Origin of the sequence: Streptomyces sp. CB02923, assembly GCF_001905005.1 — a bacterium.
In the GTDB taxonomy this organism is placed as follows: Bacteria; Actinomycetota; Actinomycetes; order Streptomycetales; family Streptomycetaceae; genus Streptomyces.
On record NZ_LWKZ01000002.1, the window covers coordinates 1 to 54,807 of the forward strand.

General features: G+C 72.4%; 58 protein-coding genes (1 of these 58 only partly in view). 26 read left to right on the plus strand and 32 right to left on the minus strand.

The features are described 5' to 3' along the window. Positions 1–378: 378 nt before the first annotated feature. Entirely contained in the window at positions 379–1,032 is a 654-nt protein-coding gene (locus A6A06_RS06290) for a DNA-3-methyladenine glycosylase (protein WP_073759895.1), read from the minus strand. Positions 1,033–1,215: 183 nt separating this feature from the next. Between A6A06_RS06290 and A6A06_RS06295 the strand changes: the two genes are divergently transcribed. The 3 genes from A6A06_RS06295 to A6A06_RS06305 all read left to right on the plus strand — a co-directional run bounded on the left by A6A06_RS06295 (position 1,216) and on the right by A6A06_RS06305 (position 3,621). Then, a complete protein-coding gene (locus A6A06_RS06295) occupies positions 1,216–1,998 on the plus strand; it encodes a sporulation protein (RefSeq protein ID WP_073759897.1) in 783 nt (260 codons plus the stop codon). A gap of 122 nt (positions 1,999–2,120) precedes the next feature. After that, the gene (locus A6A06_RS06300; RefSeq protein WP_073759899.1) at positions 2,121–2,660 is read left to right on the plus strand and encodes a YbhB/YbcL family Raf kinase inhibitor-like protein; all 540 of its coding nucleotides are present in this window, start codon (positions 2,121–2,123) and stop codon (positions 2,658–2,660) included. A 457-nt stretch (positions 2,661–3,117) separates the two neighbouring features. Continuing rightward, on the plus strand, positions 3,118–3,621 hold the full coding sequence (locus A6A06_RS06305; RefSeq protein ID WP_073759901.1) for an HNH endonuclease: 504 nt from the start codon (positions 3,118–3,120) through the stop codon (positions 3,619–3,621). Between the two features lie 12 nt (positions 3,622–3,633). Here the strand turns inward: A6A06_RS06305 and A6A06_RS06310 are convergent, their stop codons facing one another. From A6A06_RS06310 to A6A06_RS06325, 4 genes are all read right to left on the minus strand, one after another. After that, the gene (locus A6A06_RS06310) at positions 3,634–4,401 is read right to left on the minus strand and encodes a sulfite exporter TauE/SafE family protein (protein WP_073759903.1); all 768 of its coding nucleotides are present in this window, start codon (positions 4,399–4,401) and stop codon (positions 3,634–3,636) included. A 110-nt stretch (positions 4,402–4,511) separates the two neighbouring features. Next, positions 4,512–5,462: an SPFH domain-containing protein gene (locus A6A06_RS06315; protein WP_073759905.1), complete on the minus strand. Its 951-nt coding sequence runs from the start codon at positions 5,460–5,462 to the stop codon at positions 4,512–4,514. Between the two features lie 138 nt (positions 5,463–5,600). Then, positions 5,601–6,011, minus strand: a complete 411-nt coding sequence (locus A6A06_RS06320; protein ID WP_073759907.1) for an NfeD family protein — start codon at positions 6,009–6,011, stop codon at positions 5,601–5,603. Positions 6,012–6,078: 67 nt separating this feature from the next. After that, on the minus strand, positions 6,079–6,870 hold the full coding sequence (locus tag A6A06_RS06325) for an ABC transporter ATP-binding protein (protein ID WP_073760233.1): 792 nt from the start codon (positions 6,868–6,870) through the stop codon (positions 6,079–6,081). 108 nt (positions 6,871–6,978) lie between these two features. On the opposite strand from A6A06_RS06325, the gene A6A06_RS06330 reads away from it, so the two are divergent. Beyond that, entirely contained in the window at positions 6,979–7,800 is an 822-nt protein-coding gene (locus A6A06_RS06330) for a hypothetical protein (RefSeq protein WP_073759909.1), read from the plus strand. A 205-nt stretch (positions 7,801–8,005) separates the two neighbouring features. On the opposite strand, the gene A6A06_RS06335 is transcribed toward A6A06_RS06330, so the two are convergent. The 4 genes from A6A06_RS06335 to A6A06_RS06350 all read right to left on the minus strand — a co-directional run bounded on the left by A6A06_RS06335 (position 8,006) and on the right by A6A06_RS06350 (position 10,715). Then, positions 8,006–8,251, minus strand: a complete 246-nt coding sequence (locus A6A06_RS06335) for a chaplin (RefSeq protein WP_073759911.1) — start codon at positions 8,249–8,251, stop codon at positions 8,006–8,008. 112 nt (positions 8,252–8,363) lie between these two features. Beyond that, a complete protein-coding gene (locus tag A6A06_RS06340) occupies positions 8,364–8,603 on the minus strand; it encodes a chaplin (protein WP_073759914.1) in 240 nt (79 codons plus the stop codon). A 221-nt stretch (positions 8,604–8,824) separates the two neighbouring features. Beyond that, the gene (locus tag A6A06_RS06345; protein WP_073760235.1) at positions 8,825–9,454 is read right to left on the minus strand and encodes a response regulator; all 630 of its coding nucleotides are present in this window, start codon (positions 9,452–9,454) and stop codon (positions 8,825–8,827) included. Positions 9,455–9,539: 85 nt separating this feature from the next. Beyond that, complete coding sequence (locus A6A06_RS06350) at positions 9,540–10,715, minus strand: GAF domain-containing sensor histidine kinase (protein ID WP_073759916.1); 1,176 nt, start codon at positions 10,713–10,715, stop codon at positions 9,540–9,542. A gap of 194 nt (positions 10,716–10,909) precedes the next feature. Between A6A06_RS06350 and A6A06_RS06355 the strand changes: the two genes are divergently transcribed. The 4 genes from A6A06_RS06355 (at position 10,910) to A6A06_RS06370 (ending at position 14,615) form a co-directional block, all read left to right on the plus strand. Next, positions 10,910–11,704: an SDR family NAD(P)-dependent oxidoreductase gene (locus tag A6A06_RS06355; protein ID WP_073759918.1), complete on the plus strand. Its 795-nt coding sequence runs from the start codon at positions 10,910–10,912 to the stop codon at positions 11,702–11,704. After that, positions 11,701–12,819 (plus strand): S-adenosylmethionine:tRNA ribosyltransferase-isomerase, encoded by a 1,119-nt coding sequence (locus A6A06_RS06360; protein WP_073759920.1) that lies wholly within the window; start codon positions 11,701–11,703, stop codon positions 12,817–12,819. Before A6A06_RS06355 ends, A6A06_RS06360 begins: the two co-directional genes overlap by 4 nt. A 16-nt stretch (positions 12,820–12,835) precedes the next feature. Then, positions 12,836–13,537, plus strand: coding sequence for a nitroreductase family protein (locus A6A06_RS06365; protein ID WP_199930730.1), 702 nt, complete (start codon positions 12,836–12,838; stop codon positions 13,535–13,537). A gap of 340 nt (positions 13,538–13,877) precedes the next feature. After that, the gene (locus A6A06_RS06370; protein ID WP_073759924.1) at positions 13,878–14,615 is read left to right on the plus strand and encodes a transglycosylase SLT domain-containing protein; all 738 of its coding nucleotides are present in this window, start codon (positions 13,878–13,880) and stop codon (positions 14,613–14,615) included. 118 nt (positions 14,616–14,733) lie between these two features. Here A6A06_RS06370 and A6A06_RS06375 read toward each other — a convergent pair whose 3' ends face one another. Then, complete coding sequence (locus A6A06_RS06375) at positions 14,734–17,370, minus strand: FHA domain-containing protein (RefSeq protein WP_443333719.1); 2,637 nt, start codon at positions 17,368–17,370, stop codon at positions 14,734–14,736. 243 nt (positions 17,371–17,613) lie between these two features. Here A6A06_RS06375 and A6A06_RS40680 point away from each other — a divergent pair, with 243 nt between their 5' ends. Beyond that, positions 17,614–19,623: a streptophobe family protein gene (locus A6A06_RS40680; RefSeq protein WP_079193842.1), complete on the plus strand. Its 2,010-nt coding sequence runs from the start codon at positions 17,614–17,616 to the stop codon at positions 19,621–19,623. Between the two features lie 68 nt (positions 19,624–19,691). Beyond that, positions 19,692–20,939, plus strand: coding sequence for a phosphoserine phosphatase SerB (gene serB, locus A6A06_RS06385; RefSeq protein WP_073759928.1), 1,248 nt, complete (start codon positions 19,692–19,694; stop codon positions 20,937–20,939). A 4-nt stretch (positions 20,940–20,943) separates the two neighbouring features. Here serB and A6A06_RS41465 read toward each other — a convergent pair whose 3' ends face one another. The 5 genes from A6A06_RS41465 to A6A06_RS06400 form a co-directional block, all read right to left on the minus strand. Next, positions 20,944–21,087 (minus strand): hypothetical protein, encoded by a 144-nt coding sequence (locus A6A06_RS41465; RefSeq protein WP_199930731.1) that lies wholly within the window; start codon positions 21,085–21,087, stop codon positions 20,944–20,946. A 4-nt stretch (positions 21,088–21,091) separates the two neighbouring features. Beyond that, positions 21,092–21,610, minus strand: a complete 519-nt coding sequence (locus A6A06_RS06390; protein ID WP_073759930.1) for a SixA phosphatase family protein — start codon at positions 21,608–21,610, stop codon at positions 21,092–21,094. Between the two features lie 177 nt (positions 21,611–21,787). Then, entirely contained in the window at positions 21,788–21,997 is a 210-nt protein-coding gene (locus A6A06_RS06395; RefSeq protein ID WP_073759932.1) for a hypothetical protein, read from the minus strand. Positions 21,998–22,214: 217 nt separating this feature from the next. Beyond that, entirely contained in the window at positions 22,215–22,331 is a 117-nt protein-coding gene (locus A6A06_RS43465; RefSeq protein ID WP_274535868.1) for an SGM_5486 family transporter-associated protein, read from the minus strand. A gap of 4 nt (positions 22,332–22,335) precedes the next feature. Continuing rightward, a complete protein-coding gene (locus A6A06_RS06400; protein WP_079193843.1) occupies positions 22,336–23,745 on the minus strand; it encodes a CynX/NimT family MFS transporter in 1,410 nt (469 codons plus the stop codon). A gap of 133 nt (positions 23,746–23,878) precedes the next feature. Between A6A06_RS06400 and A6A06_RS06405 the strand changes: the two genes are divergently transcribed. After that, positions 23,879–24,562, plus strand: coding sequence for a FadR/GntR family transcriptional regulator (locus tag A6A06_RS06405; protein ID WP_073759934.1), 684 nt, complete (start codon positions 23,879–23,881; stop codon positions 24,560–24,562). Positions 24,563–24,701: 139 nt separating this feature from the next. Here A6A06_RS06405 and fabI read toward each other — a convergent pair whose 3' ends face one another. Then, the gene (fabI, locus tag A6A06_RS06410) at positions 24,702–25,472 is read right to left on the minus strand and encodes an enoyl-ACP reductase FabI (protein WP_073759936.1); all 771 of its coding nucleotides are present in this window, start codon (positions 25,470–25,472) and stop codon (positions 24,702–24,704) included. Between the two features lie 5 nt (positions 25,473–25,477). Continuing rightward, on the minus strand, positions 25,478–26,182 hold the full coding sequence (gene fabG, locus A6A06_RS06415; RefSeq protein WP_073759938.1) for a 3-oxoacyl-[acyl-carrier-protein] reductase: 705 nt from the start codon (positions 26,180–26,182) through the stop codon (positions 25,478–25,480). A gap of 207 nt (positions 26,183–26,389) precedes the next feature. Between fabG and A6A06_RS06420 the strand changes: the two genes are divergently transcribed. From A6A06_RS06420 to tyrS, 4 genes are all read left to right on the plus strand, one after another. Then, the gene (locus tag A6A06_RS06420) at positions 26,390–27,922 is read left to right on the plus strand and encodes a TldD/PmbA family protein (protein ID WP_073759940.1); all 1,533 of its coding nucleotides are present in this window, start codon (positions 26,390–26,392) and stop codon (positions 27,920–27,922) included. Further along, positions 27,919–29,322: a metallopeptidase TldD-related protein gene (locus A6A06_RS06425; RefSeq protein ID WP_073759942.1), complete on the plus strand. Its 1,404-nt coding sequence runs from the start codon at positions 27,919–27,921 to the stop codon at positions 29,320–29,322. The genes A6A06_RS06420 and A6A06_RS06425 overlap by 4 nt, the downstream gene beginning before the upstream one ends. Before the next feature lie 218 nt (positions 29,323–29,540). After that, positions 29,541–30,428, plus strand: a complete 888-nt coding sequence (locus tag A6A06_RS06430) for an alpha/beta fold hydrolase (protein WP_073759944.1) — start codon at positions 29,541–29,543, stop codon at positions 30,426–30,428. A 128-nt stretch (positions 30,429–30,556) separates the two neighbouring features. Next, positions 30,557–31,960, plus strand: a complete 1,404-nt coding sequence (tyrS, locus tag A6A06_RS06435; RefSeq protein WP_073759946.1) for a tyrosine--tRNA ligase — start codon at positions 30,557–30,559, stop codon at positions 31,958–31,960. A 100-nt stretch (positions 31,961–32,060) separates the two neighbouring features. On the opposite strand, the gene A6A06_RS06440 is transcribed toward tyrS, so the two are convergent. Beyond that, positions 32,061–32,339: a GlsB/YeaQ/YmgE family stress response membrane protein gene (locus A6A06_RS06440; protein WP_073759948.1), complete on the minus strand. Its 279-nt coding sequence runs from the start codon at positions 32,337–32,339 to the stop codon at positions 32,061–32,063. A gap of 218 nt (positions 32,340–32,557) precedes the next feature. On the opposite strand from A6A06_RS06440, the gene A6A06_RS06445 reads away from it, so the two are divergent. Together A6A06_RS06445 and A6A06_RS06450 are read left to right on the plus strand one after the other, a co-directional pair. Beyond that, entirely contained in the window at positions 32,558–32,932 is a 375-nt protein-coding gene (locus A6A06_RS06445) for a DUF3099 domain-containing protein (RefSeq protein ID WP_073759950.1), read from the plus strand. Between the two features lie 274 nt (positions 32,933–33,206). Further along, positions 33,207–33,467, plus strand: a complete 261-nt coding sequence (locus A6A06_RS06450) for a hypothetical protein (RefSeq protein WP_073760239.1) — start codon at positions 33,207–33,209, stop codon at positions 33,465–33,467. A 195-nt stretch (positions 33,468–33,662) separates the two neighbouring features. Here A6A06_RS06450 and moaA read toward each other — a convergent pair whose 3' ends face one another. From moaA to A6A06_RS06465, 3 genes are all read right to left on the minus strand, one after another. Beyond that, positions 33,663–34,652: a GTP 3',8-cyclase MoaA gene (moaA, locus tag A6A06_RS06455; RefSeq protein ID WP_073759952.1), complete on the minus strand. Its 990-nt coding sequence runs from the start codon at positions 34,650–34,652 to the stop codon at positions 33,663–33,665. A 160-nt stretch (positions 34,653–34,812) separates the two neighbouring features. After that, the gene (locus A6A06_RS06460; protein WP_073759954.1) at positions 34,813–36,477 is read right to left on the minus strand and encodes a solute symporter family protein; all 1,665 of its coding nucleotides are present in this window, start codon (positions 36,475–36,477) and stop codon (positions 34,813–34,815) included. Then, a complete protein-coding gene (locus A6A06_RS06465; protein WP_073759956.1) occupies positions 36,474–36,821 on the minus strand; it encodes a DUF485 domain-containing protein in 348 nt (115 codons plus the stop codon). Before A6A06_RS06465 ends, A6A06_RS06460 begins: the two co-directional genes overlap by 4 nt. 182 nt (positions 36,822–37,003) lie before the next feature. Between A6A06_RS06465 and A6A06_RS06470 the strand changes: the two genes are divergently transcribed. Both A6A06_RS06470 and A6A06_RS06475 read left to right on the plus strand, forming a co-directional pair. Further along, entirely contained in the window at positions 37,004–37,189 is a 186-nt protein-coding gene (locus A6A06_RS06470; protein ID WP_073759958.1) for a hypothetical protein, read from the plus strand. Between the two features lie 258 nt (positions 37,190–37,447). After that, the gene (locus A6A06_RS06475) at positions 37,448–38,971 is read left to right on the plus strand and encodes a S8 family peptidase (protein ID WP_073759960.1); all 1,524 of its coding nucleotides are present in this window, start codon (positions 37,448–37,450) and stop codon (positions 38,969–38,971) included. Between the two features lie 69 nt (positions 38,972–39,040). Here the strand turns inward: A6A06_RS06475 and A6A06_RS06480 are convergent, their stop codons facing one another. From A6A06_RS06480 to A6A06_RS06490, 3 genes are all read right to left on the minus strand, one after another. After that, a complete protein-coding gene (locus A6A06_RS06480; protein WP_073760241.1) occupies positions 39,041–40,588 on the minus strand; it encodes a TIGR03086 family metal-binding protein in 1,548 nt (515 codons plus the stop codon). Between the two features lie 133 nt (positions 40,589–40,721). Beyond that, complete coding sequence (locus A6A06_RS06485; RefSeq protein WP_073759962.1) at positions 40,722–41,429, minus strand: lysoplasmalogenase; 708 nt, start codon at positions 41,427–41,429, stop codon at positions 40,722–40,724. Beyond that, positions 41,426–42,349 carry a sterol desaturase family protein gene (locus A6A06_RS06490; protein ID WP_073760243.1) on the minus strand — a complete coding sequence of 308 codons (924 nt, stop codon included), beginning with the start codon at positions 42,347–42,349 and terminating at the stop codon, positions 41,426–41,428. Before A6A06_RS06490 ends, A6A06_RS06485 begins: the two co-directional genes overlap by 4 nt. Positions 42,350–42,694: 345 nt before the next feature. On the opposite strand from A6A06_RS06490, the gene A6A06_RS06495 reads away from it, so the two are divergent. From A6A06_RS06495 to A6A06_RS06515, 5 genes are all read left to right on the plus strand, one after another. Next, positions 42,695–43,726, plus strand: a complete 1,032-nt coding sequence (locus tag A6A06_RS06495) for a DEDDh family exonuclease (RefSeq protein ID WP_073759963.1) — start codon at positions 42,695–42,697, stop codon at positions 43,724–43,726. A gap of 63 nt (positions 43,727–43,789) precedes the next feature. After that, positions 43,790–44,023, plus strand: a complete 234-nt coding sequence (locus A6A06_RS06500) for a hypothetical protein (RefSeq protein WP_073759965.1) — start codon at positions 43,790–43,792, stop codon at positions 44,021–44,023. Between the two features lie 50 nt (positions 44,024–44,073). Next, positions 44,074–44,988 (plus strand): SURF1 family cytochrome oxidase biogenesis protein, encoded by a 915-nt coding sequence (locus tag A6A06_RS06505; protein WP_073759967.1) that lies wholly within the window; start codon positions 44,074–44,076, stop codon positions 44,986–44,988. A gap of 29 nt (positions 44,989–45,017) precedes the next feature. Next, the gene (locus A6A06_RS06510; RefSeq protein WP_073759969.1) at positions 45,018–46,802 is read left to right on the plus strand and encodes a glycoside hydrolase family 15 protein; all 1,785 of its coding nucleotides are present in this window, start codon (positions 45,018–45,020) and stop codon (positions 46,800–46,802) included. 5 nt (positions 46,803–46,807) lie between these two features. Further along, positions 46,808–47,563: an SDR family oxidoreductase gene (locus A6A06_RS06515; RefSeq protein WP_073759971.1), complete on the plus strand. Its 756-nt coding sequence runs from the start codon at positions 46,808–46,810 to the stop codon at positions 47,561–47,563. A 77-nt stretch (positions 47,564–47,640) separates the two neighbouring features. On the opposite strand, the gene amaP is transcribed toward A6A06_RS06515, so the two are convergent. From amaP to A6A06_RS06540, 5 genes are all read right to left on the minus strand, one after another. Beyond that, a complete protein-coding gene (gene amaP, locus A6A06_RS06520; protein ID WP_073760245.1) occupies positions 47,641–48,246 on the minus strand; it encodes an alkaline shock response membrane anchor protein AmaP in 606 nt (201 codons plus the stop codon). 8 nt (positions 48,247–48,254) lie between these two features. Continuing rightward, positions 48,255–48,968 (minus strand): DUF6286 domain-containing protein, encoded by a 714-nt coding sequence (locus A6A06_RS06525; RefSeq protein ID WP_073759973.1) that lies wholly within the window; start codon positions 48,966–48,968, stop codon positions 48,255–48,257. Next, on the minus strand, positions 48,965–49,369 hold the full coding sequence (locus tag A6A06_RS06530; RefSeq protein ID WP_073759975.1) for an Asp23/Gls24 family envelope stress response protein: 405 nt from the start codon (positions 49,367–49,369) through the stop codon (positions 48,965–48,967). The genes A6A06_RS06525 and A6A06_RS06530 overlap by 4 nt, the downstream gene beginning before the upstream one ends. A 6-nt stretch (positions 49,370–49,375) precedes the next feature. Then, the gene (locus A6A06_RS06535) at positions 49,376–49,573 is read right to left on the minus strand and encodes a hypothetical protein (protein WP_073759977.1); all 198 of its coding nucleotides are present in this window, start codon (positions 49,571–49,573) and stop codon (positions 49,376–49,378) included. 81 nt (positions 49,574–49,654) lie between these two features. Continuing rightward, the gene (locus tag A6A06_RS06540; RefSeq protein ID WP_030021350.1) at positions 49,655–50,137 is read right to left on the minus strand and encodes an Asp23/Gls24 family envelope stress response protein; all 483 of its coding nucleotides are present in this window, start codon (positions 50,135–50,137) and stop codon (positions 49,655–49,657) included. A gap of 193 nt (positions 50,138–50,330) precedes the next feature. Between A6A06_RS06540 and A6A06_RS06545 the strand changes: the two genes are divergently transcribed. Further along, positions 50,331–51,062: a hypothetical protein gene (locus A6A06_RS06545; RefSeq protein WP_073759978.1), complete on the plus strand. Its 732-nt coding sequence runs from the start codon at positions 50,331–50,333 to the stop codon at positions 51,060–51,062. A 19-nt stretch (positions 51,063–51,081) separates the two neighbouring features. On the opposite strand, the gene A6A06_RS06550 is transcribed toward A6A06_RS06545, so the two are convergent. The 3 genes from A6A06_RS06550 to A6A06_RS06560 all read right to left on the minus strand — a co-directional run bounded on the left by A6A06_RS06550 (position 51,082) and on the right by A6A06_RS06560 (position 54,335). Further along, on the minus strand, positions 51,082–51,861 hold the full coding sequence (locus A6A06_RS06550) for an enoyl-CoA hydratase/isomerase family protein (protein WP_073759980.1): 780 nt from the start codon (positions 51,859–51,861) through the stop codon (positions 51,082–51,084). A gap of 117 nt (positions 51,862–51,978) precedes the next feature. Further along, entirely contained in the window at positions 51,979–52,200 is a 222-nt protein-coding gene (locus A6A06_RS06555) for a helix-turn-helix domain-containing protein (protein ID WP_030021347.1), read from the minus strand. 536 nt (positions 52,201–52,736) lie between these two features. Then, entirely contained in the window at positions 52,737–54,335 is a 1,599-nt protein-coding gene (locus A6A06_RS06560; RefSeq protein ID WP_073759985.1) for an ABC-F family ATP-binding cassette domain-containing protein, read from the minus strand. 348 nt (positions 54,336–54,683) lie between these two features. On the opposite strand from A6A06_RS06560, the gene A6A06_RS06565 reads away from it, so the two are divergent. Beyond that, on the plus strand, positions 54,684–54,807 hold the 5' portion of the coding sequence (locus A6A06_RS06565) for a VOC family protein (RefSeq protein ID WP_073759987.1). It continues 293 nt past the right edge of the window; the window shows 124 of its 417 coding nt (coding positions 1–124); its start codon is at positions 54,684–54,686; its stop codon lies off the right edge, out of view.

The window sequence follows — 54,807 nt, forward strand, 5'->3', positions numbered from 1 at the left end:
CGGTTCCAACCTTACCAGATCGTTCGGCGTTTCCGCTTTCCGTATCTGGCTCCCTGCTGGAGCGGGGTGACCGTCCGGCTTTCGCTTTTCGGCCTTTCCGACTCTATCAGATCCGATTCGCAGTCCGTTTCCGGTCTGAATTCAGTTCCGATTCCCCGTCGGCGGGGTTTGTTGCTTGCCTTTCGGCGTGATCACTACTTTAGGCGAATTCCCGTGCAGCGCATAATCGCGCCGTGGTGTCGATTTTCGGCAAGCGAAAAAAGACCCCGCCGGGGTGATCGTTCGTAGGTAGTGGGTTCGCGTCGCTCGGCGGCCTGCGCAGACAGCGCTGCCCGTTTCAAGCGGCTCGGGCCACGTTAGGCGGTCCGGAGGGCAGAGTCAAGCAGCCCTGCTCCGGCGCTTGCGCGGCACGTGGGCGCGGTACGGGCTGACGGTGGGATCGCCGTCGATCCAGAAGCGCCACGGGTGCACGGCGCCCTCGCCGCTGATGCCCGTACGCGGGCCGTTGAGCACCTTCGCGGTGTCCGCCGGGTGGCCCTGTAGGACGGTGAGCGGCTGGTCCGGGTCGGTGGAGCAGATGTCCGTACCGTCCAGGGAGCGGTCGATGCCGAGGGCGGTGGCGAGCCGGGCCGGGCCCTTGGCCAGTTCGCGGGCGTTGCGTGCCTTCGGGCGGCGTTCGGTCGCCTGCCGGGTTCCGGTGAGCACTTCACCGGCGCGCAGCAGGACACCGCTGGCGGTGTCCTCCTTGTTGCAGACCAGGTTCAGGCTGAACCACATGCCGTAGATGAAGTACACGTACGCGTGGCCGGGCGGTCCGAACATCGAGGCGTTGCGCTCGGTGCGTCCCCGGTAGGCGTGGGAGCCCGGATCCGAGGATCCGTTGTAGGCCTCGACCTCGGTGATGCGCAGTTCCATCGGCCCCTGGGGAGTACGGCGTACGAGGGTGCGGCCGAGCAGCTCGGGCGCGACGTCCAGGACGGGACGGTCGAAGAAGTCCCGCGTGAGGGGACGGCGGTCCGGTGCGACGATCATGCGGATCAAGGGTAACGGAGAGCGACGCGAAGCACCGTGTGGGCGACTGGCCACCGGGGCGTTCCGTTGGGATGGTGTCGCTCACGGAACCGGCCGACCCCGCCCGGCGTGGGTAGCTGACGGACCGGCCGGGATCACGGCGCATCACACGAGGTACAGGCGTCTGCCTGGGGAGGAACGAGCATGGGGTTCAAGAAGCTGCTGGCCAGCTTGGGGGCCGGAGGCGCGTCGGTGGAGACGGTGCTCTTCGAGGAGAACGTCGTGCCGGGCGGAGTCGTGCAGGGCGAGGTGCGGATCCAGGGCGGTTCGGTCGCCCAGCAGATCGAGAAGCTGTCGGTGGGCCTGCAGGCGCGGGTGGAGGTGGAGAGCGGCCAGGAGGAGTACAAGAAGGACGTCGAGTTCACCCGGCTGCAGCTGGGCGGGGCCTTCGAGGTGCAGGCCGGTGCGGTGCACACGGTGCCGTTCGGGCTGGAGATCCCGTGGGAGACGCCGGTGACGACGTTCCTCGGGCAGCAGCTGCACGGGATGCACATCGGGGTGACCACGGAGCTGGCCATCGCCCGTGCGGTGGACTCCGGCGACCTCGATCCGGTCAGCGTGCATCCGCTGCCCGCGCAGCAGGCCCTGCTGGACGCCTTCGGCCGTCTCGGGTTCCGCTTCAAGAGCGCGGACCTGGAGCAGGGGCACATCCGGGGCACCCGGCAGCGGCTGCCGTTCTACCAGGAGATCGAGTTCCACGCGCCGCAGCAGTACCGCGGTCTGAACCAGGTCGAGCTGTCCTTCGTGGCGGACGACCGGGAGATGGACGTGGTGCTGGAGATGGACAAGAAGCCGGGGCTCTTCAGCGAGGGCAGTGACACGTACCGCTCGTTCGTGGTGCCGCTGAACGGGTTCGAGGCGACCGACTGGGCGGCGTACCTCAACCAGTGGCTGGCCGAGGTCGGTGGCAGGCGGAACTGGCTGTAGGAGCCGGGGCTCCGCCTCCGGCCGGGCGGCCGGGTGCCGCCCCCGGCCGGGCGCCCGCCGTCCGGCGCACAGGCTCTAACCTGGCCGGACAGGTGTCCATTCGCGACTCAGGAGGTGCCCAGGTGTCCGAGCTCAAGCGTCGGCCGCTCCCGCACGATTTCCATCCGCCGGTGGCCGGGTTCACCGTGGTGAGCGACGAGGTGACCGACGGCGGAACGCTCCCGTCGGCGCAGGTGCAGGCGGAGGGCAACACCTCGCCGCACCTGCGGTGGGAGGGCGCGCCGGAGGGGACCCGCAGTTACGCCGTCACCTGCTACGACCCGGACGCGCCGACCGGCAGCGGCTTCTGGCACTGGTCCGTCTTCGACATCCCCGCGTCGGTGACCGAGCTGCCCGCCGGTGCGGGCAGCGGTGACATGAAGGGCCTGCCGGAGGGCGCCGTCCACGTGCGCAACGACGCGGGGTCGCTGGATTTCACGGGTGCGGCGCCGCCGCCCGGTGACGGGCCGCACCGCTACGTCTTCACCGTGTACGCGGTGGACCAGGACCGGCTCGGTCCGGACGCGGACGCGACGCCGGCCGTGGTCGGCTTCATGCTGCGGTTCCACACGATCGGGCGGGCCCAGCTGATCGGCGAGTACGAGGTGCCGGCCGGGAGCTGAGCAGGGGACCGGTGTCCGGGCCGTCCGGAAGTGGACGGGCCGGACACCGGCCCTAAATCCGTTGCGCCCCGGCGCTTCCGCTCGCACAGTGGTGCATGGCTGGCAAACGGCTCGCAGGACGGCCGTCGGGCAGCCGGCACCGCAGCGGCGGAGGTGGCGGGGCGCAGGTGTGTCGCCGGTCGCCTGCCGGAGTCCGCTCTCGTGTCGGACGGCCGCGCCGGCTGCCATACGCTCCGGGGTCCCGGCGAACGCACGGGGGTGGGGCCCCGGAGCGTGCCGCCCGCTTCGCGCCGTGGCGTGCTTTTGTCCGCCCCCTTTCGCGCACTCGTACCTTCACCTCCCCGTCATCTCTCATCTCCCTTGTGGCGTGCGGAAATTGCGTTGTCCAGGGGATCACTGGAGCTGCACAGTGGAGCCACTTCGCCGAGCGGCGAACGGGGACCGGGAGGTGGACGGGATGCGCGAGACACTGGTGCTCAACGCCAGCTTCGAGCCGCTGGCGACGGTGTCGCTGCGGCGCGCGGTGGTGCTGGTCATGCAGGACAAGGCCGTGGTCGAGCAGGCGCATCCGGGGCTGCGGATCCGGGCCGCGGCGGTGGACGTACCGGTGCCGCGGGTGATCCGGCTCAGCAGGTACGTACGGGTGCCGTTCCGAAGACAGGCGGCGTGGTCGCGGCGGGGTGTGCTGGTGCGCGACCAGCACCGGTGCGGGTACTGCGGGCGGCGGGCGACGACCGTGGACCACATCGTGCCGCGGTCGCGCGGTGGCGGGGACAGCTGGCTGAACACGGTCGCGTCCTGCGCCGAGGACAATCACCGCAAGGCGGACCGGACTCCGGAGCAGGCGGGGATGCGGCTGCTGACCCGGCCGTTCGAGCCGACGCCCGCGGACGTTCTGGTGGCGGCGCTGGCCGGTTCCGTACGGGAGGAGCTGCCGGAGTGGCTGGGGCTGCCCGCGTAGCGCCCGTACGGGTCATTTCAGCAGCAGTTGGGTGATCGCCACGATGCCGACGGCGACGATCACCCCGCGCAGTACGGCCGGCGGCAGACGGCGGCCGATCTTGGCGCCGATCAGGCCGCCGAGGGCCGAGCCGGTGGCGATGAGGACGACGGCGAGCCAGTCGAAGTGCGCGACGAAGAGGAAGAAGAGCGCGGCGACGGCGTTGACGAGCAGGGTCAGGACGTTCTTGACGGCGTTGACGCGCTGGAGGCCGTCGCTCAGCAGCAGGCCCATCAGGGAGAGGTAGATGACGCCCTGGGCGGCGCCGAAGTAGCCGCCGTAGATGCTCGCGAGGAACAGGCCGGTCAGCAGCAGGGCACCACCGTCCGTACGGGCGGTGGTGCCGTTGCGTTCGCGGCGGGCGCGCAGCGCGGTGGCGAGGCGGGGCTGGACGACGACGAGGACCAGTGCCACGGCGATCAGGACGGGCACGATCGCGTCGAAGGCCTCGGAGGGCAGCGTCAGGAGCAGGGCGGCGCCGATCAGGCCGCCGGCCAGGGCCGCGGCGGCGAAGCGCAGTACGCGGCGCCCCTGGCCGGCCAGTTCGCGGCGGTAGCCGATGGCGCCGCTGAGTGAACCGGGTACCAGGCCGAGGGTGTTGGAGACGTTGGCGGTGACCGGTGGCAGGCCGGTGGCCAGCAGGACCGGGAAGGTGACCAGGGTGCCGGAGCCGACGACGACGTTCATCGCACCGGCGGCGCCGCCCGCCGCGAAGACGGCGAGCGCTTCCCAGACGGTCATACGAGCTCCCTCGTGCATGATCGGTACGGTCTCCCGATCATGCACCAGGGCCCGTCCCCGGGGCAGCGCTTTGCGCGCGCTGCCGGAGACGGGCCCTGGACGGGACCGTGTCAGTCGATGGTCGGCTGTTCGCGGTGGGGGGCGGACTTGGTCATGCCGGGACCGGCGGCCGGGGCGCCGCCGCCCGCGGGGTTGAAGCTGTTGATGGCGCCGCCGAGGCCCTTGAGGGCGTCGCCGATCTCGCTGGGCACGATCCAGAGCTTGTTGGCGTCGCCCTCGGCGATCTTCGGCAGCATCTGGAGGTACTGGTAGGACAGCAGCTTCTGGTCCGGGTCGCCGGCGTGGATGGACTCGAAGACCACGCGGATCGCCTGGGCCTCGCCCTCGGCGCGCAGCGCGGCGGCCTTGGCCTCACCTTCGGCGCGCAGGATCGAGGACTGCTTCTCACCTTCGGCGGTGAGGATCTGGGACTGCCGGACACCTTCGGCCTGGAGGATGGCGGCGCGCTTGTCACGGTCGGCGCGCATCTGCTTCTCCATCGAGTCCTGGATGGAGGTGGGCGGCTCGATCGCCTTGAGCTCGACGCGGTTGACGCGGATGCCCCACTTGCCGGTGGCCTCGTCCAGGACGCCGCGCAGGGCCGCGTTGATCTCCTCGCGGGAGGTCAGGGTCCGCTCCAGGTCCATACCGCCGATGATGTTGCGGAGGGTGGTGACGGTCAGCTGCTCGATGGCCTGGATGTAGCTGGCGACCTCGTACGTCGCGGCGCGGGCGTCGGTGACCTGGTAGTAGATGACGGTGTCGATGTTGACGACCAGGTTGTCCTGGGTGATCACCGGCTGCGGCGGGAAGGGGACGACCTGTTCACGCAGGTCGATGCGGTTGCGGATGGAGTCGATGAACGGGACGACGATGTTCAGGCCCGCGTTGAGGGTGCGGGTGTAGCGGCCGAAGCGCTCGACGATGGCGGCGCTGGCCTGCGGGATGACCTGGATCGTTTTGATGAGTGCGATGAAAACGAGCACCACCAGGATGATCAGGACGATGATGATCGGTTCCACTGCGGCTCCCCGGTCCCCTCGGTTACTGGCTTCGGCGGCCTGGGCCGGCCCTGTCTTGATCGAGTCTTCCAGAGCGACCGGCCGGCGCGCTGGCGGTTCGCCTCATCCGTGCGCTCGTATGACGACTGGCTTGAACGCTCACATGACGACCGCGGTGGCGCCCTCGATCTCCACCACGTCCACCTTCTGGCCCGGTTCGTAGACCTGGTCCGCGTCCAGCGCGCGGGCGGACCAGACCTCGCCGCCCAGCTTGACCCGGCCGCCGGCGGCGTCGACCCGCTCCAGGACCGTGGCCGAGCGGCCCTTGAGGGCGTCGATCCCCGAGGCCAGCTGCGGGCGTTGGTTCCGGTGGCGGTTGGCGATGGGGCGTACCACCGCGATGAGCGCCACCGAGACGGCGGCGAAGACGATGAACTGCATGACCGTGCCCCCGCCGAGGCCCGCGGTCACGGCGCCTGCGACGGCGCCGACCGCGAGCATCCCGAACTCCGGCATCGCGGTCACGACAAGCGGAATGCCCAGCCCTACGGCGGCGATGAGCCACCACACCCATGGATCCACGCCTTCATGGTAGATCCGCCGGACGGCCCGGGACAGGGGCCGTCCGGTCACGGTGTCAGGAGAGCGGCAGGCCCTGGGCGGTCCAGCGGTCGCCGTGGCGCTCGACGAGCAGCGGCAGACCGAAGCAGTGGGAGAGGTTGCTGGAGGTCAGCTCCAGGTCGAGCGGTCCGGCGGCGAGGACCTTGCCCTGGCGGATCATCAGGACGTGGGTGAAGCCCGGGGGAATCTCCTCGACGTGGTGCGTGACCATGATCATGGAGGGAGCGTACGGGTCGCGGGCGAGCCGGCCGAGGCGGCGTACGAGGTCCTCGCGGCCGCCGAGGTCGAGGCCGGCCGCGGGCTCGTCCAGGAGGAGCAGCTCGGGGTCGGTCATCATCGCGCGGGCGATGAGGGTGCGCTTGCGCTCACCCTCGGAGAGCGTGCCGAACTTCCGGTCGAGGTAGTCGTTCATGCCCAGGCGGTCGAGGAAGGCGCGGGCGCGCTGCTCGTCGATGTCCTCGTACTGCTCGCGCCAGCCGGCGGTCATGCCGTACGCGGCGGTGAGCACCGTCTGCAGGACGGTCTGGCTGCGCGGCAGCTTGTCGGCGAGGGCGACACCGGCCACGCCGATGCGCGGGCGCAGGTCGAAGACGTCGACCTTGCCGAGGGTCTCGCCGAGGACCGAGGCGGTGCCGGTGCTCGGGAAGACGTAGCTGGAGGCGACGTTGAGCAAGGTGGTCTTGCCGGCGCCGTTGGGGCCGAGGATCACCCAGCGCTCGCCTTCCTTGACCGACCAGGAGACCTGGTCCACCAGAGCCCGTCCTTCGCGGACCACGGATACGTCCACCAGCTCCAGCACATCGCTCATGAGCGCGTTGTCTCCCATTGCATCATCGGTCGTCTCGTGCGCCTGTGGGCGCATCCCCCCTGCAAACCTACGCCACTCGATGTCAGTGCCTGTCCTTAGGCTGGGGACATGCTCGATGAACCTCGTTCGGGACGCCTGGCCGCGTGGGGAAATGCCCTGTTGGCCGGGCTTGTCTCACCTGATGAAGCCGCGCAGCGGATCGCGGACGACGACGCGGTGCACCGCGTGCGGGGCCTGCCCGGGGAGCCGGGCCCGGTCGGGCTGACGCTCGCGCTGGGGCGGCTGCGGACGCTGGGGGCGACGGGCCTGCGGGTGGCGCTGCCGGTGCCGGGACATCCGCTGGGGCTGAGCGGCCCCCCGGAGTTCAACGCGCGGGCGATGGAGGCCGAGGAGGCGGTGCTGGCGTCCGGGGCAGCGCTGGGGCTCGTCCCGGAGGTGTGGGAGTCGGGCCCCGAGGGCGCCGCGCTCGCGCGCGAGGACGTGCATGTCGAGGTGGTCTGGCACTGCCTGCCCATACGGGACGCGCCTCCGGCGGACGTGCCCTCGCTCGGCGAGGCGGAGCGGGAGCTGGCGGAGGCGCTGCGGGAGGCCACCGAGGTGCTCTCCCGGCTGGACGTGGCCGGTTCCGGGCCGGTCGCGCAGGCGGCGCTGGAGGCGTACCGGGCGCGGGCGGAGGCCGGGCGGCAGGTGCTGGCGCCCGGCTATCCGCCGCGGGCGGTGCGGGTGCTGGAGCTGGCGCAGCGGGTCGGTGCGCTGATCGGCATCGCGCGGGGCGCGGGTGGTGAGGGGCAGGAGCACGGCGGGGCGGTGAGCGCGTCCGAGATGGCGGCGCGGGCCGAGGCGCTGCGCCCGGTGGAGCGCACGGCCCGGCGGGCGCAGGTCGCCGCGTACAACGCGTATGTGGAGGAGGCGGAGCGGCGCCGGGGGTGAGCCGGGGCGGCGGGCCGGGCGGGGCGGTCCGCTTCCGCAGGATCTCCGCTCCGGCCGCTGCCGTACGGGGAAGGCCCGGCCGTACGGGGAAGGCCCGGCCGTACGGGGAAACCCTGGCCGTACGGGGAAGGCCCCGGCCGGCCGGGGTGCGGTCGGGCGGGGCCTTCGGGTGGACGCGGGTGCGCGGTCCAGGGTGTGCCGTGGGTCAGTGGTTCGCGGCGGTGTTGCCGTGGGCCGGGTTGAGGACGCCCACGACGTTGACGGTGTTGCCGGAGATGTTCACGGGCACGTCCACGGGGATCTGTACGAGGTTGCCCGCGAGGACGCCGGGGGACTTGACGGCCGCGCCGTTGGCGTGCGCGTGCCCGGTCGCGGCGGCGGAGCCGGCGGCGGCACCGGCGGCCAGCCCGGCGGTGGCGAGAACGAGGGCGGCCTTCTTGGCGGTGTTCATGGAAGTGTTCCTCACGTGTCGGCCCGGGGCCGTGGGGTGGTGGTCGTCGGCTGCGCGGCGGGGCCGGCCCGTCGGGGGTGGGTGGCCGGGCCGGCCGGTGACGCGGAGGCGGTCAGGAGTTGTGGCTGCGGTTCCCGAAGGCCGGGTTCAGGACGCCGACGACCGAGACGGAGTTGCCGGTGACGTTGACCGGGATGTGCACCGGGACCTGGAGCAGGTTGCCGGAGGCGACGCCGGGGGAGTTCACGGCGTGGCCCTGCGCGACACCCTGGGCGGAGGCGATACCGGCACCGGCGACGGCGAGCCCGCCGGTCGCGATCGTGACGGCCACGGCCCTCTTGATGTTCTTCACTTCTCTGACCTCTCCTCACAACGGCCGCGGTCGACTTCCGCGGCACGCCATGGAGAACGGCCGGACGCCGGGTGGGTTGCGCCACACGGGTGACGTCCACCCGACGGTATGAATCTCGGATGGGATGACGCCGGACCGGCCCGTGCCCTGATAGTCGGATCACCGCCGGTCCCGGGCCCCGGACCGGCCGTCCGGCCCGGTCCGGTCCGGGGCCCGGTCCGTCAGGCGCCGATGCCGTGCCGGACCGCCCAGAGGGCGGCCTGGGTCCGGTCCGCGAGGTCGAGCTTCATCAGGATGTTCGACACGTGGGTCTTGACGGTCTTCTCGGACAGCACCAGCGCGCGGGCGATCTCGCGGTTGGAGCGGCCGTCCGCTATCAGGCCGAGGACCTCGCGCTCCCGGTCGGTCAGCGACGTCCCGCGGCCCTGGCCGTTGTTGCCCTCCTCCTGGGAGAGCAGCGCGCCGGCCACCTCGGGCTGGAGCAGGACGTGTCCGGCGTGTACGGAACGGATGGCACCGGCCAGCGCGTCCGGGTCCACGTCCTTGTAGACGTAGCCCGCGGCGCCCGCGCGGAGCGCCGGTACGACGGTGCGCTGCTCGGTGAAGCTGGTGACGACCAGCACGCGGGCCGCGTTGTTCAGTTCGCGCAGCTTGCGGAGGGCCTCGATGCCGTCCATGCCGGGCATCTTGACGTCCATCAGGACGACGTCCGGGCGCAGTTGCTCGGCGGCGGCGATGCCCTCGGCGCCGTCGGACGCCTCCCCCACCACCTCGATGTCGTCCTGAACCTCCAAAAAGGTGCGCAGCCCGCGGCGGACGACCTGGTGGTCGTCGACCAGCAGGACCCGGATGGCCCGCCCGTCGGCCGTCCCCGCCCTCCGTTCGGCACTCCCCCGGGCTTCGTCCGGGGGGACCCCCGTCGCGCCCCTCGCGTCTTCACCCACCGGGTACCTCCATCTCGACAGCGGTGCCCTTGCCGGGCTCCGATTTCACGGTGAGCCGGCCGCCGACGCCGCTCGCCCGGTCGCGCATCGACACCAGGCCCAGGTGCCGCCCGGCGCGGCGGACCGCGCGGGTGTCGAAGCCGCAGCCGTCGTCGGCGACGCGCAGCAGGGCGCCCTGGCCGTGCCGTACGAGGGTCACCTCGACGCGGTCGGCGCCGGAGTGCCGCAGGGCGTTGTGCAGGGCTTCCTGGGCGACGCGCAGCAGTGCTTCCTCCTGGGCGGCGGGCAGGGCCCGTACGCCCTGGGCCTCGAAGGTGACGCGTGCGTGGTGGGCGCGGTCCAGGACCTGGGTCTGGGAGCGCAGGGTGGCGACGAGGCCGTCCTCGTCCAGGGCGGCGGGGCGCAGTTCGACGACGGCGGCCCGCAGTTCGTCGGCGGCTTCCGCGGCGAGGGCGGCGACCTGCTGCAACTCGTCCTTGGCGCGGGCCGGGTCACGGTCGACGAGGGCGGTGACGGCCTGGGCGGTCAGCCGGAGCGAGAAGAGTTTCTGGGCGACGGCGTCGTGCAGTTCGTGGGCGAGCCGGGCGCGCTCCCCCGCGATGGTCAGTTCGCGGCTGCGCTCGTACAGGCGGGCGTTGGTCAGGGCGATGGCGGCGTGCTGGGCGAGTATGCCGAGCAGCCGTTCGTCCTCGGAGGTGAAGCCGCAGCCGCCCGCGGGCTTGGGGCACCTCTTGTTGGCGAGGAAGAGCGCGCCGAGGATCTCGTCGCCGTCGGCGACCGGCAGGCCGAGGAAGTCGGACATGTCCGGGTGGGCGGCGGGCCAGCCGCCGAAGCGGGGGTCGGCGCGGACGTCGGCGAGCCGCTCCGGGGTGGCGTTGTGCAGCATCGCGGCGAGGATGCCGTGCTGGCGGGGCAGCGGGCCGATGGCCTTCCACTGCTCCTCGCTGACGCCGTCGACGACGAACTGGGCGAAGCCTCCGTGGTCGTCGGGCACGCCGAGGGCGGCGTACTCGGCGTCGAGCAGTTCGCGCGCGGAGGCGACGATCGTCTTGAGGACGTCGCGTACCTCCAGGTGCCGGCTCATGGCGAGGATCGCGCTGCTCACGGCGGGGATTCCGGCGCCCGGCCCGTCTCCCGGTCCGCGTCCGTCTCCCGGTCCGTTGGTCATGGCTTCACGGTACCGGCGGCCCGTGCCGCCCGTATCGGACCACCGGCGCTCTTCGGTTAGGTCCACCGCCCTAGGGCGAAGTGCCCTGCGCCGCCCCGCCCGCTGCCCGTGGTGGCCCGGTCCGCCCGGTTCCTAGCGTGAGTGGCAAGGAAGCGCGTCGAGACGGAGCCGAGACGGAGAGGCGGTACGGGGGCATGCCGGTGGCGGTCATCACGGGGGCATCGAAGGGGCTGGGGCGTGCGCTGGGTGCGGCGCTGGCCGGGCGTGGCTGGGATCTGGTGGTGGACGCCAGGTCGGCCGGGCCGCTGGAGGAGGCGGCGCGCGGGCTGCGCCGGGCGGGGGCGCGGGTGGTGGCGCGGCCCGGGGACGTGACGGACGCGGCGCACCGGGCGGAGCTGGTGGCCGCGGCGCGGGAGCTGGGCGGGCTGGATCTGCTGGTGAACAACGCGAGTGTGCTGGGCGTCGAGCCGCTGGTGCGGCTGGAGGAGCATCCGCTCGACGGGCTGCGGGCGGCGCTGGAGGTCAATGCGGTGGCGCCGCTGGGGCTCGTGCAGGAGGCGCTGCCGCTGCTGCGGGGCTCGTCGCTCTTTGGGGCGTCGACGGCTTCTCCTTATATAGGGGACGGCAATGCTCCTTCTTCTTATATGGGGGCAGAGTCCCGCAAAGCGCCGGGCGCCGGTGGGGCCGTGCTCAACATCAGTTCTGACGCGGCGGCCGAGGCGTACCCGGCCTGGGGCGGTTACGGGGCGGCCAAGGCGGCGCTCGACCAGCTCTCGGCGGTGCTGGCGGTCGAGGAGCCTGGGCTGCGGGTGTGGTGGGTGGATCCGGGCGACATGCGCACGGATCTGTACGCGGCGGCCGTGCCCTCCGACGACGGCGCCACGCGCCCGCTGCCCGAGACGGTCGTACCGGCGCTGCTGCGGCTGCTGGACGCCGGTGCGGCCAGCGGACGGTACGCGGCCTCGGCCCTGCTGGACGGTGCCCGGTGACCGCCGAGGTGCTCCGGGTGCCGCCGGAGCTGTCGGCCCGGGAGCCCGCCGAGCAGCGCGCGCCCGGCCGGGGGCGGGACGCGGTGCGCCTCCTGGTCAGCCGGGGCGCGGCGGAGCCGGCGCACCACGCGTTCCGGGAGCTGCCGCGGCTGCTGTCGGCCGGGGACGTGCTGGTGGTGAACACGTCGCGCACCCTGGCGGCGGCGCTGGACGGCCGGACCGGGGACGGGCGGGGCCGTGGTGAGCCGGTGGTGGTGCATTTCTCGACGCGGGCGGACCGCCGGTACCCGCGGCCGGAGGCGGCGGCCGGGGACTGGGCGGTGGAGCTGCGGACGCCGGACGGCTGTGGCAGTACCCGGCAGCGGGCGGGCGGCCCGGCGGGCACGGAGGTGCGGCTGCCGGGCGGCGCGCGGCTGACGCTGCGGGCGCCGGTGGACCCCGGGAGCGTACGGCTGTGGTGGGCGCGGGCGTCCGGGGCGCCGGTCCAGGAGTTGCTGCGCCGGTACGGGCGGCCGATCCGGTACGGCTACACGGACCGGGACCAGCCGCTGTCCGCGTACCAGACGGTGTTCTCGGTGGGTTCGCCCGACGGCGGCGGCAGCGCGGAGATGCCGAGTGCGGCGCGGCCGTTCACCGCGTCCCTGGTGGCGCGGCTGGTGAGCAGGGGGGTGCAGATCGCGCCGGTGACGCTGCACACGGGGGTGGCGTCGGCGGAGGCGTACGAGCCGCCGTACCCGGAGCGGTTCGCGGTGCCGCCGTCCACGGCGTGGCAGATCAACGCGGCGCGGGCGGGTGGCGGCCGGGTTGTCGCGGTGGGGACGACGGCCGTACGGGCGCTGGAGAGCGCGGCCGGCGTGGACGGGCGGATCCGGGCGGCGTCCGGGTGGACCGATCTGGTCGTCACCCCGGAGCGCGGGGTGTGGGCGGTGGACGGGCTGCTGACCGGGCTGCACGAGCCGCAGGCGTCGCATCTGCTGATGCTGGAGGCGGTCGGGCGGGCGGCCGCGGGCGGCGCGGCCTTCGGCGACGCGCTGTGCCGGGCGTACGCGGAGGCCGTACGGCACCGCTACCTGTGGCACGAGTTCGGGGATCTCCATCTCGTGCTGCCGTCCTGAGCACCAGACTCGGAGCATGTCGACACCCACGAGGAACTGGACACCGACCCACGGCGATCCCTACCGGTCGGTGCCGTATCACCCCGAGCGGATACCGGCCGGCGAATCGCTGGCCCGTGCCGCCGAGCTGCGCGAGCGGATGGACCGGCGGCGGACGGTCCGGCAGTTCTCCGCCGATCCGGTGCCGGAGCAGGTGGTGCGGGACGCCATCGCCTGCGCGGCCACCGCGCCTTCCGGCGCGCATCAGCAGCCCTGGACGTTCGTCCTGGTCAAGGACCCGGAGGTGCGGCGGCGCATCCGGGAGGCGGCAGAGGAGGAGGAACGTGTCTCCTACGCGGGCAGGCTCGGCGCGGAGTGGCTGGCGGCGCTGCGGCCGCTGGGCACGGACGAGATCAAACCGCATCTGACCGACGCACCCCATCTGATCGTCGTCTTCGAGCAGCGGTACTGGCTGGGCGAGGACGGCGCCAAGCACAAGCACTACTACGTGGACGAGTCGGTGGGCATCGCGGTCGGGATGCTGCTGTCCGCGCTGCACCTGTCGGGCCTGGCGGCGCTGGTGCACACACCGAGCCCGATGCGCTTCCTCCAGGAGGTGCTGGGGCGGCCCGCGAACGAGAAGGCGTTCGCCGTGATCCCGGTCGGATATCCGGCGAAGGACTGTCGCGTACCGGATCTGGTCCGAAAGACCCTGGACCAGGTGCTGGTGGAGATCTAATTCACTGACACAGTGTGCGGGCGCAATCACACCGGGCAATTAAACCTCTTGCCCGGTGTGACGCCGCACATAGGACCCAGGTCACTTACGAACGGCATTAGTGGCTTTATGTCGGGCGTATGACCTTCGGATGATGCGGGGTACACCTGGGGCGGACCCGGCCGGGACGCGAGATCAGCACCCCGGGTTCCACTAACCGGGATCGTAAATCGGCTCTTTGCTCGGCGAATTTTCGGCCGCTAACAATGACTCCCGTCGCTCGGCGCCGTGGACAGAACTCGGCGTGCATCGCCTCCCCCGGCCACAGCGGCGCACCCCATTGGAAGAGGTCTGACCCCGCATGCCCAAGCACGCCATCCCCGGCTACGCCCGCCTGAACCGGACGCACAAGCTCTCGGCCGCCGGCGTCGCCGCAGCCGGTGCCGCCGCCCTGGTCTTCGCCGTCGTACCGGGTTCGGCCGACGCCAAGGAGGGCAACGACCAGGCCGCCGTCCAGAACGTCAAGCCGGTCGCCTTCAGCGCGGTCGACAACGCCGCCAAGACCCAGCAGGACACCATCGGCAAGCAGGCGGACGCCTCCGCCCAGCAGGCCGAGAAGGACGCCGCCGAGGCCAAGAAGAAGGCCGCGGACGAGGCCAAGGCCAAGGAGGAGGCCGACGCCAAGGCCAAGGCCGACCAGGAGCGCAAGGACCAGGAGACCGCGAGCCGCTCCTCCGACCGCGCCGCCGCGCCCGCCCCCGAGCAGGCCAAGACGTACAGCAACGACCTGGACGGCTGGATCCGGGAGTCGCTGGACATCATGCAGAAGCAGGGCATCCCCGGCTCGTACGAGGGCATCCAGCGCAACATCATGCGCGAGTCGACCGGCAACCCGCAGGCCGTCAACGGCTACGACTCCAACGCGCAGCAGGGCACCCCGTCCAAGGGCCTGCTCCAGGTCATCGACCCGACCTTCCAGGCGTACCACGTCGACGGCACGTCCTGGGACATCTTCGACCCGGTCGCCAACATCACCGCCGCGTGCAAGTACGCCGCCGCGACCTACGGCTCGATGGACAACGTCGACTCGGCGTACTGAGCCGGACCGGCGCGCCGCGCAGGCCCGCCGCCCGTCCGCTTCAGGACGCGAGACCGCCGAGGGGCGGCACCCGCCAGTGGTGGGTGCCGCCCCTCGGCGGTCGTCGTCGTGCCGTGCGCTACTTGCGCATGACCTCCGGCTCGTGGCGGCGCAGCAGCCGGGCCACCACGAAGGCGAGGGCCACGCCGAGCGCCAGCAGGATGATCATGTCCATGCCGTAGACGCTCGCCTCGTGCTTCCACAGCGGGTCGGGGTTGCCCGCCTCCCACGGCAGCAGCGTGTTCATGTCGGCGGTCGCGCCCATCGCGGCCACCGCCCAGCGCGACGGCATCAGCCAGGCCACCTGCGCGACACCGACCGTGTCGAAGAGCTGGAAGAGCACGCCGGTGAAGACCACCTGGACGATGGCGAACATGACCAGCAGCGGCATGGTCTTCTCGGCGGTCTTGACCAGCGCCGAGATGATCAGGCCGAACATCATCGAGGTGAAGCCGAGCGCGATGACCGCGAGCCCCATCTCGACGGCCGGCGCGTGGGTGAACAGCACGCCCTCGGTGGGCATCTTGCGCGGGGTGAAGCCGATCGCCGCGATGATCACGCCCTGGAAGGCGGTGACCACGCCGAGCACGATGACCTTGGACATCAGGTACGCGGAGCGCGACAGGCCGGTGGCCCGTTCGCGCTCGTAGATGACCCGCTCCTTGATCAGCTCGCGGACCGAGTTGGCGGCGCCCGAGAAGCACATGCCGACCGCCAGGATCAGCATGATCGTGCTGGCGTCGCGGTTGGGGCCCTTGGGCCCGTATCCCAGGCCGTTCGGGCTGGGGATGAGGATGGAGACCACGCCGAGCACGGCCGGCAGGATCAGCATCAGGCCCAGGAAGCCGCGGTCGGAGGCGAGCACGGAGACGTAGCGCCGCATCAGCGTCCACAGCTGCGAACCCCAGCTCTGGGACTTCTGCATCCGGGCCGGGGGTGCCTGGACCGACACCGACTGCGGGGCGACGGCGTCGATGTCCGCCGCGTACATCTGGTAGTGCGGGGAGCCGCGCCAGCGGCCCATCCAGTCGTAGTCACGGTAGTTCTCGAAGGCGGAGAAGACGTCCGCCCAGGTGTCGTACTGGAAGAAGTTCAGCGCCTCTTCCGGCGGTCCGAAGTAGGCCACGCCGCCGCCCGGCGCCATCACCAGCAGCTTGTCGCACAGGGCCAGCTCGGCGACGGAGTGGGTGACCACCAGGACCGTGCGGCCGTCGTCGGCGAGGCCGCGCAGCAGCTGCATGACGTCGCGGTCCATGCCCGGGTCGAGGCCGGAGGTCGGCTCGTCCAGGAATATCAGGGACGGCTTGGTCAGCAGCTCCAGGGCGACCGAGACGCGCTTGCGCTGGCCGCCGGACAGGGAGGTGACCTTCTTGTCCTTGTGGATGTCCAGCTTGAGCTCGCGCAGCACCTCGTCGATCCGGGCCGTGCGCTCGGCCTCGGCGGTGTCGCCGGGGAAGCGCAGCTTGGCCGCGTACTTGAGGGCCTTCTGGACGGTCAGCTCCTTGTGGAGGATGTCGTCCTGCGGGACCAGGCCGATGCGCTGGCGCAGCTCGGCGAACTGCTTGTAGAGGTTGCGGTTGTCGTAGAGGACGTCGCCCTGGTCGGCGGGCCGGTAGCCGGTCAGCGCCTTGAGCAGGGTGGACTTGCCGGACCCGGACGGGCCGATCACCGCGACCAGCGACTTCTCCGGGACGCCGAAGGAGACGTCCTTGAGGATCTGCTTGCCGCCGTCGACCGTCACGGTCAGGTGGCGGGCGGAGAAGGAGACCTCGCCGGTGTCGACGAACTCCTCCAGCCGGTCGCCGACCAGCCGGAACGTGGAGTGGCCGACGCCGATGATGTCGTTCGGGCCGACCGGGGCCTTGCCGGACCTGGGGACCGGCTGGCCGTTGATGTACGTGCCGTTGTGGCTGCCGAGGTCGTGGATCTCGAAGCGGCCGTCGGGCGTGGCCCGGAACTCGGCATGGTGCCGGGAGACCTGGAGGTCGGAGACGACCAGCTCGTTCTCCAGCGCGCGGCCGATGCGCATGACGCGGCCGAGGTCGAGGCGGTGGAAGGTGGTCGGGCTGCGGTCGCCGTAGACCGGCGGGGCGGCGGCGTGGGAGCGGTCCGCGGAGGGCTGCTGGGCGGCCGGGGGCCCGCCGTGGGGCGGCTGCTGCGGGGCGTACGCGGCCTGCGGCGGCTGGTTCCAGCCCTGCTGCGGCACCTGGTGGGCCGGGGCCTGGTGCGGTACCTGGTGTGCGGGGGGCTGATGGGCCGGGGGCTGATGGGCCGGGGGCTGATGGGCGGGCGCCTGGTGGACCGGCGGCTGCTGGGCCTGCGGCGGCGCGGCCCAGCCGGGGCCGCCCTGCTGCTGCGGCGCGGGCCGGGCCTGCGGCGAGGCCATCGCGGTCTGCGCGCCGTGCACGCCGGGGGCCGGCGCGGCGCTGCCGGACAGGCTCAGCCGCGGGCCGTCCGTGGCGTTGCCGAGGTGCACCGCGGAGCCGGGGCCGATCTCCATCTGGTGGATGCGCTGCCCCTGGACGTACGTGCCGTTGGTGCTGCCCTGGTCTTCGATGACCCAACTGCGCCCGCCCCAGCGCACGGTGGCGTGCCGCCAGGAGACCCTGGCGTCGTCCAGCACCATGTCGCCCTGCGGATCTCTGCCCAGGCTGTAGGACCGGGACGGGTCGAGCGTCCAGGTCCGTCCGTTCAATTCGAGTACGAGTTCAGGCACTCCATGCCCCATTACATAGTCCCCCGAGTGACGCCCTGTATGGGAAGTCTAGGGATGGCGAACATCGTGAGGAACTATTTCAGGCGCGGTGCCCGGAGCCAAAAAACCCGCCGCGCAAGGTCCTGAGCCGCGTGCGTTGACGGCGGCGAAAGGCCCACGGAGAGTGGTAAGTGCCCACGGATGCATACGGATCATGGCATCTCGCGCGTTCGGGGCGACCCGTCTCGGATCGGGGGGCTGTCGATGACCGCCGCGAGGACCGCGGGAATCCGCTGGGGCGACGTGGTGCTGTCCGCCGTCGCCGCGGTCAGCTGGGCATTCCTGGCGATGGCCGGGGTGGCCGCGCTGGGCCTGCACCTGCTGGGCGCCGACTCGGCGGCGTCGCTCGGGCCGTTGACGGCCGCGGCGGTGGTGCTGGCCGTGGGCGGCTCGGTGACACCGTCGGGCGAGGTGAGCGCCTTCGGGCTGGACGGGCAGGCGGCCCGGTCCGCCGTCGACATCGCCCCGTTGGGCGTGAGCCTGGTGGGTGCCCTGGTGCTGGGGTGGGTGTTCGCCCGCTCGCTGCGCCGGGCCGGCGCGACCATCGGCGGAGGCGAACTGGCCGCCAGGGCCGCGGCGTCGGCGGCGCTGTTCGTCGCGCTGCTGGCCTTCCTGGCCTGGGCCGGGCACGACTCCGTGACGATCGACGGCAAGACGCTGGCCGGGCTGGGCGGGCTCGTCGGGGACGGGGGCACGGGAGGCGGGAGCGGTGACGGCGGCCTGCTGGACCGGCTGCGGGACGGCCTGGGCGGCCTCGGGATCGGGGACGGGGGCGGGGGCGGCGGCGACAGCGGCGGGCTGCCGGAGCGGATCGCCGACCTCATCGGCGCCGAGGCGTCCGTCGGGTTCGCGGTGAACACCGGCGCCTCCCTCGCCGGCGGCGCGGTGTGGGTGCTGGGCGTGCTGGCCATCACGGTGCTGGCGTCCCGGCGGGCGCCGCTGCCCCGCGCGCTGGAGGCGGCGCACCGCTCCGTACGGCCCGCGGCGTCGGCGCTGGTCACGGTGGCGCTGGTGGCGGTGGCCGCGGGGCTGGCGGCCGCCGGGTACGCGGCTGTCGGCGACGACCACCCCCGGCGCGTGCTGGGTGCGGCGCTGCTCGCCGCGCCGAACGGCGTGTGGCTCGGGATTCCGCTGGGACTCTTCGTCCCCTGGCACGGCAGTGCGTCCGGCGTGCTCACCCGGTTCCTCCCCGATCCGGTGGACCGGCTGCTCGACGGGCGGAACGAGGCGCAGCTGACCATCGGGCGGCTCGCCGAGCTGGACGGGCGTGTGTGGCTGCTGCCGGTCGCCGCCGCGCTGATGATGCTGCTCGCGGGCGTGCTCACGGCGGTCCGTACGCCGCGCGACGGTGCCCGGACGCTGCCGTTCGTGCTGCGCTGCGCGGCGGGGCTGGGCGCGCTGACGGCACTGACCCTGCCGCTGCTGGTGCATCTGACCGGCGTCTCGGCGAACGCGAGCCTGTCCGTCTTCGGGTTCGACGCCTTCGGGGCCGGCCTGGAGCTGCGCGGGAGCGTGGCGGCGGCGTTCGCGCTGGGGGCGGTGTGGGGTGCGGTGGCGGGCCTGGTGGGCGGGCTGCTGGCGTGTGCCACCGGGGCTGCCGGGCGGCGGGCGGTACGGCTGCCGGACCGTGCGGAACCGCCGCCGGGGGGCGTACGGGAGGAGGGCGTACAGGGGTACGGCGATGCTTCGGCCGCCCGGATGCGGGAGTACGGCCGTTCCGATTCCCGGGACTATCCCGACGCCGCCTACGGGCCCGGCCCGTACCGCCCCTCACCCGGGTACCGGCCGTCGCACGCCGACACGAACCCGTACCTGCGTCCGCCGCCGGGCGAGGAGCCGTCCAGGTCCCCTTCCCCTCCCCCGGGCGGTCCGCCGCCCGCGCAGGCTCCGCGCAGGCAGAGCTGGCCGCCGCCACCGCCGGGGCAGCCTCCGCAGACGCAGACCTGGCCGCCGCCGCCCGCGCAGCCCCCGCGCACCCAGGACTGGGGCCCGCCGCCCGCCGGGCACGCGGCGCCGACGGCGCGCCGCCCCGGGAGCAGGCCGCCGGAGGCTCCCCCGGCGCCCGAGACGCACCCCACGGTGGGCGGCGGTTACGGGCCGCCCCCTCCCCCGCGTCCCCCGGTGCCGCCGAAACCGCGCGGCAGGCCGCGGCAGCGGCGCGATGACCCGCCCGACGGGCCACCGCCGCCCGTGCGGCCGGAAGAAGGGCGCTGAGCTGCGGAGCGTCCGTACCACGGACACCTGTACGGGGGCCGGCGCGGGCCGGTTACCGTAAGAGCACCATGAGCGCATCGCAGATCCCGCCTGCCACCGCCGTACCGGGCGACGACGTACCGACCCTTCTCGTCAAGATCTTCGGCAAGGACCGGCCCGGCATCACCGCCGGGCTCTTCGACACCCTCGCCGCCTACTCCGTCGATGTCGTCGACATCGAGCAGGTGGTGACCCGGGGCCGCATCGTGCTGTGCGTGCTGGTCACCTCCCCCGTTCCGGCCGGCGGCTCGTCCGGTGTCACCGAGGGCGACCTGCGCGCCACCGTGCACAGCTGGGCCGAGTCGCTGAACCTCCAGGCCGAAATCATTTCCGGCATCGGCGACAACCGGCCGCGTGGCACCGGCCGCTCGCACGTCACCGTGCTCGGCCACCCGCTCACCGCGGAGTGCACCGCCGCCATCGCGGCCGCGATCACCGGGACCGGCGGCAACATCGACCGTATCTTCCGGCTCGCCAAATACCCCGTCACCGCCGTGGAGTTCGCGGTATCCGGCACGGCGACCGAGCCGCTGCGCACCGCGCTGGCCACCGAGGCGGCCGCGCTCGGCGTGGACGTCGCGGTGGTCGCCTCCGGGCTGCAGCGCCGGGCGCAGCGGCTGGTCGTCATGGACGTCGACTCCACCCTCATCCAGGACGAGGTCATCGAGCTGTTCGCGGCGCACGCGGGCTGCGAGGCGCAGGTCGCCGAGGTCACCGCGGCGGCGATGCGCGGCGAGCTGGACTTCGAGGAGTCGCTGCACGCCCGCGTCGCGCTCCTGGAGGGGCTGGACGCCGGGGTGGTGGAGCTGGTGCGCAAGGAGGTACGTCTGACTCCCGGCGCGCGGACGCTCGTCCGTACCCTCAAGCACCTCGGGTACCAAGTCGGTGTCGTCTCGGGCGGCTTCACGCAGGTCACCGACGCGCTCCAGGAGGAGCTGGGGCTGGACTTCGCGTCCGCCAACACGCTGGAGATCGTGGACGGCAAGCTCACCGGCAGGGTGACCGGCGAGATCGTGGACCGGGCGGGCAAGGCCCGGCTGCTGCGCCGTTTCGCGCACGAGGCCGGCGTGCCGCTCGCGCAGACCGTCGCGATCGGCGACGGCGCCAACGACCTGGACATGCTGAACGCGGCGGGCCTGGGCGTCGCCTTCAACGCCAAGCCGCTGGTGCGCCAGGCCGCGCACACGGCGGTGAACGTGCCGTTCCTGGACACCGTGCTGTATCTGCTGGGCATCACCCGCGAAGAGGTCGAGGCGGCGGACACCCACGACGACTGAGGGCTCACGTCCGCACGAGGACCTGCGTACACACCAGGACCTGCGTACGCACGAGGACCTGCGTACTCACGAGGACCCGCATACGCACGAGGGCTCCGGCGCACACGGCGTCGGAGCCCTCTTCCGTACGGCGGCGTTGCCGGGTCACCGGATCATGCGTGCGGCGCCCAGAAGGCGCTCAGGCGGCCGACGCCGTGCTCGACCGTCTTCCAGGAGCCGGTGAAGGACAGGACGGCGATGGCGGCGGTCGGGAAGCCGCTGCGGTTCATCCGGGGCAGCAGGTCGCCCTCCGCCTCGCCCGCGAGCGCGTCGGCGAGCGCGTGCATCCCGGGGTTGTGGCCGACCAGCATCAGGTCGTCCACCTCGTCGGAGGTCTCGTTCAGCAGCGCGATCAGTTCGCCGAGGGAGGCCTCGTACAGCCGCTCCTCGTAGACGGTCCGGGGCCGCTGCGGCAGCTCGCCCACGACGAGCTTCCAGGTTTCGCGCGTTCGGGCGGCGGTCGAGCACAGGGTCAGATCGGGAGAGATCCCGGCTCCGGCCAGCCAGTGACCGGCGACCGGGGCTTCCTTGCGGCCTCGCTCCGCGAGGGGGCGCTCGTGGTCGCTCTCCTGCGACCAGTCGGCCTTGGCATGGCGGAGAAGGACAATCCGGCGAGGTGTTTCGGCGCTCATGTGTCCAGCTTCGCACGAAACGCAGCGCGGGGCGCGAGGTGTTGGGGCGCTCCCTCCGCAGGGTGAACGTGCCGCGGACGCCGCGCCGCCACCGGCCCCGGAGCCGGTCTCCGGACCCCGGCCGGACCGGCCCACGCCGGTGCGGCGGGCTCCGGCACGGCGGGCTCCGGCACGGGCTCAGCCCCCGATGCCGACGAGGCGGGCGAGGAAGGCCAGCACGGGCGCCAGGCTCTGGGACGCGCTCGCCGCGTGCGCCTGGGGCGGTGCCGTCATGACGACGAGCAGCGCGACGAAGGAGACGACGGCGAGGGTCAGGGCCCACCACGGCAGGCCCGTGCGCGCGCCCGGGCGGCGGGAGGCGGAGGGCCTGCTGGAGACGGCGGACATCGGTGGCCTCCGGGGGCGTTGGCGGGGACGGCACGGCCGCGTGGTGCGGCCGCGCCCACCGCAGCGGCACGGTGTGCTGCGAACCTACGGTCCCGTGGCGGCCGTTCCCATCCGGCATGCCACCCACTTGCCCCTGACCCTGGCCCCCTAGGGGATGGTGGGGCTGCCCCCACCCCGCCGCGGCCGGACGCCGGACGGCGACGGCGGCCGCGGTACGTCAGGGGGAGGCGAGACTCGCGATGACGGCGATCACGACGGTCACGGCGAGCATCGCGCCCAGCACGAGGAGCAGCTTCTTCTGTCCGCCCGGCGGATTCGGTTCGAGCACTGGCATGGCTTCAGTGTCGCACCCGGGCCTCGTCCTCCATCCGGCGGTCCCGGCCCGCCAGCATCCCGACCGCCATCTGGGGCACCATCAGCCCGGCCATCAGCGCGATGGGCAGCCCCCAGCCGCCGCTGTGCTGGTAGAGCGCGGCCACCAGGAGCGGCCCGGGGATGGAGATCAGATAGCCGACGCTCTGTACGAAGGCGGACAGCCGTACGACGCCCTCGGCGCTGCGCGAACGCATCCCGATCATCGTCAGGGCCAGCGGGAAGGAGCAGTTGGAGAGGCCCATCAGCAGCGTCCAGACCCAGGCTCCGGAGGCCGGGGCCAGCCACAGGCCGGCGTAACCGGCCAGCCCGCACAGGCCGAGCCCGACGGCCAGCGGGCCCTGGTTGCGCATCCGGGCGGCCACCCGGGGCAGGGCGAAGGACAGCGGTATGCCGATCGCCATGGTCACGGCGAGCAGGACGCCCGCGGTGCCCGCCGGCACCCCGGCGTCGCGGAAGATCTGCGCCATCCAGCCCATGGTGATGTACGCGGCGGTGGCCTGGAGGCCGAAGAAGACGGCCAGGGCCCAGGCGGTCGGCGAGGTGCTGACCCGCAGCCCGGTGACCGGTGCGGCGGGCGGCCGGGCGGTCGTCCCGTCCGCCGCCTTGCGACCGCGGACGACCGTCAGCCAGGGCAGGACGGCGACGACGGCGAGCGCCGCCCACACCGCGAGACCGGACTGCCAGCTGCCGCTGAGCACGGCCGTGACGGGGACGGTCAGTGCCGCGGCGAGCGCGCTGCCGAGGGCGAGCGCCATCGAGTACAGGCCGGTCAGCGGGCCGACGCGGTCCGGGAACCAGGTCTTGATGACCACCGGCAGCAGGACGTTGCTGACCGCGATGCCCGCGAGGGCGAGGGCGGTGGCGGCGAGGAATCCGGCGGTGCTGCCGGTGTAGGGCCGTACGACGACGCCGACGGCGATGGCGGCCATCCCGGCGCAGACGACCGCGCCGGGGCCGAAGCGCCGGGCCAGCCGCGGGGCCGCGATGCCGAAGACCGCGAAGCACAGGGCCGGTACGGAAGTAAGCAGCCCGGCGACGGTCGCGCTCATGCCCAGGCCGGACCGTACCTCTTCCATGAGCGGGCCGAGGCTGGTGATGGCCGGGCGGAGGTTGAGGGCGGCCAGGGCCAGCCCGGCGACCATGAGGAAGGGCACCGCCCGGCCGGTGGCCGGGGCGCGGGCCGGTTCCGGTGCGGCGGTCGGTGCGTCGGTCGATGCGGCCGGTGTGGCCAGCGGGTCCGGTACGGCCGATGTGGCCAGTGTGGCCAACGGGTTCGGTGCGGCCGGTGTAGCCGATGCGGTCGCGTGCGGTTCCGGCGGCGTGCCGGGGGTCCCGGCGCCGGAGCCGAGTGTCGCGAGGGAGTCGTCTGGCATGGGCCTCATCATAGAATCATGGGATGAATGCTTGTCCAGGTCCACCGTCCGGCTCCCGTGCCCGGCAGGCTCGCTATCCTCTCGCGGTGCCTACCGACGGGCCTTCGGCCCCCGCCCTCCCTGGAGCGCCGACATGCCACTGACCTCACCCCGGCGCTCCGCGCTGGCGGACCAGGTGATCACGCAGCTGCGGGCACAGATCACCTCCGGTGAATGGCCGGTGGGCTCCCGCATCCCGACCGAGCCCGCACTGGTCGAACAGCTCGGGGTGGCCCGCAACACCGTCCGGGAGGCCGTACGGGCCCTGGCGCACAACGGCCTGCTGGACATCCGCCAGGGCTCGGGTACGTACGTGGCGGCGACCAGCGAGCTGGCCGGGGTGATGAACCGCCGCTTCGCGGACGCCGACCCCGGACACGTGGCGGAACTGCGCAGCGCGCTGGAGGCGACGGCGGCCCGGCTGGCCGCCCGGCGCCGTACCGATCAGGATCTGCGGCAGATCGACGCCGCGCTGGAGCGGCGCGAGCGGGCCTGGGGTTCCGGCGCGGCGGCGGCGTTCGTGGAGGCCGACGCCTCGCTGCACATGGCGGTCGTCGCGGCCTCCCACAACGAGGTGCTGGCCGAGCTGTACGCCGACCTCGGGGGCGTGCTGCGGGAGTTCCTGCGCGCCGACGTGGGCGACGTCCTGCGGCCCGAAGCGCACCTCGACCACGGGCGGCTGGTGGCGGCGATCCACGACGGCGACGCCGAACGGGCCGCCGCCGAGGCGAGCATCCACCCCTTCGGCTGCCGCCCCGGCACCCGGACCGGCGGCTGACACCCGTACCCGTACGACGCATCCCGTACGACGCATCCCGTACGACGCGTCCCGTACGACGCATCCCATACGAACGCGCGCTGCCCGCCCCGGCGGACCGGGGCGGGCAGCGTTGCGGCGTTCCGAGCGCTTACGGGTGTCAGGCACCCATCATGTGCACGCCACCGTCGACGTGCACGATCTCGCCGGTGGTGTTCGGGAAGAAGTCCGACAGCAGGGCGACGACGCCGCGGCCGGCCGGCTCCGGGTCGGCCAGGTTCCAGCCGATCGGGGCGCGGTGGTTCCACACGTCCGCCAGCTCCTCGAAGCCCGGGATCGACTTGGCGGCCATCGACTTGATCGGACCGGCCGAGACCAGGTTGCTGCGGATGCCCTTCGGGCCCAGGTCGCGGGCCAGGTAGCGGCTGGTGGACTCCAGGGCCCCCTTGGCGACGCCCATCCAGTCGTACTTCGGCCAGGCGAACTGGGCGTCGAAGGTCAGGCCGACGACCGAGGAGCCGGCGCCCATCAGGGGCAGGCAGGCCATGGTCAGCGACTTCAGCGAGTACGCCGAGACGTGCACCGCGGTGGAGACGTCCTCCCAGCTCGCCTCCAGGAAGTTGAAGGCGCCCTGCGGGCCGAAGGCGATGGAGTGCACGATGCCGTCGATGCGGGCGTCGTCACCCTGGTGCTCGCGGACCTTGTCCGCCAGCCCGTCCAGGTGCTCCTGGTTGGTGACGTCCAGCTCGATGACGGGGGCTTCCTTGGGCAGCCGCTTGGCGATCCGCTCCACGAGCGAGAGCCGGCCGAAGCCGGTCAGGATGACCTCGGCGCCCTCGTTCTGGGCGACCTTGGCGGTCTGGAAGGCGATCGAGGACTCGGTCAGCACGCCCGTGACGAGAATGCGTTTGCCTGCGAGGATTCCACTCATGCTGATCAGTGACCCATGCCCAATCCGCCGTCGACGGGAATGACGGCTCCGGTGATGTACGCGGCCTCGTCGGAGGCCAGGAAGCGGACCGAGGCGGCGATCTCCTCGGGCTGGGCGTAACGCGCCAGCGGCACCTGCTTCACGATGCCCTCCCGCTGCTCGTCGGTGAGCGCGCGGGTCATGTCGGTGTCGACGAAACCGGGCGCGACGACGTTGACGGTGATGTTACGGCTGCCCAGCTCACGCGCGAGGGAACGGGCGAAGCCCACCAGGCCGGCCTTGGAGGCGGCATAGTTCGCCTGGCCCGCGGAGCCCAGCAGGCCCACGACGGACGAGATCAGCACGACGCGGCCCTTGCGTGCCCGCAGCATCCCGCGGTTGGCGCGCTTGACCACCCGGAAGGTGCCGGTGAGGTTGGTGTCGAGGACCGAGGCGAAGTCCTCCTCGGACATCCGCATGAGCAGCTGGTCGCGGGTGACGCCGGCGTTGGCCACCAGCACCTCGACCGTGCCCTGCTTCTCCTCGATCTCCTTGTAGGCCTGCTCGACCTGCTCGGTGTCCGTGATGTCGCACTTCACGGCCAAAAATCCCTCGGGCGGCTCTCCCGAGCGGTAGGTGATGGCGACCTTGTCGCCTGCCTCGGCGAAGGCGCGGGCGATGGCGAGGCCAATGCCGCGGTTGCCTCCGGTGACCAGAACCGAGCGGCTCAAGAGATCACCCTTTCCGTGTCCTGTCCGACCTGCGTTCGCTACGAAACTATCGGTCACCGGCCCCGTACGGAGAATCGAGCTCGGACAGGCGCGCACGCCGGTCGCTGTCGGGTCCCTACAGAAGGCTTCGCCGTACGGTTGCCCCACGGGGTGGGCCGCGCGCCCCGGGCAGGGCATGATTCATGGCGCCGACCACGGGAGGACGCCTTGCCTGCCACACCTCGTTCGATCGACGAGACCTTCCTCGCGCTACCGCTGCACGCGCTGGCCGACGCCGCGCTGGCGCGGGCCCGCGCGCTGGGCGCCACCCATGCGGACTTCCGCCTGGAGCGGGTGCGCAGCGCGTCCTGGCGGCTGCGGGACGCCAGGCCGTCGGAGACGTCCGACACCACGGACCTGGGCTACGCGGTGCGCGTGGTGCACAACGGGGCCTGGGGGTTCGCGTCCGGCGTGGACCTGACGATGAACGCCGCGGCCCGGGTGGCCGGGCAGGCGGTGGCGATGGCGAAGCTGTCGGCCAAGGTCATCGAAGCGGCGGGCTCGGCGGAAAGGGTCGAACTGGCGGACGAGCCCGCGTATCCGGACCGTACATGGATCTCCTCGTACGAGATCAACCCGTTCGACGTACCGGACGCGGACAAGACCGGGCTGCTGGCCGAGTGGAGCTCCCGGCTGCTGGCCGCGCCCGGCGTGGCCCACGCGGACGCCTCGCTGACGACCGTCCAGGAGAACAAGTTCTACGCGGACACCGGCGGCACCAGCACCACCCAGCAGCGGGTACGGCTGCACCCCGAACTGACGGCGGTCGCGGTGGACCCGGCGAGCGGCGAATTCGACTCCATGCGCACCCTCGCCCCGCCGGTGGGCCGCGGCTGGGAATACCTGACCGGCGGCCACTACGACTGGGACGCCGAACTGGCCCGGATGCCGGACCACCTCGCCGAGAAGCTGCGCGCCCCCGGCGTCGAACCCGGCCGCTACGACCTGGTCGTGGACCCCTCCAACCTGTGGCTGACCATCCACGAGTCGATCGGGCACGCCACCGAGCTGGACCGGGCACTGGGCTACGAAGCGGCGTACGCGGGCACCTCCTTCGCCACCTTCGACCAGCTCGGAGAACTGGCATACGGCTCCCAGATCATGAACGTGACCGGCGACCGGACCGCCGAACACGGCCTGGCGACCATCGGCTACGACGACGAGGGCGTCGCCGCCCAGTCCTGGGACCTGATCAAGAACGGCACCCTCACCGGCTACCAACTCGACCGGCGCACCGCCCGACTGACCGGCTTCCCCCGCTCCAACGGCTGCGCCTACGCGGACTCCCCCGCACACGTCCCCGTCCAGCGCATGGCCAACGTCTCCCTGCACCCCGCCCCGGACGGCCCGTCCACCCGGGACCTGATCTCCGGGGTGGAACACGGCATCTATGTCGTCGGGGACCGGTCGTGGTCGATCGATATGCAGCGGTACAACTTCCAGTTCACACAGCAGAGGGCATATCTCATCCGGGACGGCCGGCTTTGCGGGCAGCTCCGGGACGTTGCCTATCAGGGAAGTACTACGGAGTTCTGGGGGTCGATGGAGGCCGTCGGGGGCCCGGAAACGTACGTCCTCGGAGGCGCTTTCAACTGCGGGAAGGCGCAGCCGGGGCAGATCGCCGCGGTGTCGCACGGGTGTCCGTCGGCGCTGTTCACCGGTGTCAGCATTCTGAACACGGCACGGGAGGCGGGCCGATGAGCAGCCGTACGCCGGGGACGGACGCGCCCCACGAGATCGTCGAGCGGGCCCTGGAGCTGTCCCGGGCCGACGGCTGCGTGGTCATCGCCGACGAGCGCTCCAGCGCCAACCTGCGCTGGGCGGGCAACGCGCTGACCACCAACGGTGTCACCCGCGGGCGGTCGCTGACCGTCGTCGCCACCGTCGATGGTGCCCGGGGCACCGCTTCGGGTGTGGTCTCGCGAAGTGCGGTGACCGCGGCCGACCTGGAGCCGCTGGTGCGGGAGGCGGAGGCCGCCGCCCGGGAGGCCGGTCCCGCCGAGGACGCCACGCCGCTGGTCGCCGGTACCGCGCCGTCGCCGCACTTCACGGATGCCGCCGCCGAGACGGACTCGGCGGTCTTCGACGCCTTCGCGCCGGCGCTGGGCGAGGCCTTCGGGCGGGCCCGGGACGGCGGCCGTGAGCTGTACGGCTTCGCGTACCACGAGGTCGTCTCGTCCTACCTCGGCTCGTCCACCGGGCTGCGGCTGCGGCACGACCAGCCCACCGGGACGCTGGAGCTGAACGCCAAGTCCCCGGACCGCACCCGGTCCGCCTGGGCGGGCCGGTCGACCCGTGACTTCCGCGACGCGGACCCGCTGGCCATGGACGCGGAGCTGGCCACCCGGCTCGGCTGGGCCGCGCGGCGCACCGGGCTGCCGGCCGGGCGGTACGAGACCCTGCTGCCGCCGACCGCCGTCGCCGACCTGCTCGTGTACCAGCAGTGGTCCGCGGCGGCCCGGGACGCCGCGGAGGGCCGTACGGTCTTCTCCCGGCCCGGCGGCAGCACCCTCGTCGGCTCGAAGCTCGCGGAGCTGCCGCTGACGCTGCGCAGCGACCCCGGCGCCCCCGGTCTGGAGTGCGCGCCGTTCGTCCTGGCCCACGCCTCCGGCGACGACGCCTCCGTCTTCGACAACGGGCTGCCTCTGGAGCCCACCGACTGGGTGCGCGACGGCGAGCTGCGGCGGCTGGTCACCACCCGGCACAGTGCCGGACTGACCGGGCTGCCGGTGGCGCCGGGCGTCGACAACCTGATCCTGGAGGGCGGCGGTACCCGGTCGCTGGAGGAGATGGTGGCGGACACCGAGCGGGGGCTGCTGCTGACCTGCCTGTGGTACATCCGCGAAGTGGACCCGGCGACGCTGCTGCTCACCGGCCTGACCCGGGACGGGGTCTACCTGGTCGAGAACGGCGAGGTGACCGGCGAGGTGAACAACTTCCGTTTCAACGAGTCGCCGGTGAACCTGCTGTCGCGGGCGGTGGAGGCGGGCCGTACGGAGCGGACGCTGCCCCGGGAGTGGAGCGACTACTTCACCCGTACGGCGATGCCGGCCCTGCGGATCCCGGACTTCAACATGAGTTCGGTCAGTGCGGGTGTGTGAGCGGTTCGGGGGTCTTTCAGGGGGCCGCGCCGGGAGCGATGATCTGTGACGCTCCGTGACGGGCGGTGGTGCCGTACGGGAATGTGCCGGGGACGGGGGCGTGTTGGGGCGGGAGTGAGCGGAGTGAACCCGGTGGCCGTCCGGCCGCTCCGGGCTCCGGTCCACCGCTCCGCTGCCCGTCCTCAGAGTTTTCCCGCGTACGGATGGAGGATTGATCCATGAGCAAGATCGAGCAGACCGTCGAGGTCCCCCACCTCGGCGGGTCGACCGTCGGGTACACCTTCGGCAGGCCGTACGATCCCGCGCTCCCGACGCTGGTCCTGATCAACTCGTACACCACGTCGGCCGAGCTGTACCGGCCGCAGTTCGCCGATCCGGCGCTCGGGTCCGCGGTCAACCTGCTCGCCCTGGAGCCCTACGGGCACGGCCGCACGAGGGCCTCGTACCGGCACTTCACCTACTGGGACAGCGCGGTCGCGAATCTCCAGGCCCTCGCGGCCCTCGGGATCGACGAGGCCTTCGTGCTGGGAACCTCGCAGGGCGGCTGGGTGGCGGTCCGTATGGCGCTGCTCGCCCCGGACACCGTGAAGGGCCTCATCACGCTCGGCACGTCGATGGACTTCGAGAGCCCGCGCAGCCGTGACCTGGGGTGCTGGGACGGGATCGGGTTCAACACGCCGCTCATCGACGACCTCGCCGGCCCCGTCGGCGAGGACTGGGTCGTGCCGGACGAGGTCGTGGACAACGTGTTCGGCACCGCCATGGGCGGCATCCCGGCCGGGGAACGCGAGTTCTGGCTCACCGCCTACCGCGCGAACTACGCCGGTGACGCCGGACGCCGCCGACTGCGCCTGAGCACGGTGAACCTGCGGGACCGCGACGGGCTCCACGGCAGGCTCGACGACGTCGGCTGCCCCGTCCTGTGGCTGCACGGCACCGCGGACCAGGTGTACTCCGTACCGAACGCCCGGGAGGAGATCCGGATGTTCACCCGCTCCCCCGAGGCACGCCTGGAGATCATCGAGGGCGGGCAGCACTTCCTGAGCGCCTCGCACCCCGCCGAGGTCGACTCGGCGGCGATCGAGTTCGTGAAGCGCTGGGGCTGAGCGGGGCCGGGGACCGGGCGGACACAGCCGGTGGCCTGCCCCGGGGCGCCCGCCCGGGGCAGGCCGGCGGCTCTAATAGACTCTCCCTTCGTCCTCCCGTACGGGAACACCGACCGATCAGGAACGCCATGACACGCCTCGGCGAATCCGTCGCCCGCGCCAGCTCGCTGCTCTCCGCAGACCTCTCCGCCGACGCCACCGTCGCGGAGCTGCTCAAGGAGACGGGCGAGCGGCGCTATCTCGACCTGACGGACCTGCCCGCCAAGGAGCAGGCGGCGCTGATCGCCTCCCGTACCGTCGAGGTGCTGCCGGGCGTGGACCGGCTCGCCGAGCGGATCGAGCAGCGCCGTGCCGAGGGCAAGGGCCTGCACATCAAGCTGGGTATCGACCCGACGGCCACCGACGTCCACCTCGGCCACGCCGTGCCGCTGATCATCCTGAGCCGGTTCCAGCGGCTCGGACACGCCGTGACGCTGATCATCGGCGACTTCACCGCGAAGATCGGCGACCCGTCGGGCCGTACCGCCGAGCGCCCGCCGCTGACCGACGAGGACATCGCCGCGAACCTGGCCAGCTACCGCGAGCAGGTCCGGCCGTTCTTCGACTTCGAGAAGGTCGCCTTCCGGCAGAACAGCGAGTGGCTGGCGCCGTACACCTTCCCCGAGCTGCTGGGCCTGCTCGCGCAGGTGCCGGTCTCGCAGCTGCTCCAGCGCGAGGACTTCAGGAACCGCCTCGCCGCGGGCTCCGGTCTGACCATGACCGAGCTGCTGTACCCGGTCGCGCAGGGCCTGGACTCGGTGGCGCTGGAGTGCGACGTGGAGCTGGGCGGCGCCGACCAGCTGCTCAACCTCCAGATGGGCCGCAAGCTGATGGAGCTGCGCGGGCAGCGGCCGCAGCTGGTCGTCACGATGCCGCTGATCGAGGGCACCGACGGCACCGGCGCCAAGATGTCGAAGTCCAAGGGCAACTACGTCGGGCTGAGCGCGCCCGCCGACGACGTCTTCGGCAAGATCATGTCGGTGCCGGACCGGCTGATGGAGCCGTACCTGAAGGCGTGGACGGAGTGGACCGACGAGGAGGTCGCCGTCGTCCTGGCCCGGGTCGCGGACCGCAGCCTGCACCCGATGGACCTGAAGAAGGTCCTGGCGGGCGAGGTCGTGACGGCACTGTACGGCCTGGAGGCGGCGATGGCGGCGCGCGCCGGGTTCGTGGCGCAGTTCTCCAAGAAGTCCTTCACCGACGTCGGCACGCTGCCGGTGGTGGATGTCGCCGGGCACGGCGCGGAGACGGTGGCCGCGGTCCTGACCAAGGTCCTGGAGTTCACGCCGAGCGCCTCGGCGGCCCGGCGGCTGGCCAAGCAGAACGCGCTGCGCCTGGTCGTGGAGGCCGAGGAGGGCCAGCAGACGCTGGTGCTCGCCGAGGCCGAGGTGATCCGGCCGCTGGGCGAGGTGCTGGCCGAGAAGCTGGCCGGCCTCTCCGGCGCGGCCTACCTCAAGGCCGGCCGCAAGCTGGCACAGCTCGAAGGCCGCTAGGGATACGGACGGGGGCCTGCGGGCGAACGTTCCGTCCCCCGGTACGGCGACGGCCGGTGCGCGTCATGTGCGCACCGGCCGTCGCCGTACCGGGACCCCGTCAGGTCGTTTCTCTCCCGTGGCCGCGAATGGCCGTCCAGAGCCGGTCGCCGACGGCGACGACCACGACCGCGCCGACCAGCTGCAGCAGGTGCCGCGTCCAGTCGATGCCCTTGGTGTCGTTCACCCCGATGCCGGTGGCCAGCCAGTTGCCCAGGACGCTGCCCAGCATGCCGAAGACCACGGTCAGCCACAGGGGGATCTGCTGCTTGCCCGGAATGATCGCCTTGGCGATCAGGCCCAGCACAAGGCCCACGATGATTGCCCACAACCAAGTCATGTCGCCTCCTAAAGCGGCGCGCGCACGTGATCGTGCCCAGCCAGTCTCGCCCCGGCCGGGCTACGCCGCACGCCGGAGCGGACCGTACGCGGGACGGCGGTGCGGACCCGGCCACGGCGTATCGCGCCCCGGTCTCGAAGGCGGCGCAGACGCGGCGTAACGTGGGATCGGTGCGGAACCGGGGAGAATCCGGCGCGACAAGCAGGTGGTGGAACGTGATGCGGAAGCAGACCGGCGCCCAGCCCTTCCGGATCACGGGAGCGCGGCAGGGGCTGACCGAGGATGTGCGGGGCCGGCAGCGGCGCTATGTGATCTCGATGTCGCTGCGGACGGTGGCCGTCGTCCTCACGGCCGTACTCTGGAACATCGAGCGTCACGTGGCCATCGCCACCCTGGTGCTGGGCATCGTCCTTCCGTACGTCGCGGTCGTCATTGCCAACGCGGGCCGGGAGAACGTACGTTCACTGCCGTCCACCTTCATACCGGCACCCACTCGGCCGATGCTGGGTCCCGGGGGTTCCGCCGGCCCGGCGGAACCGGTCCCGGAAGCGGCCGGGCCGGATGCGGACGGACCGCGGCAGGAGCGGAGTTGAGCCGCCCGCGGTCTGCAAAGCTCAAGAAAAGCTCAGATCAATCATGCGGTTCCGGTGCACCGGGCCCACTCCCGCGTGACATACTGCGTACGCGCTCCGCATCCCCCGTCGGAGCGACGGACCGACGCCGGGCGGCTCCCCCCGTGGCTGCCCGGCGTCGCCATGTCCGCCCTGGTGGCGACGTAGGGTTGAGGCCGTGAACTCCCCTGACGCCCCGCATCCCGACTCCTCCGGCGACGCCGCATCACCGCACTTCCCCGGCCTGCCCGGCTTCCTGGGCCCGGCGGGCGGAGCGCCGGACGCCGTCCCCGGCGCACCGGTCTGCTCGGCCAAGGGCTGCCGCGCCGACGCGGTGTGGGTGCTGGCCTGGAACAACCCGAAGCTGCACACGCCGGAGCGCCGCAAGACCTGGCTCGCGTGCGACGAGCACCGCGAACACCTGTCCAACTTCCTTAACTTGCGCGGATTCTTAAAGGACGTCGTCACGCTGGAGGAGTGGGACGAGGCCGCCACCGACCGCCCGGCCGACGGCTGACCCGCCATTGGTCCGGTGGACCGCCATCGAGCCGGTGGACCGCCATCGGCCCAGTGGCCGCCATCGGCCCGGTGGCCCGCCATTGGTCCGGCCTCTGGCAGGACGCGCCCGTCCGGTCCTGACCGGTCAGGAGTGCGCCGCGTCCAGGGCGCAGCCTGACCGATCCCCGCGGCATCGCGACGCCCGGCGCGCGCCCTAGCCGCCGATCGCCGACATCGGGCGCGCGGGCTGGAGGAATGACGGGTCATCCAGGCCCGACCCGGCCTTCTTGCCCCACATCGCCTGCTTCCAGATGCGGGCTATCTCCGCGTCCGGGGCGTCCGAGCGCAGTGCCGCGCGCAGGTCCGTCTCCTCGGTGGCGAACAGGCAGGTACGGATCTGGCCGTCGGCGGTCAGGCGCGTGCGGTCGCAGGCGCGGCAGAACGGGCGGGTGACGGAGGCGATGACACCGACGCGGTGCGGGCCTCCGTCCACCGTCCAGCGCTCGGCGGGCGCCGAGCCGCGCTCGCCCTGGTCTTCGGGGGTCAGCGTGAAGCGGGTACGCAGCGAGGCCAGGATGTCACCGGCGGTGATCATGCCCTCGCGCTTCCAGCCGTGCTGGGCGTCGAGCGGCATCTGCTCGATGAAGCGCAGCTCGTAGTCGTTGGCGACGGCCCAGGCCAGCAGGTCGGGGGCCTCGTCGTCGTTGAGCCCCGGCATCAGGACGCTGTTGACCTTGACGGGGGTGAGGCCGGCGGCGCGGGCCGCCTCCAGGCCGCGCAGCACGTCCTCGTGGCGCTTGCGGCGGGTCATGGCGCGGAAGACGTCGGGGCGCAGCGTGTCGAGGGAGACGTTGACCCGGTCCAGGCCGGCGTCGCGCAGGGCGGTGGCGGTGCGCTCCAGGCCGATGCCGTTGGTGGTCAGCGACATCTGCGGGCGGCGCTCAAGGGCGGCCACCCGCTCGACGATGCCGACGAGGCCGGGGCGCAGCAACGGCTCCCCGCCCGTGAAGCGGACCTCTTCGATGCCCAGGTCGGTCACGGCTATGCGGATGAGGCGGACGATCTCGTCGTCGGTGAGCAGGTCGGGCTTGGCGAGCCACTGCAGGCCCTCTTCCGGCATGCAGTACGTGCAGCGCAGGTTGCACCGGTCGGTCAGCGAGACGCGCAGGTCGGTGGCCACACGCCCGAATGTGTCGATGAGCACTGAAGCCCCCAGCCCGAGTCCGATCAGTTCGTCTTCGAGCCTACGCGATGGGTCTGACAGCGAGCACGGGTGAGAAATCACGAGGCGGGCGGGGCGGCGTCGTGGAGAGCTACGACGCCGCCCCGCCCGCCGGTGGTGCGGAGGTCCGGGACGCCGCGCGTCAGTGCGCTCCGGTGCCGGTCAGGGAGCGGACCTCCAGTTCGGCGTACTTCTTCACGTCCGGCTCCTCCTTGGACAGCAGCGAGCCCAGCCAGCCCAGCAGGAAGCCCAGCGGGATGGAGATCAGGCCCGGGTTCTCCAGCGGGAAGAAGTGGAAGTCCACGCCGGGGAACATCGAGGTCGGCTTGCCGGAGACGACCGGCGAGAAGAGCACGAGCAGGACGGAGGAGGCCAGGCCGCCGTAGATGGACCACAGCGCGCCCTGGGTGGTGAACCGTTTCCAGAACAGGCTGTAGAGGATGGTCGGCAGGTTGGCGGAGGCCGCGACGGCGAAGGCGAGGGCCACCAGGCCGGCGACGTTCAGGCCGCGCGCGAAGACGCCGAGGACGATGGCGACGGCGCCGATGCCCACGGTCGCCCAGCGTGCCGCGCGCACCTCCTCCTTCTCGGTCGCCTGTCCCTTGCGGATGACGTTGACGTACAGGTCGTGCGCGAAGGACGAGGACGAGGCGAGGGTGAGCCCGGCGACGACGGCGAGGATGGTCGCGAAGGCCACCGCGGAGATCACGGCGAGCAGGATCGCGCCGCCGGTGGAGTCGGCGCCGCCGCCGATCTCCTGGGCGAGCAGCGGCGCCGCCGTGTTGCCCGCCTTGTTGGACGCGATGATCGTGGCGGGCTCGATCAGTGCGGCGGCGCCGAAGCCCAGCGCGATGGTCATCAGGTAGAAGACGCCGATGATGCCGATGGCCCAGTTCACGGACTTGCGGGCGGCCTTGGCCGTGGGCACGGTGTAGAAGCGGATGAGGATGTGCGGCAGGCCCGCGGTGCCCAGGACCAGCGCGATGCCCAGCGAGATGAAGTCGATCTTCGAGGTGGCGGTCACGCCGTACTTCAGTCCCGGCTCCAGGAAGGCGGCGCCCTTGCCGCTCTCCTCGGCGGCCCTGCCCAGCAGCGTGGAGATGTTGAAGTTGAACTTGAGCATCACCAGGAACGTGATGAGCAGGGTGCCCGCGATCAGCAGGACGGCCTTGACCATCTGGACCCAGGTGGTGCCCTTCATGCCGCCGATCGACACGTACAGGATCATCACGATGCCGACCAGGACCACCACGACGATCTTGCCGGCTTCGCTGGTGATGCCGAGCAGCAGCGTGACCAGGGCGCCCGCGCCCGCCATCTGGGCGAGCAGGTAGAAGATCGAGACGATGATGGTGGAGACGCCCGCGGCGGTCCGCACCGGGCGCTGGCGCATCCGGTAGGCGAGCACGTCGCCCATCGTGAACCGGCCCGAGTTGCGCAGCGGTTCGGCCACCAGCAGCAGCGCCACCAGCCAGGCGACGAGGAAGCCGATGGAGTACAGGAAACCGTCGTAGCCGAAGAGGGCGATGGCGCCGGCGATGCCGAGGAAGGACGCGGCGGACATGTAGTCGCCGGAGATCGCCAGGCCGTTCTGGAAGCCGCTGAACTGGCGGCCGCCCGCGTAGAAGTCCTCGGCGCCCTTGGTCTGCCGGCCGGCCCAGACGGTGATGCCCAGCGTCGCGGCGACGAAGACCGCGAACAGTGTGATGATCAGCGTCCGGTGCTCGCCCGCGCCGCCCGCGGCGAGCTGGGCGGTGCCGTCCGCGAGCCGGCCCGCGCCGGTGGTGATCCGCTCGGCCGGGCTCATGCGTCACGCTCCAGACGGGTCTTGATCGCCTCGGCCTTGGGGTCCAGCTTCGCGGCGGCGTGGCGGGCGTACCACCAGGCGATGAGGAAGGTGGTCACGAACTGCGCGATGCCGAGCACGAAGGCGACGTTGACGTTGCCGAAGACCTTGGTGCCCATGAAGCCGCCCGCGTAGCTGGAGAGCAGCACGTACAGCAGGTACCAGACGATGAAGGCGACGGTGAGCGGAAAGGCGAACGAACGGTGCGAACGGCGCAGTTCGCCGAATTCCGGGCTCGCCTGGACCTCGGTGAAGTCCGGTGGCCGGTGCGGCCCCGGGTCGGTGGGCGGCGGTGCGGTGCTCACGGAATCTCCTGGTGGCGTAGGGACGGATGACGGAGCCCGGCGATAAAGAGTGCGTAAGTGATACGGATCACGCATCGTAGAGGGGTGGCATTCGATGCGACAGAGGTCGGTTGGTTGAATTCCGCAGGAAGCACGGGTGCCGGCCGCCACCGCGGCCGGGCCCGTTCGTTGGGCACGGTGTGATGTCCACACCGCACGCCGAGCCCCCCGGGCCGGGCCGCCGCCCGTACGGAACCGTGCGGCTGGCCGCCCCGGTAGCGGCGGCCCCGGCCCCGCGGCGGCCCGCACGGACGGTGCCGGGGCGCTGGTACGGCCACCGGCCGGTGCTGCTGCCGCTGAGCCTGGCGTCGCTGCGGCGCGAGCCCTGAGGCCGTGCCGGGGCCCGCACGGCGTGCGACCCGGCGGCCCGTCCGGTACCCCTGTGGCTGCGTCCGCACCCGTGACTGACGGGATGTCAATCCGCGGCTTGTGACAGGTTTTCTCCCTGATCCATTGATGTTCCGTGGTCGACACGGATAACTTCACGGGGACTTGCCGCGCGTGGGGGCCATTCCCCCGGACGGCGGTATGCACCTGCCCGCGCGCAATCGGCGCGCGGGCGGTCTCACGGATGATGTGGAGTACCCATGGCGCATCCCCGATCCAGACGGGTGCGGGCGCTTGCCGTGCCGCTCGGTCTGGCTCTGACGGCATCCCTCGGCTTCCTGCCGGCCGCGGCCACCGCCGCGTCCCAGGACGCGGCCCCGGCGGCCGCCGCCACCGCTGACGGCCCGCAGCTCTCGTACGTCGTGAACGCCACGCCGGGCCACGCCTCGGTCGGCAAGGTCACAAAGGCGATCAAGGCGGCCGGCGGCAAGGTGATCGTCGCCCACGAGAAGATAGGCGTGATCGTCGTCCACTCGGCGAATCCGCTCTTCGCGGCCACCATACGCAAGGCGCCGGGCGTACAGTCCGCCGGCGCCACCCGTACGACCCCGCTGAAGTCGTCCGCCACCACGGACGTCGGCAAGCCCCAGAAGGTCGAGCGGCTCTCCGCCGACAAGGCGGCCAAGGCGGCCCGCGTGGCCAACGCCGCGGGCGACGACAAGGAGCCGCTGGAGCCCCTCCAGTGGGACATCCCCGCCATCAAGGCGGACCAGGCCGCGAAGATCGACGAGGGCAGCAAGAAGGTCACCGTCGCGGTCATCGACACCGGTGTGGACGACACCCACCCGGACCTGAAGGCCAACTTCGCCGCCAAGCAGTCCGCGAACTGCGTGGGCGGCGTGCCGGACACCTCCCCCGGCGCCTGGCGCCCGTACGACCCGGCCGAGGACTACCACGGCACGCACGTCGCGGGCACCATCGCCGCCGCGCGCAACGGCGTGGGCGTGGCCGGTGTGGCGCCGGGCGTGAAGCTCTCCGCCATCAAGGTCAGCGAGCCCAAGACGAGCCTGTTCTACGCCGAGAGCGTGGTGTGCGCCTTCGTCTTCGCGGCCGACCACGGCGCCAAGGTGACGAACAACAGCTACTACGTCGACCCGTGGATGTTCAACTGCAAGGACGACCTGGACCAGGGCGCCATCGTGGACGCCGTCGGCCGGGCCGCCAAGTACGCCGAGGGCAAGGGCGTGGTGAACGTCGCCGCGGCCGGCAACTCCAACATGGACCTGGCGGCGGCGCAGCTGACCGACACCTCCAGCCCGAACGACTCCACGCCGGTCTCGCGGACGATCGACCCGAAGAAGTGCTGGGACGTCCCGACCCAGCTGCCGGGCACCGTCACGGTGGCCTCGACGGGTGTCAAGGGCCTGAAGTCGTACTTCTCGAACTACGGCAACGGCGTGATCGACGTGGCGGCGCCGGGCGGCGACTCCCGCCAGGTCCCGGACCTGCCCGCCAAGCACGGCGGCATCCTGTCGACCATGCCCGGCGGTGACTACGGCTACCTCCAGGGCACCTCGATGGCCAGCCCGCACGTGGCCGGTGTCGTGGCGCTGCTGAAGAGCACCCACCCCAAGTCCAGCCCGCAGGAGATCCAGTGGCTCCTGAAGATGCAGGCTGACAACCCGGGCTGCCCGGCCGCCGACAAGACGTGCACCGGTACGCAGCACGTCAACGGCCACTACGGCTACGGCATCGTGGACGCGCTGGACGCGGTCAAGGACTGACGCCGCTGCGGGACCGGTGACGGTCCCGGTCAGGGGCCGGGCGGCGTGCCGCCCGGCCCCTGCGCCGTTTCACCTGCCCAGATAGGCCGCGAGCCGGTCCGCGCCGCTCGCCCCCGCCGCCGCGGGCCGCTCCGGGGCGAACGACCCGCCCTCGGTGCGCGGCGCCGCCCCGTAGATGCAGCGGGCCGCTTCCAGCACCTCGCCGGCGACCTCCGGCGCCAGGTCGGTGCCGGTGCCGAGGGCGCGGGCCAGGTCCCAGCCGTGCGCGAGGAGTTCGACCGCGGCCTGCTGCGCGAACAGGGCGCCGGGGGCTTCGTACGGGCCGTACGTACGCTCCGGCATCCCGCTGCCGGTGAAGGCCGCGAGCAGGCCGTCCGCCGATTCCCGGAAGGCGGCGGCGTGGTCGTTGCCCAGGTGATCAGCGTCCGGGTCGGTGCGCGGCGCGTCCCGCGCGATCGAGGTGATCATGAGGTTTTCCCACGTCATGTGGTCGATCAGCTGCCGTACGGTCCAGCCGTCGCACGGTGTGGGCCCGTCCAGCGCCTCTTCCGGTACGGCGTCGACCAGCGCGGTGACGTGCGCGGCCACCCGCTCGTACACGTACAGCGCCCGCCGTGTGTCCGGCGCGGGCGGCAGGACGAGGCCGGGGCCGGGCGCGGGGTGGGCGCGCAGCGCGGCGGCGGTCCAGGCGGCGGCCGCGTCCCAACGGGGCGGCTGCGGGCGGCCGGTGGCGACGCACATCAGCTGCCAGTACCGCTCGATGTGCGGCTCGGCGGCGGCCTCCAGCTGCTCCAGCAGTCCGCGGCGCGCCCCGGCGTCGTCCCGCGCGGGCGGGTCGGCCGTGTCCGCCTGGGTCGGCAGCCAGGCGGCGACCAGTGCGGCCACGACGGGCTCCGCCGCCGCGGAGTCGGCGGCGATCCCGGCCGCGAGGGCCGCCTCGCCGCGCTCGCGCATCAGATGGGCGACGCGCGCCGCGTCCTCGGCGGCCGTCGCGGACGGTGTGGCGGGGGTGGTGCGGGCGCTGTACTCGGCCAGCCGCCGCAGCGCGGCGCGCACCGCGGGGCGCTGGACGTGTTCGGCCAGGTCGATCCAGGCGCCGAGCTGGTCGGGCGCCGGGTCCTCGGGCAGGTCGGGTGCGGCGGCCAGCAGGCCGGCGCGGTAGGCGGGGGCGTCCACGCCGTCGAGGGCGTCCGCGATGAACTCCTCGATGACGCGGCGCCGTTCGGCGGCGGTCAGGCGGGCCAGTCGGTGCACGTCCGGTAGCTCCTCGGCTGCGGTCCCCCGCGCGGCCACCGCCCGCAGCACGGCGCGCCGCAGCCGCAGCGTGCGGATCTGCGCGTCGAGCGCGTCGGCCCAGTGCCGGGCCGAGTCGGCGACGGTGCGTTCGCTGTGCAGTACGGCGCGGATCTCCGCGGTGCCGATGCCGAGTTCGCGCAGGGTGCGCACGGTCTCCAGCCGGGCGGGGGCGTCGGGGCCGTACAGCCGGTAGCCCGCGGGGGTGCGGGCGGCGGGCGGCAGCAGGCCCTCGTCGGACCAGCGCCGGACCGTCTTCACCGGTACTCCGGTGAGCCGGGCCAGCGCGCCGATCGTCAGCAGGCCGCCGCCGTCCTCGTTCATGCCGTCCACTGTCCGGTCTCCCCCGGAGGGAGACTCAAGCCCCCGACTGTTTTCCCTGGTCAGGGCTTGACCAGCTCCTTCATTCCACGGGGTGCGTGGAGGGTGGTGGCCCGCGTGCGGACGTTCCTCGCGCTCAGACAGGCGTACTACGCACCTCACCGTACGCCCGCGTGGTACCGGCGTCCCCGGACCGCCCGCCTGCCGCGTACGTACGCCGTACGCCGTCGGCCACCCCGTACTGGGCCGCCGCATAGGTCAGCATGACCCAGAACTGGGCGGCGGGCGGCTGCTGCCAGTGGGCCAGACCGGTGGCGAGCAGCGTGTCGGAGAGCAGGAAGAACAGCCCGCCGAGGGCTGCCCACGGCCCGAGCCGCAGGGCGCCGAACGCTATCGCGGTGAGCAGCAGGCTGTACGCGGCGACCGGCAGCCGCATGTCCGCCGCCAGGTCCGGCCACAGCAGCGCGACGGTGCCGAGCCAGGCGGCCGCGTACCCGGCGGCGAGCGGCCCGGAGAGCCGGAGCCCGCCCGGGAAGGCGCCGCGCCGGGCGAAGAGCACCAGGTAGCAGACGTGTCCGGCGGCGAAGGAGCCCATGCCGACGAGGAACAGCCCGTCGTCGCCGGTCTGGAGGAGGGTGTCGCCGCCGCAGCCGAGGAGCAGTCCGACGGCGAGCAGCCGGGGCGCGCCGGCGGCCAGCACGCAGGCGGCCAGCACCGGCATCAGCGCGGGTTTGGTCAGGTGGACGACGGGGGTGGCGCCGGCGAGCAGCGCGCCGAGGTGGACGGCGGTCAGCACGGCGAAGGCGCCGAGCAGGACCCGCGCGGTGCGCGCGGCGGTCGTCACGCGACGGGCTCCTTCGCGGGGGCGGTGGTCTTGGCGGCTTCGGTGGCTTTACGCGCCTCGGTCTTCTCCGGAGCCTTGTTCTCCGTGAACCCCGCAGGCTGCCACCCGGGCCCCCGGAACACCCGCCCGGCCCGCTCGCTCCAGCTGTCCGCCGCCCGCACGTCACGCGCGATGGCCGCGTACTCGTGGGTGGCGACCCGGAGCGGGTTGAAGGTGTGGATGTTCTTGGTGAGTCCGTACACGGGCCGTTCCGTCTCCGGGACGAACGAGCGGAAGAGCCGGTCCCAAATGATGAGGATGCCGCCGAAGTTGCGGTCCAGGTAGCCGCCCTGCGAGGCGTGGTGCACCCGGTGGTGGGAGGGCGTGTTCAGGACGTACTCGAAGGGCCTGGGCAGCTTGCCGACGCGCTCGGTGTGCACCCAGAACTGGTAGACGAGGTTGGCCCCCGAGCAGAACGCGACCGCGGCCGGGTGCACGCCGAGCGCGATCATCGGCACGTAGAACGGCCAGACGGTCCAGGTCGTCCAGGGCTGGCGCAGCGCGGTGGTGAAGTTGAACTTCTCGCTGGAGTGGTGCACGACGTGGCACGCCCACAGGACGCGGATGACGTGGTGCCCGCGGTGCGACCAGTAGTAGAAGAAGTCCTGGGCGAGCAGCATCAGCGGCAGCGTCCACCACAGGACGGGCACCCGCAGTGGCGTCAGCGTGTAGACGGCCGAGTAGACGGCGACGATCGGGATCTTCCACAGCGCGTCGAAGACCAGGCTGCCCAGTCCCATACCGACGCTCGTCGCCGCGTCCCTGGCCTCGTACCCGGCGGAGTCCTCGTCGGGATGGAGGCGGTAGCTCACCATCTCCACCACGGTGAGCAGGACGAAAGCGGGCACGGACCACAGCACGACATCGGGCAGGTGCGGCATGTCCCGCACCATAGAGGCGCCGACGGGGCCCTCGCTAGGGGTTGTTACCGATAAGTATGTAAGAAGGAGTGTCAGCGACGGGCGCATTCCGGTCCGTCCACCTCCTCGTCGAACCGGACCTTTGTGACGTAACGCCACAGGAAGGGCGAGGGTGCCGGCATGCCACGGGAGAGGGCCGCGCGCCACCGCGTGCCCCCTTCCCCCGTTCGGGGACCAACGGGCCGCGGCCCGCGCACCGTTCGCGCACGTCGGAGCCTGCCCGCACGGTCACGGACGCTGCCGGGGAGACGGACGGTACGGGGAGGGCGGTGGCGCTGTCAGTGGTGGCCCGTATCCTCAGTGACCATGCTCGAAGACCGTATGGCAGCAGCCCGCCCGATCACCCCGGCGATCGGGCAGCAGCCGTCCCCTCCGGAGGCGGCCGCCTCCTGGCCGGACGCGTATCCGCAGGGGTACGCGGTCGTCGACGTCGAGACCACCGGCCTGGCCCGCGACGACCGGATAGTCTCCGCCGCCGTGTACCGGCTCGACACCCACGGCGAGGTCGAGGACCACTGGTACACCCTGGTCAACCCGGAGCGGGACCCGGGCCCGGTGTGGATCCACGGTCTGACGAGCGACGTGCTCGCCACCGCCCCGCTCTTCCCGGAGATCGTCCCCGAGCTGTCGAAGCGGCTGGAGGGACGCGTCCTGGTCGCCCACAACGCGATGTTCGACTGGTCGATGATCGCCCGGGAGTACGCCCGCGCCGAGGCCGAGGCGCCCGTACGGCAGCGGCTGTGCACGATCGCGCTCTCCAAGGAGCTGCGGCTGCCGCTGCCCAACCACAAGCTGGAGTCCCTCGCCGCGCACTACGGCGTCACCCAGGAGCACGCCCACCACGCGCTCGACGACGCCCGGGTGCTGGCGGAGGCGTTCCGCCCCAGTCTGCGGCTGGCCGCGCAGGCCAACCTGCGGCTGCCGCTGCTGGCCTGCCAGCCGCTCACGGAATGGGCGGACTCCCCCGCGGCGCCCCGGCAGCGGACGGCCGCGGCCTCCTACCGGCCCACCAGCTGGCGCCCGGCGCGCAAGCGGCCCGCCTGCCCGTACCCGAACCCGGGACGCTACGAGCCGGGCACCCGGCTGGTGCAGGGCATGCGGGTGGCGTTCTCCGGCGACACCTCCGTCGACCGCGACCTGCTGGAGGACCGCGCCATCGAGGCCGGCCTGCACGTCGCCACCAGCGTCTCCCGGCTGACCAGCCTGCTGGTCACCAACGACCCCGGGTCGCGGACGTCCAAGACCGCCAAGGCCGCCTCCTTCGGCACGCCGGTGATCGACGAGGCGGCCTTCATGCAGCTCCTCCAGGACGTGGCCCCGGCGCCCGCGTCCGGGTGAAGCCCCACAACACGCCCGGCGCAGGCTCGCCCCGCCGCCCGCCCCGCCCGCAGGCTGTGGCGCATGGCACGTTGTGAGGTCTGCGGAAACGAATACGGCATGACGTTCGAGGTGCGCGCGCAGGGCGCGGTGCACGTCTTCGACTGCTTCTCCTGCGCCATCCACCGCATGGCGCCGATCTGCGAGCACTGCCGGTGCCAGATCATCGGCCAGGGCGTGGAGGCCGCCGGACGGTGGTTCTGCGGCGCCCACTGCGCCCGCGCGGAGGGGCAGGCGGGCATCGTCGACAGGGTCTGAGGCGGACCCCGCCGCCGGGGGCCCGGACGCCGGAGTTGTACCTTCGTGGGGTGTACCGCTTCCTGTTGTCCCGGCAGTGGGTGATCCTCACCCTCGTGGGCCTCGTCCTGATCCCAGTGATGATCAAGCTGGGCTTCTGGCAGTACCACCGCCACGAACACCGGGTCGCGCAGAACCAGCTCATCGCGGACAGCCTCGCCGCCACCCCGGTGCCGGTCACCGACCTGACCGCGCCCGGCCGCCCGCTCCCCCGCGACGACATGTGGCGCCGGGTCACCGCCACCGGCACGTACGACGCGCGGCACGAGGTCGTGGTCCGCCAGCGCACCGCCGCCGACGAGCAGACCATCGGCTACTACGTACTGACCCCGCTGGTACTGGACCAGGGGCCGCGCAAGGGCGCCACCGTCCTGGTCAACCGCGGCTGGATCGCCGCGGGCAACGACCTCACCCGCTTCCCCGAGGTGCCCGCCGCGCCCCAGGGACAGGTCACCGTCACCGGCCGGATGATGGCGGACGAGACCACCGAGGGCAGCGGCATCAAGGACAAGCGCGGCCTGCCGGAGCGCCAGGTCATGCTGATCAACAGCGAGCGGCAGGCCGAGGCCCTGCACCGGCCGGTGCTCGGCGGCTACATCGAGCAGACCGCCCCGAGGCCCGCCGACGGCAAGCCCGAACTGGTGCCCGAGCCGGACCACGACAGCATCGGCCCGCACATGGCGTACGCGGTCCAGTGGTGGCTGTTCGCCGCGGCCGTGCCCGTCGGCTGGTTCGTCCTGGCCCGCCGGGAGCGCAAGGACCGGCTCGCCGCCGCGGACAGCGCCGGGGCCGCGGGCGACGGCGGCGGCGGTGACAAAGGCAGCGGCGAAGGCGAAGGCCGCCAAGGTGGTGGCGGCGAAGGCGCCGACAGCGCCGAATCCGCGCCCGCCGAGCCGTTGAGCCGTACAGTCGCCAGCACCGAATAGCCGCCGGCCGCTGACGGAAGGGGCGCCGCGTGCACGCACCCATCGAGGACTACGCGCTCATCGGTGACCTGCAGACCGCCGCCCTGGTCGGCCGGGACGGCTCCGTCGACTGGCTGTGCCTGCCCCGCTTCGACTCCGCCGCCTGCTTCGCCGCACTGCTCGGCGACCGGGAGAACGGGCACTGGCTGCTCGCCCCCGCCGACCCGGACGCCCGTCCCGAACGCTCCTACCGCGGCGACTCCCTCGTCCTGGACACCGTCTGGCACACCCCCACCGGCTCGGTGAAGGTCACCGACTTCATGCCGCAGCGCGACCACGCGCCCGACGTCGTCCGCATCGTGGAGGGCCTGGAGGGCGACGTCGCGATGCAGGGCGTACTGCGGCTGCGCTTCGACTACGGCCTGGTCGTGCCCTGGGTGCGGCACGTCGGCCGGTGCCGTGTCGCGGTGGCCGGGCCGGACTCCGCGTGGCTGCGCACCGAACCCGAGGTCACGACGTACGGGGAGGGGTTCAGCACCCGCTCGGACTTCGGCGTCGCCGCCGGGGAGCGGGTGGCGTTCATCCTGACCTGGCACCCCTCGCACGAGGCACGCCCGGCCGAGATCGATCCGTACGAGGCGCTGGAGCACACCCTGGAGGACTGGCAGGCGTGGGCGGCGCACTGCCGCTACGACGGTCCGTACCGGGCCGAGGTGCTGCGCTCCCTGATCACGCTCAAGGCCCTGACCTTCGCACCGACCGGCGGCATCGTCGCGGCACCCACCACCTCACTGCCCGAGGAACTGGGCGGCGTACGCAACTGGGACTACCGCTTCTGCTGGCTGCGCGACGCCACCTTGACCCTCAACTCGCTGGTCACCGCCGGATACACCGAGGAGGCGGCGGCCTGGCGGGACTGGCTGCTGCGCGCGGTGGCGGGCAACCCCGCCGACCTCCAGATCATGTACGGCCTGGGCGGCGAGCGGCGGCTGCCGGAGGCCGAGCTGCCCTGGCTCGGCGGCTACGCCGGCTCCACCCCCGTACGCATCGGCAACGCCGCCGTCGAGCAGCGGCAGCTCGACGTCTACGGCGGGGTGCTGGACTCCTTCCACATCGCGCGCGTCGCGGGCCTGCCGTCCAAGCCGCACGCCTGGAACATCCAGCGCTCGCTGCTGGACTTCCTGGAGTCCCACTGGCGCGAGCCGGACGAGGGGCTGTGGGAGGTCCGCGGGCCCCGCCGGCACTTCGTCCACTCCAAGATCATGGCGTGGGTCGCCGCCGACCGCGCCGTCAAGGCGGCCGAGTCCCGCCCCGAGCTGGAGGGGGACGTCGCACGCTGGCGCGCGATGCGCGACGAGGTGCACCGCGAGGTGTGCGAGAAGGGATACGACGCCGAGCGCAACACCTTCACCCAGTCCTACGGCTCGGACCTGCTGGACGCGGCGACGCTGCTGATCCCGCGCCTCGGCTTCCTGCCCGCGGACGATCCGCGGGTCGTCGGCACGGTCGACGCGGTCCGCGAGGAGCTGACACACGGCGGCCTGATACGGCGTTACAGCACCGCCGCCGACACCGTGGACGGGCTGCCGGGCGGCGAGGGCACCTTCCTGGTCTGCTCGTTCTGGCTGGCCGAGGCCCTGCACCTGACCGGCCGGCCGGAAGAGGCCCACAAGCTGTTCGACCGGCTGCTGGAGCTGCCCAACGACCTGGGGCTGCTGGCCGAGGAGTACGACCCGGTCGCCGGCCGCCAGCTGGGCAACTTCCCCCAGGCGTTCAGCCACATCGGCCTGATCGGTACCGCCTTCACCATGTTCGGGTGCGACGGGGCAGACTGACCCCCATGGATCTAGGACTCACCGACCGGACCTACATCGTCACCGGCGCCACCCGCGGCCTCGGCTTCGCCACCGCGCGGGAACTGACCGCCGACGGCGCGAACGTCGTCCTCAGCGGCCGCAGCGAGGAGAGCGCGCGGGCCGCCGCGGCCTCGCTCGGCGACCGCGCGCACGGCGTCGCGGCCGACAACGCCGACCCCGCCGCCGCCACGCGCCTGGTCGACACGGCCCGCGAACGCTTCGGCCGCCTGGACGGCATCCTCATCAGCGTCGGCGGCCCGCCCCCGGGAACGCCCACCGGCAACACCGACGACCAGTGGCAGGCGGCGTTCGAGTCGGTCTTCCTCGGCGCGGTACGGCTCGCCCGCACGGCGTCCGCCGCACTCGGCGACGACGGCGCGATCGGCTTCGTCCTGTCCGGCTCGGTCCACGAGCCCATCGACGGCCTGGCCATCTCCAACGGCCTGCGCCCCGGCCTCGCGGGCTACGCCAAGGCCCTCGCCGACGAACTGGGCCCACGCGGCATCCGCGTCTTCGGCGTCCTGCCGGGCCGGATCGCCACGGACCGCATGACACAGCTGGACGCCCTCTCCGGGGACCCGGAAGAATCCCGCGCCCGCAACAGCGCAACCATCCCCCTCCGCCGCTACGGCAAACCAGAAGAATTCGGCCGAACCACCGCATTCCTGCTGTCCCCGGCAGCTTCGTACGTGACCGGGGTGATGGTGCCGGTGGACGGGGGGAAGCGGCGGGGGTTTTGAGGGTGGGGTGGGGGGGTGAGCTCTGCTCTTACAAAGCAGATGTCACCGGGTCCCGCCCGCTGCCCCCCACCCAGTGCCTAACTCACCCGCTCCGCCCGGTGCTTGACCGCTCGTAGTCGTACCTCGGTGGGCAGTCGTTTCAGGCCGGCCGAGAGGCGTGCGTGGGTTACCGCCTCCGATGAGAGGCGGGCGATCACGGCGCAGGGCTCCGCGTGTGGGGCGAGTGCCAGGCCGGCCCGTACGCGCGGTTCCGTGCGGCGGCCGGTCAGGGCCACCCTGGCCCGGTCGACGCCCTCCAGGGACTCGGACTCGGCCGTCAGTACGCTCTCCAGTGCCCGGCCGCGCAGCTGGGCGCCCTCGCCGTCGCCGCTGTCGACCAGGATCTCCCGCAGCCGGTGCCGCCGGAGCTGGGACAGCAGCCACCACAGCGCCAGCAGCACGAGCACGGCCAGGGCCGCGATGACCACCGGCCACCACCAGCCGCGGTCCGTCCAGCGCGTCCGGTCGGTGTCGCGCAGCAGGACGTCGTCGGGCCGTGTCCAGCGCCCGCCGGACGGCGTGCCGAAGCCCCACTTGTCCGGCAGGTCGAAGCCGCCGAGCAGCACCGTGCCGCCGACGCCGATCAGGACCAGGCCGGTCAGGCCCAGCAGCACCCGGTTGACCGTTCGCAGGACCTTGCGCATCGCCGTGATCACCTCTTCGCCGAGCGGCGCACCCGTACGGACAGCGTGAGCCGCCGGGCGAGGCCCAGCTGCCGCAGTCCGTCGCCGAGTGCCGTGTCCAGGTCGCGCCGTACCTCGTCCAGTTCGCGGAAGTGCGAGACCGCGCGCGCCTTGGCCCTGCGGCGGCCGACGGCGACCCGTACGGACTGCACGCCCGGCACCTCCACGGCCCGGTCGCGCAGGACCAGTGCGGCCGCCGCGCGGTCCAGGCCGCCGCGGACGTCCGCAGACGTGCGCCGCATCGGCAGCACACCACGCAGGCCGGGCGTCAGCGCCAGCACCAGCAGCCAGAGGCCGAGGGCCACGGCCACCGCGGCGCCCGTGAGCACCCACACGTCGTCCAGGTGACGGGAGGCCAGCTCCGAGGCGAGGCGCTTGCGCCAGGCCATCGCGGGGCGGTCGGCGCGCACCGCGGCCACGTCGTAGAGAAGCAGTCCCGCGGCGCCGAGCACGACGAGCGCGACCAGCGCGGACGGCACCCGCCGAGCCGCCCAGAAGCGGTGGGCGCGCCCGCCGCCGGTCTCTTCGCACGGCGGCTGCCCGGTGTCCGCCGGGCCGGTCTGCCCGTCCGGTGGGGCGGCGCCGGTGGGCCCGGCGCCGGGCGCGTCCGCCGTGGCGCCCGCCGTCTTGTCGAGGGTGGGCAGCCGCCGGGTGTTCCGCTGATCGGGATCGTCGTCGTTCATCGCACCCTCTCCCGGCCCGCCCGCTCCGTCTGGGGTGAGTGCAGCCGCTCGATCTGGACGGCGACCTCGGGCACCGACATGCCGGCCAGTTCCCGTACCCGCCGCGTCACCTGCCGCCGTACGGCGCCGCACTGGGCGCCGATGTCGGAGGGGTAGCCCAGTTCCACGGCCACCCGTACCCGGGCTTCGCCGAAGTCCCGGCGCCCGTCGCGCCGGCGTACCGTCACCGACGCGTGGGCGGCGCTGCGACCGGTGGAGGCGTCGCGCAGGGCCTCGCGCGCGGCCTGCGCGGCGATCTTGGCCACGACCCGGTCCGCGATTTTCGTGGCGCCCCGTTCACCGGCCGGTACGGCCGGTTGGGCGGCGCCGGGTGCCGCGGCCGCGGGGGACACGGTCGCCACCGGGCGTCACCTCCGCCGGTCGTCGCGGTCGCCCGTACGCGTCCGGAAGAACTCTCCGGGCTCCAGGTCGCCGTCCACGAATTTCCCGACGATGAATCCGATGGCGCCCAGTGCCGCCACCAGGACGAAGGCTCCGAAACCGCCGAAGTATCCGGCGAAGCCCAGCGCCATTCCGGCCAACAGACCGATCACGGCCATGCTCATGTACGCGCTTCCCTTCGCTACCACCCCGGCCGGGTCCTGCGGAGCGAAGCCCCGGCGCGTTTGTCTGGAAAACCGCCCCGCCTACTGGAGGCGCGGTTCCTCGTCGTCCTCGTCCTCTTCGTCGTCGGGCAGTTTCACGTCGCTCACCGCGATGTTGACCTCGACGACCTCCAGGCCCGTCATCCGCTCCACGGCGGAGATGACGTTCTCCCGTACGGCCCTGGCGAGATCCGCGATGGAGACGCCGTACTCGACGACGATCTCCAGGTCCAGCGCGGTCTGCACCTCGCCGACCTCGGCCTTGACGCCGCGGGTCACCGACTTGCTGCCGCCGGGCACCCGGTCGCGCACCGCGCCGAGCGTGCGGGCGAAGCCGCTGCCCATGGCGTGTACGCCCATCACGTCGCGGGCGGCCATTCCGGCGATCTTCTCCACGACGCCGTCGGCGATGGTCGTACGCCCGCGGGTCGCGGGGTCGCCGCCGCCCCGTTTGGTCCCCAGCGTCTTGCCCTGCGAGTCGCCGGTCCGCGGCTCGGGCCGGTTGCCTTGTGCGCTCTCGGTCATCGCCGATCGTCCCTTTCCGAGGGGGCGGAGCTCGAAGCCGCTCCGTTTTTCCACAGTAAGTCGGCTTCCCCCGGTCCGCTGCGGGGATGCGGCAGCGGGGTGGACCGGATACCGCCATTCGGGTACGTGGCCCTGCCGCCCGGCCGGGTGTGCGGCAAGGTGGAGGGACTGTTCGGGAAAGAGGTGACGGCCGGTGGCCGGTGACCAGTTGGTGACAGCGGTACGGCGGCAGCTCGGACTGGGCCGGCTGCTGCCGCTCGGCGGTCCGGCGGACGGGGCGTGGATCGCCGAACGGGCGGCCGCCGGAGTGCTGCGGGAGACCGGGGACACGCTGCCGGGGCTCCGCGTCGGTACGCTCCGGCTGTCCCTGGCGGACGCGGATGCCGCGCCGGAGCCATCGGTCCCGGCGCCGCCGAGCGCGCTGCCGCCGGGCCCCCTGCTGGTCGAGGCGGACTTCGCGGCCACGGCCGGACGCCCCGTCCCGGCCTCCGCCGACCTGCTCCGGAAGGCGCTGCTGACGTGTGCGGCGGATCGGCTGGGTCTGGAGGTGGCCGCCGTCGACCTGCGGGTCACCGACCTGCTGGAGGAGGACGAAGGCGGAGAGGGCGGCCGGAGCGGGGGTGGCGGGACGGCGTCGTCCGGCGCGGCGGGCGGGGGCGGGTCCACCGCCGAGGATGCCGGTCCCCTGGAGACGGCCGTGCTGCGCGTACCGGGGGTGGTCCGGCTCGTACCGGCTCTGGGGGCGCTGTCCCGGCCGGTGCGCGAGGACGACGGGCACGTACTGGTGCAGTTGGCCGTCGCGCCGGACCGGCGCGCGCTGGACGTGGCGCGGGCGGTGCGCGGCGCGGTCGAGGAGGCGGCGGGCGGGGAGCGGCCCACGGTCGCAGTGCTCGTCGCCGCCCTGGAAGCGCCGGCCGCCTCCTGAACGGCGCGGGGCTGCGGGGTTACTCGCCCAGGCCCGCCAGGTCGCGCAGGCGGCGTGCCTGTGCGGCGCGCTCAGCGGCCCGCTGCTCCTCGTACGTACGGGAAGCGGCGCCCATCAGCAGGGCCTTGGTCTCGATGACGGCGTCACGCGGCGCGGCGACGAGGGCTCCTGCCAGGTCGGCGACGGCGCCGTCCAGATCGGCGGCGGGCACGACGAGGTTGGCCAGGCCGATGCGCTCGGCCTCGTCGGCGTGCACGAAGCGGCCCGTGGCGCAGATCTCCAGCGCGCGAGCGTAGCCGACCAGGGAGACCAGGGGGTGGGTGCCGGTCAGGTCCGGCACCAGACCGAGGCTCGTCTCACGCATCGCGAACTGCGCGTCGTCGGCGCACACCCGCAGGTCGCAGGCGAGCGCGAGCTGGAAGCCCGCGCCGATCGCATGGCCCTGGACGGCCGCGATGGACACCACGTCGTTACGCCGCCACCAGGTGAACGCTTCCTGGTACTCGGCGATCGTGGCGTCCAGTTCACTGTCCGGACCGCGTGCCATGTCCAGGAAGGACGGTTCGCCGTCGAAGCCTTCGGGCGTGAACGCCTGCCGGTCCAGGCCGGCGGAGAAGGACTTGCCCTCGCCGCGCAGCACCACGATCCGGACGTCTCCCGGCACCAGTGATCCGGCCTCGGCCAGCGCCCGCCACATGGCGGGCGACTGCGCGTTGCGTTTGGCCGGTCCGGCGAGGGTCACCGTGGCGATCACGTCGTCCACGGTGAGCCGCACACCGTCCTTGTCGAGCAGAGTCATGGGGCGCCTCCGAGTCAGCCGACCGCACTTGCGTGCTTAAGTGACTGAACAGTAACCACCCGGTCGCCTGCTCGACCGACCGGGTGGCACCGTAGCTCCCGGAGCGGACCGCCTCGGTCAGGCCGAGGCAGCCTTCTTGCCCCTGGTGGCTCCGCCACGACCACGCAGGGTCACACCGGATTCGCTGAGCATCCGGTGCACGAACCCGTAGGAGCGGCCGGTCTCTTCGGCCAGCGCCCGGATGCTCGCTCCGGAGTCGTACTTCTTCTTCAGGTCTGCCGCGAGCTTCTCGCGCGCGGCGCCGGTCACCCGGCTGCCCTTCTTCAGAGTCTCGGCCACCCGTGCCTCCTCGTGGGAAGTGCGCTCTGGACTCTCATGATCACCCCTCACGGCCTTCCTGGCCACCCATTCAGCAAGGTCCGTGGGACATCCTTTGGCGCTGAAGGCGCCGTATTGACTCTTGGAATTAGGGGTTCCGCTCGGAATTACAAGGCTCCGACCATGGAATTCTTGACGAACAGGCAGGTCAGAGGGGGCTGGTACGAAATGATGACGGCCGGGCCCACGGGGCCCGGCCGTCACAGGGAGGCTCGCCGATGTACGAGCCGCACTCACTCAGATGATGGATCACCCGTCGGCCGAATGATCCATACGTGCTTGATCTCCTCCCGGCCCCGGGCCGCCCACGGGAATCCGAAGGGCACGGAAAACGGGTGAACGGGTCGCGGAGGCGGGGCCGGACACCGGTCCGAAGAGGGGCCGGACACGGGTCCGAAGCGGTCCCGGACACCGGTCCGAAGAAGGACCGGACACCGGTCCCGGAGCAGGTCGCCGGGCTCGGGCCGGGTCGCCGGCGGCAGCCCGGGGCGCCGGTATCAGGCCAGCGCGACCAGGTCCGCGTAGTCCTGGCCCCAGAGGTCCTCGACGCCGTCGGGCAGCAGGATGATGCGCTCCGGCTGGAGCGCGTCCACCGCGCCCTCGTCGTGGGAGACCAGCACCACGGCGCCGGTGAAGGTGTGCAGCGCGCCGAGGATCTCCTCGCGGCTGGCCGGGTCGAGGTTGTTCGTCGGCTCGTCCAGGAGCAGCACGTTGGCGGAGGAGACGACCAGGGTGGCCAGCGCCAGCCGGGTCTTCTCACCACCGGAGAGCACGCCGGCGGGCTTGTCGACGTCGTCACCGGAGAAGAGGAACGAGCCGAGCGTCTTGCGGATGTCGACCAGGTCCATGTCCGGCGCGGCCGAGCGCATGTTCTCCAGGACCGTGCGGTCCGGGTCCAGCGTCTCGTGTTCCTGCGCGTAGTAGCCCAGCTTCAGGCCGTGCCCGGGGCGCACCTCGCCGGTGTCCGGCGTCTCCACGCCCGCCAGCAGCCGCAGCAGCGTCGTCTTGCCCGCGCCGTTCAGGCCGAGGATGACGACCCGGGAGCCCTTGTCGACGGCCAGGTCGACATCGGTGAAGATTTCCAGCGAGCCGTACGACTTGGACAGGCCCTCGGCGGTGAGCGGGGTCTTGCCGCAGGGCGCGGGGTCCGGGAAGCGCAGCTTGGCGACCTTGTCGGAGGCGCGCTTGGCGTCCAGTCCGGCGAGGAGCTTGTCGGCGCGCTTGGCCATGTTCTGCGCGGCGACGGTCTTGGTGGCCTTGGCCCGCATCTTGTCGGCCTGCGAGTGCAGCTGTGCGGCCTTCTTCTCGGCGTTGGCGCGCTCGCGCTTGCGGCGCCTCTCGTCGGCCTCGCGCTGCTGCTGGTAGAGCTTCCAGCCCATGTTGTAGATGTCGATCTCGGAGCGGTTGGCGTCCAGGTAGAACACCTTGTTCACCACGGTCTCGACCAGGTCTTCATCGTGGGAGATCACGACGAAGCCGCCGCGGTACGTCTTCAGGTAGTCGCGCAGCCAGACGATCGAGTCGGCGTCGAGGTGGTTGGTCGGCTCGTCCAGGAGCAGGGTGTCGGAGTCCGAGAAGAGGATCCGGGCCAGCTCGACGCGGCGCCGCTGGCCGCCGGAGAGGGTGTGCAGGGGCTGGCCGAGGATGCGGTCCGGCAGGCCCAGGCTGGCGGCGATGGTCGCGGCCTCCGCCTCGGCCGCGTATCCGCCCTTGGTCAGGAACTCCGTCTCCAGGCGCTCGTACTTCTTCATCGCCTTTTCGCGGGTGGCGCCCTTGCCGTTGGACATCCGGTCCTCGTTCTCGCGCATCTTGCGCAGGACCGAGTCCAGGTCGCGGGCGGACAGGATGCGGTCGCGGGCGAGTACGTCGAGGTCGCCGGTGCGCGGGTCCTGCGGCAGGTAGCCGACGTCGCCGGAGCGGGTGACCGTGCCGGCGGCGGGGATGCCTTCGCCCGCGAGGACCTTGGTGAGGGTCGTCTTGCCCGCGCCGTTGCGGCCGACCAGGCCGATCCGGTCGCCCTTGGCGATGCGGAAGGAAGCGGATTCGATGAGGACGCGGGCGCCGGCGCGCAGCTCCAGGCCGGAGGCGGTGATCACGGAAAGACTCCAGGGCAGATGAGGACAGCGGAAGGGACGGGGATGATCACAGCCGCGCGGCGCGCCCCGTACACGGCACAAGCCTGTGCTGACGGGCGGCGTGGGCGGCGTACCGGCGCCGTCTAATGCACGAGGAGAATTGCCATACGGACCAGTCTAGCGGTGACGTGCAACCAGTTTTCGCGGGCTGCCGTCCGGCCGCGGACCGGCGGTACGGGCCCTTCGTGACGCGCTCCGGGGCGTCCGCCGGGTGGCCGGGGGCGTTGTCAGACCCTGGTGCCAGACTGTGATGTGGGTCTCAAGAACGGGGCCCGGAGGATCTGATCGCAGGCAGGGAAGGTGATCGCGATGACCGGTGAGGCGGCAGGAGCGCCGACGTTCTGCCCGACGCTGCTCTACCGAGACGCGAAGGCGGCGGTCAAGCAGCTGACGGAAGCCTTCGGCTTCACGCAGAGCGCGCTGTACGAGAGCG

Excerpts from the sequence above, each read along its gene's own strand:
- A6A06_RS06295 (WP_073759897.1), top strand. The coding sequence starts at position 1,216 with ATGGGGTTCAAGAAGCTGCTGGCCAGCTTGGGGGCCGGAGGCGCGTCG.
- A6A06_RS06500 (WP_073759965.1), top strand. The coding sequence starts at position 43,790 with ATGGCACGTTGTGAGGTCTGCGGAAACGAATACGGCATGACGTTCGAG.
- A6A06_RS06400 (WP_079193843.1), bottom strand. The coding sequence starts at position 23,745 with ATGCCAGACGACTCCCTCGCGACACTCGGCTCCGGCGCCGGGACCCCC.
- A6A06_RS06330 (WP_073759909.1), top strand. The coding sequence starts at position 6,979 with ATGCTCGATGAACCTCGTTCGGGACGCCTGGCCGCGTGGGGAAATGCC.
- A6A06_RS06515 (WP_073759971.1), top strand. The coding sequence starts at position 46,808 with ATGGATCTAGGACTCACCGACCGGACCTACATCGTCACCGGCGCCACC.
- A6A06_RS06460 (WP_073759954.1), bottom strand. The coding sequence starts at position 36,477 with ATGAGCCCGGCCGAGCGGATCACCACCGGCGCGGGCCGGCTCGCGGAC.
- A6A06_RS06490 (WP_073760243.1), bottom strand. The coding sequence starts at position 42,349 with ATGCCGCACCTGCCCGATGTCGTGCTGTGGTCCGTGCCCGCTTTCGTC.
- A6A06_RS06405 (WP_073759934.1), top strand. The coding sequence starts at position 23,879 with ATGCCACTGACCTCACCCCGGCGCTCCGCGCTGGCGGACCAGGTGATC.
- fabI (WP_073759936.1), bottom strand. The coding sequence starts at position 25,472 with ATGAGTGGAATCCTCGCAGGCAAACGCATTCTCGTCACGGGCGTGCTG.
- A6A06_RS06390 (WP_073759930.1), bottom strand. The coding sequence starts at position 21,610 with ATGAGCGCCGAAACACCTCGCCGGATTGTCCTTCTCCGCCATGCCAAG.
- serB (WP_073759928.1), top strand. The coding sequence starts at position 19,692 with ATGAGCGCATCGCAGATCCCGCCTGCCACCGCCGTACCGGGCGACGAC.
- A6A06_RS06350 (WP_073759916.1), bottom strand. The coding sequence starts at position 10,715 with ATGACCAACGGACCGGGAGACGGACGCGGACCGGGAGACGGGCCGGGC.
- A6A06_RS06395 (WP_073759932.1), bottom strand. The coding sequence starts at position 21,997 with ATGTCCGCCGTCTCCAGCAGGCCCTCCGCCTCCCGCCGCCCGGGCGCG.
- amaP (WP_073760245.1), bottom strand. The coding sequence starts at position 48,246 with ATGCGCAAGGTCCTGCGAACGGTCAACCGGGTGCTGCTGGGCCTGACC.
- A6A06_RS06475 (WP_073759960.1), top strand. The coding sequence starts at position 37,448 with ATGGCGCATCCCCGATCCAGACGGGTGCGGGCGCTTGCCGTGCCGCTC.
- A6A06_RS06445 (WP_073759950.1), top strand. The coding sequence starts at position 32,558 with ATGCGGAAGCAGACCGGCGCCCAGCCCTTCCGGATCACGGGAGCGCGG.
- A6A06_RS06365 (WP_199930730.1), top strand. The coding sequence starts at position 12,836 with ATGTCGACACCCACGAGGAACTGGACACCGACCCACGGCGATCCCTAC.
- A6A06_RS06440 (WP_073759948.1), bottom strand. The coding sequence starts at position 32,339 with ATGACTTGGTTGTGGGCAATCATCGTGGGCCTTGTGCTGGGCCTGATC.
- A6A06_RS06540 (WP_030021350.1), bottom strand. The coding sequence starts at position 50,137 with ATGACCGAGAGCGCACAAGGCAACCGGCCCGAGCCGCGGACCGGCGAC.
- A6A06_RS06425 (WP_073759942.1), top strand. The coding sequence starts at position 27,919 with ATGAGCAGCCGTACGCCGGGGACGGACGCGCCCCACGAGATCGTCGAG.
- A6A06_RS06290 (WP_073759895.1), bottom strand. The coding sequence starts at position 1,032 with ATGATCGTCGCACCGGACCGCCGTCCCCTCACGCGGGACTTCTTCGAC.
- A6A06_RS40680 (WP_079193842.1), top strand. The coding sequence starts at position 17,614 with ATGACCGCCGCGAGGACCGCGGGAATCCGCTGGGGCGACGTGGTGCTG.
- A6A06_RS06480 (WP_073760241.1), bottom strand. The coding sequence starts at position 40,588 with ATGAACGAGGACGGCGGCGGCCTGCTGACGATCGGCGCGCTGGCCCGG.
- A6A06_RS06430 (WP_073759944.1), top strand. The coding sequence starts at position 29,541 with ATGAGCAAGATCGAGCAGACCGTCGAGGTCCCCCACCTCGGCGGGTCG.
- A6A06_RS06325 (WP_073760233.1), bottom strand. The coding sequence starts at position 6,870 with ATGAGCGATGTGCTGGAGCTGGTGGACGTATCCGTGGTCCGCGAAGGA.
- tyrS (WP_073759946.1), top strand. The coding sequence starts at position 30,557 with ATGACACGCCTCGGCGAATCCGTCGCCCGCGCCAGCTCGCTGCTCTCC.
- A6A06_RS43465 (WP_274535868.1), bottom strand. The coding sequence starts at position 22,331 with ATGCCAGTGCTCGAACCGAATCCGCCGGGCGGACAGAAGAAGCTGCTC.
- A6A06_RS06310 (WP_073759903.1), bottom strand. The coding sequence starts at position 4,401 with ATGACCGTCTGGGAAGCGCTCGCCGTCTTCGCGGCGGGCGGCGCCGCC.
- A6A06_RS06535 (WP_073759977.1), bottom strand. The coding sequence starts at position 49,573 with ATGAGCATGGCCGTGATCGGTCTGTTGGCCGGAATGGCGCTGGGCTTC.
- A6A06_RS06550 (WP_073759980.1), bottom strand. The coding sequence starts at position 51,861 with ATGACTCTGCTCGACAAGGACGGTGTGCGGCTCACCGTGGACGACGTG.
- A6A06_RS06305 (WP_073759901.1), top strand. The coding sequence starts at position 3,118 with ATGCGCGAGACACTGGTGCTCAACGCCAGCTTCGAGCCGCTGGCGACG.
- A6A06_RS06370 (WP_073759924.1), top strand. The coding sequence starts at position 13,878 with ATGCCCAAGCACGCCATCCCCGGCTACGCCCGCCTGAACCGGACGCAC.
- A6A06_RS06335 (WP_073759911.1), bottom strand. The coding sequence starts at position 8,251 with ATGAACACCGCCAAGAAGGCCGCCCTCGTTCTCGCCACCGCCGGGCTG.
- A6A06_RS06355 (WP_073759918.1), top strand. The coding sequence starts at position 10,910 with ATGCCGGTGGCGGTCATCACGGGGGCATCGAAGGGGCTGGGGCGTGCG.
- A6A06_RS06470 (WP_073759958.1), top strand. The coding sequence starts at position 37,004 with ATGTCCACACCGCACGCCGAGCCCCCCGGGCCGGGCCGCCGCCCGTAC.
- A6A06_RS06495 (WP_073759963.1), top strand. The coding sequence starts at position 42,695 with ATGCTCGAAGACCGTATGGCAGCAGCCCGCCCGATCACCCCGGCGATC.
- A6A06_RS06525 (WP_073759973.1), bottom strand. The coding sequence starts at position 48,968 with ATGAACGACGACGATCCCGATCAGCGGAACACCCGGCGGCTGCCCACC.